Source organism: Suipraeoptans intestinalis, from assembly GCF_009696485.1.
In the GTDB taxonomy this organism is placed as follows: Bacteria; Bacillota; Clostridia; order Lachnospirales; family Lachnospiraceae; genus Suipraeoptans; species Suipraeoptans intestinalis.
In genome coordinates, this window is sequence record NZ_VULY01000018.1 from 675,687 (window position 1) to 733,357 (window position 57,671).

Consider the following 57,671-nt stretch of genomic DNA (forward strand, 5'->3'; position numbering starts at 1 on the left):
GCTGGGCTATTCCCAGTGCGTCTCCTTTATCCGGCAGGCCTTTTCTCATTAACTCCCTTTTCTCTCCTCTGCCGTCCGTTCTTTTCTAAGCATCAAAAAAGAGCCTATCCGCCTTGTGATCTCTCTCTTCGGAATAGGCTCTGTTTTTTGTATGTTTTCTACGGCTTTCCCACAGAATCATCCACGTCGATTCCATGCTTTTCCATTTTGGTAACCACCTTTCTCTCACGCTCCTGGTATTCCTTCAGCTTTTCGTTCCATTCCACATATACCTGATCTTCTCTGCGGTCCTTCAGAGAAAAATTCTCTTTCAGATATTTGCCCAGAAAACGGCTGACCTTCTTTGCACCTGTAATATTCAGGTGATCCCCTCCATCCAGGCTGTCCTTTTTCCAATCAATCCCCAGCTCCTGTGTCTGCAGGTTCATGTCCAGAAATGTGAGACCATGCTCGGCGGCGTACCCTGCTATGGCATTGTGCCTGCGAAAATTATAATTCGCCGGAGAAGGAGTTCCCACCAGTACCAGCCTGGCTCCATGCTCCCTGCAAAGCTGTTCGATATCCACCATCGTTTTTAACACAACATCCGGAAATTCTGCGCTTTCTTCGGTCTGCGTCATGTAGGACCCTCCCCTATAGGGACGGATCTTCGTTCGGAAACTATACCCCTTAAAACTGTGATCCGGATATTCTTTGTTGATCAGACAGGCCTTCCACACGTCATGGAACCGTAAAATGGAAATGTGATTGTTTCCCCATTCTTCAATGGATTCCTTGATCGCCGAAAGTCCCGGCCCGCCACGGAACATGATATTTGCCTCCAGCATAACGATCTTGGGCGACTGGGTTTCCAGCGCCGTCTTTAACAGATAGTAGGTCTCCTGTACCTTTTGCCCCGCCTGCCCGCAGACAAAGGTGGGGATTCCCTCTTCGTCCCAGATCTCCATGGGAGAAATGGCCGAATAACTGAGACTGTCCCCCAGCACCAGAACGTCCACCGTATCTTTCGGTTCTTTTTTGATCCGTACCAGACTTTTATTCCGTCCCTGCACCAGTTTTTCATCCTTGAGGGAGATTGCCTCCAGCTTCCGCGAAACCCCTTCCAGCATCAAAAACAGTATTGCAAAAAACAGCAACGGCTTCCCTATTTTTTTTCCTATTTTTTTAAAATCCCGCATAAATCAAATCCACCTGTTGATATCCTATTCCATAAGCTCCAAAAATCACCACCGCAAGGATCAGTGCATAGTACACTGCCCAGCGCACCGGAAGACGGAAGGTGGTGATGCTTTCCTTCTCCAGTAGCTGATTCTCCTGAATAAACCCTACGATGCCTACCACCGCACAGCCGATCAGGATGACCCCGTAGTCCGCTTTATCCAGCCCAAAGTTCAGCAGGGTCCCGTCGTAAAGAGGCCGCAGTTGAAAATCCCGGAACAGACTGAGAAACATGTGGATCCCGGCCTTCAGCCCATTTGCCCGGAAAAACAGTTCTCCCGTAAAAATGATCAGCCATGTTTTCAGCATCTGAGGAATCCGCCAGTACAGGGCATTTTCATCCAGATGCAGTTTTTTCAGCACCTGATTCCGTACCGGCTCCAGCGCTTCTCCCACAAGCAGGATCCCAAAGTAGTACATCCCATAAAAAATATAGCTCCACCTGGGTCCATGCCACAGGCCGTTACACAGCCACACCGGAAACAACGCCATTGCGGAAACGCCCAAACGCGTGAGATACTTCCCGCAGTTCTTTTTTCCAAAGCGGTTCCACTTTTTCACGATACCGGATACGGACGCCGGATAAAAGACGTAGGTTTTCAGCCAGACTCCCAGGGTAATATGCCATCTCCGCCAAAATTCCGCCGCATTCTTCGCCGCAAAGGGCTGACGGAAGTTCTCCGGCAGCACCACGCCAAACATCCTGCCTGTTCCGATGATAATATCCATGGAGCCGGAAAATTCCATATAAAGCTGAATGGTATAAGCCACCGCTCCTACTGCGATCATAACACCGTGGTACTGCTGATAATTGTCGAAGATCATTTTCACCAGCAAAAACAGCCGGTCGGCGATCAGCATTTTCTTAAACAGTCCCCACAGGATCCGCAGGCAGCCTTCGGAAAGATTTTTCCCTGTCAGGGCTTCTCCCTCCCAAAGCTGGTGAGCCGTCTGATCATACAGAGCGATCGGCCCCTCCATGATCTGTGGAAAGAACGCCAGAAACAGCGCCACTTTCTTCAAGGGCTGCTGCGCCGAGATCTTGTCCCAGTACACATCCACCATATAGCCGATGGCCTGCAGGGTATAGAAGGAGATTCCGATGGGTACCAGAATCCGTTTGATCTCTATGGCTCTTCCTGTTCCCAGCGCTTCCAGCAGTCCGTTCACATTCTGGAAGAAGAACTGATAATATTTGACATACGCCAGCACGCCCAGAAGCGTCAGGATCCCAAAGGTCAGGATCCGCCGTTCTTTTTTCTTGTAAGCGCCTTTGATCTCTTTCTTTTTCGCTTTCTCTCCACACTCCGCCAGCGTCTCCCGTTGCGCCGCCTTTACCTGCCCCAGCCAGACGCCGATATAATGGGTAAACAGCGTCGTTCCCAACAGGTAGATCAACAGATTGCGGCTGATGATCCAAAAGAAGCTGTAGCCTGCTGCCAACAGCGTATATCCCCTGAATTTTCTGGGTGTGATCTGGTACGCCAGAAGCACTGCCGGAAGAAAGATAAACAAATATATCGCTGTATGATAAGCCATTTTAGTTCTCCTGCAATCTTGTGATCATCTCCCACATTGCTCTCGCCGAATTAAAATTCGGGGGAATGATCTCTGCCGCTTCGATCTCAATGTCAAACTGCTCCTCCAGCTCTGCGATCAGAGAAACTACACTGAGCGAATCCAGCACATGATCATCGATCAGCGCCTCTTCGTTTTTCCAATCAATACTTTCATCAATTTCTTCCAAGATCTCCAACAACTGTTCCATTATGATTCCCTCCTGCTTTCTTCTGAATTCAGACCATAGGTCTGTATTTCCTCTCTTATGGTTTCCAGTCCTGCTTCCCCGTCATAGATCACTACCTTCGGCAGCTCATGACTCAGAAACAGACTCATTCCTTCCGTCATGGCATAGGCACCGGCCCTCTCAAAAACCAGTATATCTCCGCACTCCAGATCCTCTGCCTGAAGCTTTTGTACCAGTACGTCATTGATGGTACAAAGAGATCCGCATACGATCCACTCCTTCAAGTCTTTCCTATTATGCACGGCTTCTTTTCCGGTGTCAACCTGCATACCGGATGCTTCCTCTTTTCCGACCGGCACTTCCTTCTTCTGCGGATCTTTTTTCAGGAGCTGTACCTTCGGGATGTACATGCCCCGGATCTGCCCGTCATAATTGATCTGATGGATCCCTCCGTCTACCAGGCAGTATCGTTTTCCCTGGCTTTGCTTTAATTCCCGCACCGTAGTCATATAGTACCCGCAGGTTGCCGCCAGGGCTCTTCCCATCTCCAGCGTTGTTTTTCCCTGCCATCGCATCTTTCGGATCGCATCTGCCAGGATTTCCACGTCCTCCTGCGTTTTATCTTCCTGATTTTCAAAATACGATACGGCAAAGCCGGGACCATATTCCACTTCCTTTATTGAGACGGACGCCTCCTTTTCTGCCCGCTCCAAAAAGTCATCCAGATATTCCAGCTCTTTTCCTGCCTTTTTCATACTTCTCTTCTGGGTTCCGGAAAAATAGTGAATCCCCTGTAGCTCCAGACAATCAGTTTCCCGGATCTCCTGCAGCATCCGGATCATTTCTTCCTCATCTACTCCAAACTGGTTACCGCTGGTCAGCCTGGGATAGACACGAATCTTCTGTCCGTGCGCCTGCCCCCAGGCCTTCAATTGCCGCAGCTGTCCGTAGGACTCCGCCGTATAAAAGCACCGGCTACCGTAATGTTCCAGGATCTCTTCCAGATCCTCTTCCTTCTTCAGAACCCCTGAGATCAGCACCTTTTCCGGCGGTATCCCAATCTTCTGACAGATCCTGTATTCCCCCATGGAGCATACCTCGATCCGATCCACATCCTGGTAGATCCTTCCTACCAGAAAGGGGTTTGCCTTCATGGCAAAGCACAGTCCCGTCTGTTCTCCCATTCCCCGGCGAAACAGTCTTACCCGTTCCCGAAACAGCTCCAGATCAAACAGGTACATGGGTGTTTCCCAGGGACCCATCTTTCTCAATTCTTCTACTTTCATATCCATTCCTCTCATGTTTGCTCTTCGTCGTGTGGCTATGCGTCCCCTTCTAATCGTGCCCGGAAATATCCCCGGTCTGTCTTTCCGTTTTTCGTCAGGGGCATCTTTTCCATCTGTACAAATTTCTGGGGGATCATATAAACGGGAACCGCTTTTTTCAGTCGGGTCCTGATCTCTTTTACTTCTGCCTCTCCCATGTAGAAGGCCACCAGCTTTCCACGCCGTGTATCCAGACCGCAGCAGCTTCTCTCCACGCCCGGGATCTGTTCCATACTTCTTTCGATCTCTTCCAGTTCGATCCGGTGTCCCATATGCTTGATCTGGAAGTCCTTCCGTCCGGCAAAGTAAAGTTCCCCCTGCTCTCCGTAATAGCCCAGATCTCCGGTACAATAGCACCACGCCTGCTTTCCGTCCGCAAAGGTATGGGTCAGAAATCTCTTGTCTGTTTCTTCCTGGTTGTGGTAATACCCGTCGGAAATGGATTCTCCTGCCACGCAGATCTCTCCGATCTCCACCGTCTTTCCCCCCAGCTCCTTTTCTTCCGTGTTGCGCAGAAACACCTTACGCCCCTCAAAGGGGATCCCCACCGGAAGCTTTTCTCCATCTTCCACCATCCGGTCTATTTTATGATAGGTACAGTTACAGGTGATCTCCGTAGGTCCGTAGATATTGGCAAACTCGGTTTCCGGTAAAGCCTCCTGCCAGATCCGAAGCTGTTTTGCCGGCATCACCTCTCCGCTGAACATGATCTTTTTCACCTGAGAGGGTACTTTATACTGCAGTCCTTTCAGAGAAGATACCAGCGTCAAAGCCGATACAGCCCACACCAGAACGGTTGCCTGCTTTTCTTCCAGGTAATCCAGAAGCCCTGCCGGTGTGGAAAACAGTTCCTTGGGGATCAGGATCAGCGGCGCCCCCACAGCCATGGAGCTGTAAATATCCTTCACCGACACATCAAAGTCAAAGGGAGCCTGATTGCCAAACCGTTCCTCCGCCGTCAGGTGGAAAGTATCCACAAAGTGTGTGATAAAATCCAGCACTGCCCGGTGGCTGACTACGATACACTTTGGCACCCCGGTAGAGCCGGAAGTAAAGATTCCGTACAGGATATCCCGGTCTGTCGCCCTTTGTCGTCGTTCTTTCAGAAAGTCGCCTGTGGCTGTCCCCTGCGGCGTTTTGTTCTCTCCCGCTTCCATCAACTCTTCCAGCTGCAGGATTTTCCCTGTATACCCTGCCTCTGTTGCTTTTTCCCGGTGCTCCCTGCCTGTTATCAGCACTTTTGCATCCAACACCTGAAAAATGTGAGCTCTTCTGTCTATCGGCTGCCCCGGGCTGATTATGACGTAAAAACAGCCGGCGTAAACAATTCCCATCATAGCTGCCAGTACTTCTGTACTTTTATCCGCCAGGATAGCAACCGGCTGTCCCGGGCTGCATTCCTCACAGAGAAGTTCCCCGATGGCTCTCGCCCTTTCCGACAGCTCTCTCCACGTGTAAGTTTTGTTGCCGTCATCTACCGCCAGCGCATCCGGTCGTTTCTCTTCCTGCTGCTCCAGCCATTCCAATATGTTTTTCATACTTGCCTCCCCTTCTATCGTATGCTTCTATTATCCCTGATCACTCTTAAAGAATTATGAAGAAAACTTTAAAATTATCTAAGTTTTCCTATCACCCTTCTGCGAAAAATGTCAACCGTTCTATATCCTATCACAAAAAGGTGGATTTGCAAAACAGCCTGATGACGTCTCCATTCCGCTGCCCGCCTCTTCCTTTTGCCTTCCGCTCTTTTCGGTTTCCCGTTTCTGGAATCCAAAACGATGTCGTCTGACACCTTTTCCGGCTTTCTGTTTTATTGTTCTATGCTATGTTAGCATACCCCATCTTCGCCTGCCTTTACTTAAGCTTGCATCTTTCTTACAAAATTGTAATCTTGCCTCCTGCCCCCTTTCTTTTTCCCGGATCCGAAGATTTTTGCCTCTCGCAACCTTCTGTTTTCCTTCCTGCAAAAAGTATGGTATTTTCTCTTTTCCTGTGCTATAATTCCTCTAGTTAGTTTTTGCTAACCTTGTTGTGTCATTGTACTTCATTGACAGAAGAAAAGATTCGGACAGAACATCCATTCCTTTCTTCTTAAATTATGAAAAAAGGGGGACCATTATGAAACACCAATTATCGGTAACTTTGTGCGGCCTTTTTCTATCCGCCGCATTACTTCTTACTAGTACGCTGCCTGTATTTGCGGTAGAGGATCTACAGGACACAGGTACGGGCGGCGCCGCACAGGAGCAGCCTGCTGCAGACGCATCTGATCCTGCAGCCAAAGAGGCGGAGCCTTCCGACACAGAACCGGAAGGGTCTGCAAAGCATCCAGGAGAGCCTTCTTCGGAAGCCGCATCTGCACATACGCTTCCTACGTTGGATCTCTCCACGCCTGCCAAAAAATATCTGATCACATTTTCTTCCGAACCTGGCCCCTTGCAGGAACAGGTGGAACAGGCCGTCCTGGAGCTGCATCTGACCGCCTCTTCTGAAGCGTTTGCCTCTTATGATCAGTTGCTTTCCCATCCGACGGCAGGTACCTCGTTTGATATCCGGGCAAGACGAGTCGCCGCCCTGCAGGCAACGGCCATACTGGCCCAACAGGAAGCCCGCACTCTTTTGCAGGATATTTCCACAAAATATCCGGAGGCGGATCTGGAATACAATAGCTATTGGATTTCAAACACTCTGGCTTTAAAAGCGCCTCAGTCTGTGGTGGATCATATTTCTGCGCTGTCCAATGTGCGGGAATGCAAAGAAGATCAGCCGCTGCAGTCCGAACCGGTGGCAAAGCCAAACAGATCCCAGGCTTTTAGCCTCCACAGCGTGACTGCCGCTTTCCGTCCGCAGGAAGTGGAAGCCAATCTGGATGCCATCCGTGCCTCAAAGGTCTGGTCTGATCTGAACATCACGGGAAAGGGCGTCGTAGTAGGAATCATTGATCAGGCTGTAGACTATGAACATCCGGCGCTGATCCGCCACTTCAGAGGATTCGACCCGGAGACCAACCAGATCTCTCTGGAGGGCAATTATGTAGACTTTGTGGAGGATGGTTCCGTAGGCGGTGATACCCACGGTACCCATGTAGCCGGCATCGTAGTCGGCGAAGAAACCCGGCTTACGGAAAACGGAGCTGCCGTCTCCTACAACCAGACCGGCGTGGCTCCCGGAGCCAAATTTATCGTGGCGAGAGCCTTTAAAGAAGGAGCGGGCGGAACCAACGAAAACATCATCAAGGCCTGCGAGTGGATGATGGCTCCCGGAGGCGATCCTGCAAAAGCGCCCCAGATCGTAAATCAGAGCTGGTCTGACGGAAAGCAGGATATGGATCTCTGGTTTGAACAGACGGCAAAGGCCTTTCGTTCCGCCGGGATCTTAAACGTCATGTCTTCCGGCAACAACGGTTCCACAAAGGCGCTTCCCGGTTCCGTGGATAACCCGGGAAGCTCTGATCAGGTCTTTACCGTGGGCGCTTCCGACAATCAGGGGGGATTGGCTGATTTTTCCCGAAGGGGGCCATCGCCCTACCCCAATGCTACATTTAAACCGGATATCGTAGCTCCCGGTGTTCAGATCCGAAGCGCTGTGCCCGGCAATGCTTATACCTCTTTTAACGGCACCTCCATGGCTGCCCCACATGTAGCTGGAACGGCCGCCCTGATGCTGGAGGCCAATCCTTCTCTCAGCCTTTCGGAGCTGGAGGATCTTCTTCGAAAAACGGCGATCCCTCGCACCGATAGTGATTATGATACCTCACCCAATCAGGGATATGGATATGGTTCTGTGGATGCCTATCAGGCTGTACAGGCCGCACTTCATGCTGCCGGAAAGGAAGGAACTCCCTCCGCAGATTACCGTGCAGTCAAGGGAACGGTACAGGCTGCAAAGGATCCGAAGGCGGTGCAGTCAGCCATCCCGGAGGTGGAAATCCGTCTTCCCCAGAGCGGCTATACGGATCGTCCGCTTGTGGCTTCCGTAGATCTTGGGGCCGGCGCGTTTTCGCCAAAGCAGATCGCCCGCCTGGAATATCTGCTGGAAGGATCAGAAAACGGAGCGCCTTTCACCAGGAAAACAGAACTCAAAAGAGAAAGCTCCCATTCCCGGAAATTTTCCGGCGCATTTTCCAAAGAGGAGACTCCTCTTCCGGGAAATTATTCGCAGAAGATCCGTCTGACCACGAAAGACGGAGCGACATTTGAAACTGCGTCGGCCCACCTGACGGTCTTTGCTTCTGTTCGCCCCGGGGAATACCGGACAGATTTTGAATCCGGCGCTCCCGGCTTTGCCTACAGCGGCAACTTCTCTCACGGTGTGGCAAACCTGAATGTTGATCCCAAGCCTGTCAGCGGCAATTTCCTTGCGGGACTGAACATCGGAAGTCCCTATCTGGGCGCTTTGAAGCAGTCTCTTTTGGAACTGCCGCGCCTGGATCTCACCGGACTTGGTGAAACAGATAAGCCGGAACTGGTCTTTCAGGAATACGCCTCCTGGGACAGCGGCGTTCTGGGCATTCAGGCGGAAATAAAGGGCGAAGGAACCGTTAAGATCTATAACTATCCCACAAAAATAAACAACACCTGGCAGGAGCGCCGCATTGATCTGAGTCCTTTGAAGGGAAAAGTGGCAAACATCTTTTTCTTCCATCTGACGGCAGGGGCCTCCGATGGGTACGGACTGTTTCTGGATGACCTGTCCTTTACACTGAACGGAACGGTACAGGATTCTTTGCAGTTAAAGGAGCATCTCCTTACAGAATTTACAAACACGACCCCCGGCGGTTCGGATTCTTCCGTGATCCCCTTAAGCGCCACCATTCAGCTTGAGGGAGAAGGACTTCAAACCTCCTCCAGTGAAATGGACGGAAGTTTTACTCTGGAAAAGGTTCCGTTTACAAAAAAACAGCTCCTGGTGGGCGCAAAAGGCTATAAGACCAAACGGATCCGGCTGGAGGAGGGAACAGATTCTGTTGATCTGGGAACCATCCTTTTGGAAAGAGACAATTCCTCTCTTCCTCTGGATGAGCCTCATCTGAAAACAGGAACTCCGGGCCCCGGAATGAAACAGCTGGGATATGACAACAACAATCCGCTTAGCGGCGGCGCTGCCCTTTCCCGTCCTCAAACAGGTGTGGCAACTGAGATCGATGCCCCCAAGGACGGAGTGCTTTCCCACGTTATGGTATATTTTGCCGGGGAAAATCCTTATTTCCGAAACGGAAAGGTATCTTTGGAAATCAAGCAGCTAAATGAAGCAGGAAGGCTCATTGACCTGATTCCTCCGCAGACGGTGGAAGGGAAGGGGGGACAGTGGAACAAATATGATCTGTCCTCTTTGCAGATTCAGTTAAGCGGAAAGGCGTATGTGATCGTCCGGCAGCTCCTGCCCAAGGGAGAAGGGCCTGCTGTCGCCATCGACGCCAGTGTACGCCCCGGCACCCTGGATTATGCAAAGGGAAAGTATTACAACGGTTCCTTTGAATCTCTGTTTGGACAGGGGATCTTTGGAATGCCCATGATTCGTACTTATGTGAGAACCCATGAAAATGTACAGGATCCGGATGCCATAAATCCGGTATTTGACCCAAGCATTCCAAAAACCCCTCATGCGGAGACGCTCGTAGGGGAAGGACAAAAGCCCAAGGATCTGATCACCATCGGCGACTACGAGATCAGCCCTTCCCGGGGCATGATCACCGAATATCTCAAGAAGGACGACCTCTTTCAGCTTCCTTTGGAGGAACGGATCCTGAATATCCCCGCAGAGATCGGCGGCGTGAAGATCGTTTCCATTGGAGAAAGCGCCTTCGGTTATTCCTGGGGCAGCTATGAAATGCAAAAGATCGTGCTTCCGGAAGGTATCAAAGAAGTAAACGAATCTGCTTTTTCCATGCTGGGAAGCCATGAGCTGTCCCTGCCCGGTACGCTGGAAAAGATCTACCCCCGTGCGTTTAAGCAGCAAAAGCTCTCTTCTTTGACTTTGCCGGAGGGACTGCGTCATATTGGTATGGGTGCTTTTGAAAATTGTTACCAGCTGGAACAGCTAAGCATTCCGGATTCTGTTGAAACCATCGAAGCCGGCGCGTTTCAGGTAAGTGCCTGGGGAGACGATTCTCACCTGACTGCGATCCGCCTTCCGGAAAACCACCACTTTACTACGATTCCGGCAAATGCATTTGCCAACCACAAGCTGATAACCCAGCTTACCATTCCTTCCCAGATAACGGCGATCCGCCCCGGTGCATTTACCAATCTGGGGATTCGCCAGCTGGTGCTTCCCGACGGACTGACAGAGCTTGGCTCTTCTGCTTTTGAAGGATGCTCTGCCCTGGAAGAAGTCACGCTTCCCAATACGTTGACGGAGATCGGCTCCAACGCCTTTTTCAAGTGTGCCTTAACCTCCGTCCGGCTACCGGTAAATCTGGAAGTGATCGATCGAAGCGCTTTTGAGGGCAACCGGCTGACCTCTGTCGTCATCCCGGAAAAGGTTCGATTTATCAATTACCGTGCGTTCGCAGGCAATCCTTTGCACACCCTTCGCCTGAACACCACGCTGGTTCCAAGGACGCCCCAGCAGGGGACTGCAAAGCAGGGATATCCCACCGTTCCACATCCTTTCGGAGACCAGCTGCTCCGGCTGGAGGTGTATCGTCAGGAGCAGGCGGACAAGGAACTCCGGGCCGCTCTGGAAGCACAGACGCCAAAAGGAGAAGTGATCCTCCTGGGGAAAGAGGCACAGGAGCCAAAAACCTTTACCTCGGCGGACGGGATCGTAAGTCTGAGCACGTTATCTGCTTCTCTTCCTTCGGATACGAAGCTGGTGGTGGAGCCTGTTTCCTTGGAGGAAGCAGATTATGCGGCAATCTCCAAGCTGGCCGGCGGAAGGACCATTTACAAATACAGCGGTTACCGCTTCCATCTGGCCACACCAGACGGCAAAGAGCTGCCGCTGCCTTCCGAATATCAAATTTCCTTTAAAAAGAACGGGTTTACAAGGATTCGGACGGCCTCCACGACTTCTGTCAGAAAGGATCCCGTCACCGGTATCCCCCAGCTTATCTTCCAGCCAAGAGGCGGAACCTGGATGCGCATCCCGGCAGATCTGGATCAGGAAGCTTTCACCTTTCGCGAAAACCGTTTTGGGCAGGTGTCTTTGCTGGAGGTTTCCTACCAGCCGGGCAGTGCGCCCTCTGCCGATCTGTACTACGGCGCAAAGGTTTCCGATAAGCTTGCTCCGCCGAAATTTGCTCTGATTACCCGGGTAAAGGGAGGGCATGGAAGCATTTCCGATTCCAGGAAGGATCTGACAGACGGTTCAGATACAGAAGTACATTTCTCACCCGATCCGGGATACGAGGTGGACTCTGTCACCATAAACGGTCAGCCTGTAACTGTTTCAGGGTTGATTTCCCTGATCCGAATGGACGAAGATAAGGAGGTGGTAGTCACCTATAGAAAATCCGCCTCCCACACGCCTATCCCGGACACTCCTTCTCCGGATATGACGCATCCCGGCGGCGATGTCCTGCCTACAGATAAAAACGGTCTTTCCGTAGATTTTGCAAAAAGAGCCGCAGCAACAAGCACGTCCGGAAAGGCTCCAAAGACAGGAGATACTCCCATCCGGGGGGCTTTGTACCTTTCCCTTCTTGGCTGCTTCGGACTGGCATTGGCAGATTTGGCAAAAAAGAGAAAACAAAATAGGAATTAGACAATCAGATCCATCATTTTTAAGTGGTGCTGGAGATTATCTCTGGCACCAACCTTGTCTACAGTCTGAACGGCCTGCCCTTCTAAATCAAAGGGCAGGCCGTTGCTGTTTTCTCTGTTCGTTTTCCTGTTTTTCTTTATCCCTTTATTCCAACGCCCCTTTTACCTTCTTCCGGGACAGGCATCGCTCCTCTCTGTTTGCCAATGCCTTCACCCTTCCTTCCAGTAGCAGCTTTCTTCCTGCTTCATTCCGCGTATAAACACAATCATAACTGCCAATGTATGGTTTCATGCATTTAGCAAAGGCCTCTGCCATTTCTTTTTTTCTGGCAAAACACTCCGGAACCGCGTAGAAGCTGTCGATTCCCCGGCGTTTTTCTTTTTTTACAAGAATATACCTCTGGTTGTCGAGAGCCGTAAAAAATTCATGTACACACTGCGCAAACAGCGCCTTATCCCTCCCTGTTCCTCCTGACAGGTAGAGGGTATGCACCTCCGGCGAAAAGGTCTCTGTCTCCACTTTGCAGCGCGTCTCTGCCAACATCTGCTGCTCCTCCATCGCCCTTCGGATCCCCTCCCCAAATGCCTTCAGCCTTCTTAGCGGGCTTCCCAGCATAAATACCTTGGGAAATCGTGTCATCGCCCAGCCGCCTCCTATAACAACCAAAAAGTACCCGGCAAAAGTAAGCACGGGATTTACCGGCAGGAGTAGCAGCACTGTCGCCGCCATGGTAAGCCCGATAGCCAGTACCAGATTTAAAAGTGCATCGAAAAAGGCAACCTTTGTGACGAAGGTTTCTTTTACTTCTGTCTCCACCGCCACTTCCATGGCTTCGTAGATGACCAGCGCCTTCTCCCATCGCTGCTTCAGACAAGAACGCTGGCTGGACATTTCCAACATCCGCTTATTGATCGACTGCACCTGCGGCTTGTGAAAAGGCGGTTTGATAACAGACAGCCTTTGTATCCCGCTTTCAATGGTTTCCTCCCTGTCATGCAGTCCCAAAAACTGTTCCATCCTGCGACCCAGCAGGCGAAAGTCTTCACTGATCTCTTCCTCCGAATCCTTCCTTGCCTCTTTCTGCGGCTTCAGACAGACCAGATGCCAGATGTTGCTGGTTTTGTCCGGGTTGTCCTTCCATACCCGAATAGCACGTCCCCGCATCTGATTACTCAGCATGAACGAACCCACGAAGCTGGCCAAAATCAGTGCATTCACACACGGAGAATCCCAGCCCTCTCCCAGCAGGGATTTCGTCCCGATCAGGGTCTGTATATATCCCTTTGAAAAGATAGCTGTGACAGCCGCTGTTAAGAAATGTCCCTCTCCCACTGCTGTCACTTTCAGATACTCTGCTTCTGAAAGGCTTCCGGCTCTTCCAAACGCTACCCGGTCTGCCTCCCCTATTTCCTGCAGGAGAGCCTCTTTTGCCTCTGCCGGAATGATTACAATGCTTCCGCACAGGACTCCCAAGCGAAGAGATGCCTGCCTCTTTGCGCTTTCCCTGCGCAGCATCTCAAAAAAGGGCAGGACTCCCAACAGATTCACATCACTGCCGGAATCTCCCAGAATCCCCTCACACTCTCGCCGGATATAGTCTGTCAGCACCAAGAGACGCAGTCCTTCTCCCATGGTCTCATACTCGTGAAACACGATCTTACGAATACTGTTGATTTTTCCCAATGAATTTGTCAGAAGCTTTTCCACTGCGGCGCTGGTAGTCAGAATCACTTTCTTCTTTTCCAGCAATCCCTGCCTCTTCAGGCGATCTTCCAGCATTTCACGGTACATCTTGTCGCACAGGTAGGATTCTGCATCATGGTACAGAAATCCCTGCAGCAGCCGCTCCATCCAACCGACATCCATTTTGGGAAGACGTTTTGCTCCCAGCAGTCTTTGCAGCCGCTCCGGAAACGGAACGCCTTTGCTTTGCAGATAGATCAGAATAGAAGACAGATACGCCGGATCGCTTAAAAGTAGTTCCTCTTCCATCTGTCCGATCAGCCCTTTGTGGCCTCTGACAGCGTTCAGGAGCTCCCCGTCTTCCATCAGTGTCTGCAGCATGGCTTTGCTACGTTCCTGAAATTTCTTCCATTCCTTTTCTTCTTCTGATGTCGGATAGTTGAAGTACACATAATCCTGATGCGGGCAGAGGCTTCCTTCCTTTACCAGCTCCGGAATCGTGATTTCTTCATCGATCTCCCCGCACATATCTATGTATTTGGTCCACATTGCCGGCGTCGAATCATATGGCGGCGTCGCCGTCAAAGCGATCACCCGAAGCCCCTTCATTTCCCGGCGGAATTCTTCCAGGGCCTTCCACCATTCATTTCGCAGATGGTGGCACTCATCTAGGCATAAAACCCCGATCCCGGTCTCTTTCATGACTGCTGTCAGATCAAATCCGGAGTAATCCACTTCCTGTCCGGCCTCCACCGGTTCCTCCTTTTCACTTTCCGTTTCTTCTCTTCCCCGGAATCTTGTCATGGCACTGTGCAGCGCCTGATATGTTGCCACTGTAATCTCTTTTGGTTCCCTGAGATTCTGCGACAGGTATACCTCTTCCTCCACGCCTTCACACAGGAATGCCTCCCGGATCCTGGCAATCCACTGCTCGCGGATCGTAACGGTGGGAACCAGAACAAGCGCTTTCTCCTTTTGCCTGCGGATCAGCTCAATCCCTAACGTCGTCTTCCCGGATCCCGGCGCCGCAACAATGTGGATCCTTCCGTCCGCCATATAGTGTTCTGCATTCCGCAGTACCCGGGTCTGGTAGCTGCGCCAGGTTCCCCCGAAACTTTAAGATTCCCTCGTAATCCATATCCTTCCCCTTTTTCTCTTTTCTTCTGAATGCAAGCAGCCGCTCCTCCTGAAGCGGCTGCTCTGCAAGTGTGCAATAACCAATAACCATTCTAGCTATTCGATCAGAGCATCATATAAACGTTTCATATCGTCTGTATTTCTTTCACAGATGACTAAATTAAAATGACAGTACACTAAATTTTTATTTTTAATTGGTACAAGCTTATAATTCCCTTTCGTAATGTTAAAACTAATAAGCATAATCAACTTTTTTATTCTGCTTCAGTCTTATAAGCGTCTAAATTTATACTACTCACCTCACCACAATCCAGTTCCCATGACGCTTTGATCCAATTCTTTCTATTATCTTTTTTCTTGTAAAGATTTAAATGCTCTCTCAATAGTTCTCTTTGTTACGCCTAATTTTTCTGCCAGTTCAACGGATGTTATACTTGGATTTTCTATTAAGAGTTCTATCACTTTCTTTTCAGTCTTATTCAAACCGACATTTTTCTTAAGGCTTTAGAGCCTGTTTTTAACTATTCAAACTCGATATGTACATTGATATTGTTTTGTATAAATGGCATAAAATCAAGGTTTTTGTTATCAGATTTAGCCTTATTATCCGTTTTATTTCTGTTTATCTGATTTTTTGCAAGCATATTGCAAGCACGAAAGCATTTTATCATTTTATAAAATTCAACTGAACCTGTATCCAATACGGGAGATTATCATAATGTTGTTTAATTATTTCTCTTATGTTTTCTTCTGACAATTCACTTTTTTCATTTCCTTTAAAATTCAGAAAAATTTTTTCAAATAAATAAAGTGATGTCTCACGCGGAATCCCCATTTCAATCATCGCTCTTGTAATATTATTTATTGCACCTAATTGCATACAAGCCAAAAAACAACTATCCGGATTTTTTATATCATATATAGGCTTTAATAACAAAGGAAGATTAAAAGATATTGTTTGTTGCAACAACTCAATTGTTTCATCAATTTTTTCTGCACCACTATCCCCTTTATATCTATCATTATTAAATATGTCATATAACTTTATGCCGTTAGCCCAATGTAACCCAAGTGAAACCATTATACTTCTTGATTGCCCGTTCTGATATAAAGAGGGGATATATTTTTTATACATAAATGCTGTTTCTTCTTTATCTCTCAGCCATTTGAGTATCTTGTCTAGTTTATTTTTCACACCTTTTTCAGATGGAGTCTTAGGAACAGTCAAGTCAAAATCCGTATAAATTTTTTCTAAAACAAATGGATCCCAATATCGATTTTTATAACAAACTTCTTTGGGTATAGTTAAGCTTTCAAGCTTTAAGATTATTGCAGCTACTTGTTTTTGTGTAAGTTTTATTCCGACATTATCCATTCTATGTTTCGAATCTTTTCCATATCTCAAAACTGACTGTCTTATGTATGATATTATATATCCATATTTTTTCATGGTTTCATCCACAATTTTATCATTCTTAAGAGCATCTTCAATTTCCCATTTATACTCTTGAAATCTTTGTTCATAACCAGTCGATAGTTCTTTACTTTCATCCTCAAATAATTCTAATTGTTCATACCCTTCTGTTTCTGCAAATGCATCCTCATCCATTACAAAAGTTCTTCCCACATAATCTTTTAATAATCTACCCGCCCTACCGCGAAGATTAGCCATTTCATAATTCGTTAATTCTACTGCTTCCGAAGTTTTATTGATATATAAATGCGGGTTCCTAATAAATATATTTTGTGCAGGCAAATTTACTCCTTGAAGTAGCGTAGTAGTGCATACAACATTAGATACATTTTTATTCGTTATAGCCACTTCCAAAGTTCTTCTGACATGCATAGGTAATTTCCCATGGTGATATGCAACACCTTTCATAAGTGTTTCGCATAAAGAATAATTTTCACTTACAGAATTCCGATAATACTCTACTAAATCTAAATTACATTTCGTTACAGGAAACTCTAACGCTACCGCTATTTTTCTTGCAGTGGATGATGTCGGTGCAAAAATAATATTTTGTGAGTTCCTGCCGATTTTATTTACAATACAACTCAAATATTCCAAATAATCATTCGTATATATTTTCTTGCCATAACACTTTATAAGATTAGTATTTTCAATCCCTATTACTAATGGATTTTTAGTAAGAATACAGTACTGTTTTAAAAAATATCTTTTATCTTTTTTCTTTATACTGTAAGTCAAATTTAAAACTGGACTAATATTCGTTGTATGATCAATAGTCTCAGTACCAAAAATACTCTCTCCTACCTTATCAATTTCTTCTATCCTAGGACCAGAAATAATAATTTTGTCAACATTATCTTTGTATCTAAATTCTACTAATGTATCAAATAATATTTTCGCTCGTTGATCTGAGTCTTCTTCAATCCTTTCTATATTTTGAATTTCATCTGCCACAAGTATAAGTTTTTTAGAAAAAGCCTCATCAAAATTATCAAATGCTGCAATAGCTTTTTCTTGTGTCATTACATAGATATTCTTTCTATCTTTTACTTGCTTTCCATCGAAAGAATTAGTAATCCAATAATTCTCTACACCATTAGCTTTTAATTCACGATTAAAGTCTTCCATCACTTGATTGAGTAGACTCAATGTAGGAACGATGTATACAATGTCAATATTTTCAGTTCGCAATCTATTTACTATTTTTAATAGAATTACAAATGATTTTCCTGCAGAAGTTGGAGCAGAAATCCCTAAAATCTTATCATTATCCATACTATCCCAAATTTTCTTTTGAAAATTTGTTAACAAATACTTCCGATTACCTATATTGACCTCATTATTTAACTGATTTATTGTTGTTGTTATCTCATCAATATAACTGTCTAGTACAGTAAATTTGCAATTAGCTCTATCAAAATTCTCATCACATATAATAGCTGAAGTTGGATAACCTATTCTGGATAAAAATTTTACAATGATTTTTCTCAAATCATATTCTTCAAAATTAATATGTTCCCACATTAGACCAATAACAGTAATAATATAATTAACATCGGGAGAAGCAATCATAATAGATTCATAATCCAAGCATCTAACAGAGTTATATATTAATGTTTCATTATAGCTAACTACTCTGTCAGCATTTATCAGCCCCATTTTATGAGCAACTGAAGTAAACTCAATATTTAACCACTGTTCAAGAATATCATTCTTTAGTTGCTTCATTAATTTGTTCCCCCTTTCTCTATATTAATTTCTGAAATTTTCCGGCTAGTTCTTTTAAATCCCAAACAGGAAATACTATATAAGTAATTCTCGACAATATTGGATTTTTAATAATATCAATCTTAGTATTGTCATAATTTCTATATCTTTCTTCAATTATTTTTTCAATATCATTTCTAATGCTATATTCATCTATTTTATTAATATTAGATAACTCATTATAAGTTACTATACTTACCAGCTGAATTTCTACAGGTTTCAAGGTATTATTTAGATATTTTTCAGCAATTTCGTTCATTTCATCATCTAAAAAATCTTCATGTACATATAAACCCACCTCTGATCTGTGCTTATTATATGTATTTAATATGCTATCTAACGCATCAGAAAATGCTTCATTAAATTTATATTTAGATGTATATGTTTTCGCTTCTCCTAATATGATTATATTTTTACCATTTTCTATTTTAAAATGTATTGCGTCCGCTCCAAATCTTTCATGGTCAGGTGATGTGGCTATATTCATTTTTCTAAGCAAGGGAACTGCTTTCATACATTTTTGGATGAAATGATATAATAGCAATTCTCCCATTTGACCTTGTATTAAAATATTTTCACTATTTTTATTAGCTCTAAATTTATTTTTAGCTTTTCTGCTAATATGTTGCGAAGCTGAGGCCTCGGATTTGCCGGTTTTAACTAACTTTTTCTTAATTTCTTTATATTTTTCCGAACTATAAATCCAATCAACAATAGTGTCAGATAGTTCTTCAACAAATCCATCTCTAAGCTCTTGTATATCTTGATATTCTATATATGCACCAATATGTTCTTTGTTATTTGGAAGAATATCATATTGCTTGACAACTACGCCAATCATATTAAATAAAGAATCATTTTTTATTAACCGTTTTAATATATCTTTTTCTTCCAAAATTACCATCCTCCTTTAATAGTACAGAAGACTTATGCCTTATACTCCCCAGTAGCCTCTCTTATCATCCCATCATGCCAATCTACTGTCTCTAATGGCATTTCGTGGTATTTGTCAAAGACCTCATACAAATACTTATACTTGACCTTATTTTCAATAATCTTCTTCAGAGAATCTGTATCCATTGAAATAATCTTCATGCCTGTAATGGTTTCTTCATCTCTGGTATATGGGATTATCTTTCTATACCTAAAATCTGAAATCACATTTTTGTCCAGATAAGTGCTAACAAACAAGCTATAATCGAATGGATTATTAAATCTAATCCTATAATCTCCTAAATGTCTTGAAACAGGCTCCATTTCCATTCTTCTTTGATTATTTCCATCTGCAAGAGTTGCTTCAAGTAATAGCGAATGTTTAGGATAAGAAGTACATGCCTCATATTCATATATAATATCTGCATAGCCTCCGGCTGCATGTGTCTTAGGTAATAAATTTGCTTCTAATGATAATTTCATGAAATCTAAAATATTTCCCTGTCTTTCGCTTACCTTGTACCATATAATTCCTAAAATATATTCAAAAATAGTAGGTATTGCAGCCTCATCTGTAACAAGTTCTTCAATCCTTTTATCATCACGTTTCTCAAAACAATTTAGTAACTCTATAAGCACAGAATCGTTAAATTTCTTATCGATCAAAGCATTAAATCTTCTGTATCGTTCATCATTTACATAAGTTGCAGCTTGTTCCGGACTCTTAATTGTAATTCCTAAATCTTTACTTAAAGCTGCATATACTTTGCTAATATCTAACTTGAATGCTTCTGATATAGTTTCAAGTGGGGCATCAGCCCTGAGATTATTATCTCTACTAAAAGTTTCTGTATACAGAATATCAATAATTTCTTTAAAATAATACTTTGGAATCATATCCAACTTAATCATACGATCTTCAAAAATTAGAGTATCTGTAATATTAAAATATCTTCTATTTAAATCAAAATAATCAGATAACGTCGCCATTGCTTTAAAAACATGTAAATATTTGAAAAACACTTCTTTTAGTTCTGTTTCATTTTTACAGTTTATAAATGGGCATTGTTTGTGAATTGAAGACTTCCCATTTTTTCTTACAACACCAATATTGGTTGTTTTAAATAGTAAACTTCTCCACAATGTTCCAGGTTTTTGATTTATATTCTTTGCAGAATTTAATAGTGATTCATAAATGTTTTCACCATCAAGAAATACCTTCTTTAAATTCTCATACAATTTATAGTACGGCTTGTCATAGCTTCTGCTTTTACGATTCATTCCCACTAAACATATTAGATTTTCATCAACATCAGAGGCTATAAATTCTTCTTGTGCAAGTTTGTAGTTTTCCATTTGCATAAGCCTCTTATAAATTATTTCTTCCGGCAAAATTTTACCTTCTCGATATAATTTAATATCTGATATGATTTGTTTTGCACTTTCGTCATCTCTAATTAGCGGAACAAAATAAGTAAACTCGTCATAACTTAAAAACTCAAGTTCCGTCAGGCACTTTACAACCGCAATAAACGGTCTAACGATACTACCACTTACATCTATACTTGTTTTAAGAAGCTGTTTTAGATAGATAAAGCTATCTCTATTAATATTAAACACATTATTAGTTTCAAAATCCCCACTACTTGTTATTTTAAGGAGTTCTCTTCCTGCATCCGTAATCAATCTATCTTCTGTAATTAAACCAATATCAACCAGTCCTGATGTTTTTTCTCTGGCATCTTTGTCTTTTCTTTTTGCTTCTCCTGTTAGGAAAGCTCTATCTTTCATAAAATCATAATATTTTTCTTGCAATTCATTGTTCCAGTTCCAACTTGATTCCTTTATGACCTCATTATAAAACTCATCAAGAAGCAACAACTGTGCCTCGATTTTTAAATTTAGTTTTGCAGTTCTAAAACTTGTAGTTCCTATAACCCAACAAAAACTTTGATATGGAATACTTTTATTTACCATTTACTCATTCCTCCAATCAACTGGATAATTAGTAATCAAAACTTCTTCAGATATACTATTCTTATTTCTTCTGTGATAACTGCTATTTGAATAACTTTTATTCAGACGATTGCAGGAATAACCCTTACTTTCAATCCAATTATATAAAATATCATTTCTTTTATTTTTACTTTCCAAAACATTAGACAAAGCAAAACTAAAACCTTTTTCATTGGCTTCGTCCAAAAATTCAAGTAAAGCTTTTTCTTCTATTTCAGTCCACATTCCATTTTCATTATATGTTGCATTTGTAATCAAATAAGGTGGATCACAATAAATAAAAGTCTCCTGAGAAAAATCATCTAACGAGATTTCTCTAAAATCCTTTTTCATAAACTGGACATCTTTACTTTTTAATTCTTCAGAAAATAATACAAGTTTACTTCTCATTTTGGAATTAAAATCTCTCTTACCTACCGGAAGATTAAAAAGTCCCTTTCGATTAAACCTAATCTGATTATTAAAAGAGAACACCATAAGTACATACAGCATTGGATAATCTATTTCTCTAGCAAGAACTTTAGCATTAAAATCATCTCTTAACTTGAGAAATCTTCCTTTATTGTATTCGGCTAAGCCTCTACTACTATCACAATCATAATAAGAATACCCATATAATGATGTATTGGATAAATTATACGCCTCAATAATATTGTCTATTTGTTTTAATAAAGCATCAGTATCAGTGTCTTTTATAAATTCAATTAAATTTATCAAATTTTCATTCGTATCATTAAAAATAACTTTTGAAGAAGATGAATTTATTCCAACATTTCCTCCTCCGGCAAACAAATCTAAAAATACTTCCTTTTCATCAAATAAAGGTTGCAACTGTTCTAGCAACTTAAATTTTCCACCTGTATAATTAAACGGGCAAGGTATATTCATTTTCTTTTTTTCTTCGCTAAATACTTCACATAAAAATAGTCTTTCTTTATTATCTTTTATATCTGATTTCCCCGTCGAAAAACTCTTGTAGTCTGATTCAAATATAATAACTTTCCCCTTTTTACTAAGAATTCTCATAATATCTTCATCTGATATTTTCGCATTCGACCTATCATTTCCCTTGTCGGACATATTGTTATATGAAAGTAAGATATACTTTGTATCAGCCATTTCAATAAGTTCTTCAAATGCTTTTGTAGCCGTAATCATGCAGTAATCACTTTTAAGTGAAGTCCTATCCATCTTTCTTGCAACTCCATAAACTTCAGGTTTTTCCCATCTTGCCACATTTTCAAGTAAATGATATGCATCACAATACTGCCTTGAATTATATGGAGGATCCAAGTACAACAAATCACCCCTAATACTTTTAATAAGTTTATTGGCATCTAAGTTATAACAAATATTATTAGAATTTACCGTTTCTTCAGGTAATAAAACATTCAATACTAATTTTTTCTCAAAATCAACATTTTTTCTATATGCATCGTAGTGTCCAACTGTGTTTGCAATCTTATCCATTGCATATAGAAGCGATGTAATAAGTATTGCATATTCCTTAAAATTTATTTCTTTGTTTTTATACTTTGTTTCTATATCTTCTCTTATATATCCTATCTTGCTACAATCATCAGCAGAAAAGAATGTATCTGCAAAATTTTCTCGCATATAATTATTTTCTTTTGTTTTAACTTGATTATAGTCGTATATAAGCTCAATTATCTTTTTACTTGAATATTTTTCATATCCAAACCATGCATAATTGGAAATATAATTACTATACAGTAAATCATTTGTGATAAGCATTTTATCCTTAAAAGTATTCGCAACTGCACCAGTTCCACTAAATATGTCAATAACAATATTTACACCTTTACAATTTTCATCAACTGTTTTTCTTATAAAATCGGAAAGAGAATATTTATTTCCTAAATATCGTCTATTGTTTATGAATAACTGCTTTAATCCTAATTTAGATATTAAAAAATCTGTGTCATCCTTATCCTGTAAACCATCTATATGCAAAAATCTTTTTATAATTTCAACTGTATTTTCATCCCAAAAGTACCTTCCTGTATCACTTCTCGGAATTAAAATATTTTTTTTATCTATTAATTTATATAAATATGACTTAGAAATGTCTAATTCTTTTATTACATCAGTAACATTAAGACTTGCCATCTTTATTCCTCCTTGCCACATTTTAATCTATTTAGTAGACATTATAGCATATTTCACCCATTTTTTCTATATTTTTATTAAAAAATCAGATGCTAATTGCATCAAAAAATGGAGAGTATCAAATTTATAATACTCTCCATGTATTGCTATAGCTCTATATCGTTACTCATACTATGACTCTGCTCAATTGTTTTATCTATTTTCCTTTTATGTTTCTTAATTGCCCCAATAACTGATTCCTTTTTCTCTGTTTTATCCTTACCAAGATACTCATTCATATTATTTTTCAGATGCTCCAATTCATGATACTGTTTTAATAATGAATTATGTTTCTTCATAATCTCCTCTTGTTTATCTTGCAATTCTTTAGAATGCTCGTTTAATCTCCTAAAAAGATTTTTACTTGATTTTTTCTTCAATCCTTCTAATACAATATCTTTCAAATGCGGAAATTGCTTAAGAAAAATATCTATTTCCTCATAGGATTTCTGATAGGCTTCTATATCTTTTCGGTTCATCATCATATAAATTTTATCATTCGGATTTTTGCGATAACCCTGATAATGCTCTCTTTTGCTGATACAGATTTGAATATGCTTTACTACTTCTTTTATCCTCTTTTGTTCCCACGAAAGTTTATCAAATTCTTGTTTCAATTCATTTTTTGAAATGATATTTTTTGAATTCCTTTTTCCAATGCTTCCATAGAGTTAAAACCTTTATCTCTTATTTTTAATAGAATTTTGGATGCTACTTGCATGTTGGTGTGAACTACCCAATCCTGATTTCCATATTTGGTTTTATCAACAAATTCTCCTATTTCTTTATCTTTATTTCGGATTCTTTCTTTGATTTTTTCTTCTGTGTAATTATCACCTATGGTTTTCGCTCTGGTAAATCTCTGCTGATTTTTCTGTTTGAAAGCAATATACTTTCCAAACTTAATTTCATATCCATATTGTTCCATTATTTTAAGAAAATGTTCCCAGTTTATTGCTTTTTGAATTACTCTATCCATATCAAATTGAAGTCTTGATTTATAACTTTTACCTTTTTTATCTTCATTCCAGTCATACCAATTCACGAACTTTCTTCGCTTAATCTCGTTGATTTCCTTTTGCGTTTCAACATCTATTACCGATAAATTATGTTCCTTGCACAACCTGTCACTCTGATTTCGGATATTCATATAGGAACCGTAATAGGAATGGTAAACTTTGCCCTCATCAACATCTATGGAATTAAAGATTATGTGATTATGAATATGATCTTTGTCGATATGAGTGGCTAAGACATATTCATATTTTCCCTCTAAAATCTTTTCACAAAGTTCGATTCCCACTTGATGTGCTTCGTGGGCGCTCACTTCTTCCGGCACGAAGGATTGGATCAGATGATGAGCCAAAGTCTTTGTCCTTGAGTTAAACTGCTTTTTGGTGAGTTCAAATTCCTTATGAGCATTTTCTCTGCTACAAAGATGTGTGGTAACATAGATTTCATCATCGGTTTTATTTCCATTGCAGATATAGTCTATCGCCTTTTTAAGAGTTGTTTTAATGGGATGTATCTTTGTAACTGCCATTACCCTATAACCTCATTGATAATATAGTCGGAAACTTTTTCTCTAAATTCTGATAGAAAAAGTAGTTCCACTTGCAAAGTTTTCTTAATACTTTCCATATCATCTTTGTAAATAACTCCTGTGCTGTTTACCACTTTGGCTATCTGATTTAAGTTAGCTGAATTACGACTTACAAGAGAAGATAGTTCTCTTAGTTCTTTTCTAAGAGCTCCTGATATATCAATGCTGATAATTCTGTTCTTGAAAATACTATTTCGGTAAAACTCTCTTTTACTCTTGAAACTGGTCAATGCAAATCTTCGGTTAAGCTCATTCATATCTTCTTCATTCACCATAAAGTGAACGGTACAATTATTTTTACGATTAACTGTCTTTGACATTTTTCGTCTCTCCTTTCATCTTCGGGGTATTAGGGCTCTCCCTAAATATTTCAAATTTGATTCTTCAAATTTCAAGCCTACTTTTTGGACTGTGGTCAAAAAGTATATGCTTGCTATCTACCTATAATTCATGATTTTTATAAATTCATCTTTAACTTACACAGAAAAAATAGATGTTACTTCTTCATTTACCGTTTACACCGTTCATACCGCACGACATTCTCTTATATACGAAACATCAAACGGTACGAACGGTTTGAACGGCATTTTAATAAATCACATCCTCCGAATTATATTTAACTTGGTAATTGTTATTGTTTTTACCTCGCTTCATCGTAATGCTGATTCCATTTTTCTTTAGAATATCCTTATTACGACTTAAAGTTTTCCCGAATTGTTGCGGACTTTCAACATCAAGATTAATCTTAGAGCAAATATCCACTATCGTTCCTTCCATCATTTTCAGCTTTGGCATCATTTGAACCAATTTCTGAATAGACGGTTCCAATGTTTCAATCGGATCTATTTTATCAAGTTCCAATATCTTTCTCACAGGATGTATTTTTACCTGATAGGCTTTCGATTCAAAGAGCCTGCTTGTTACATCCAACTTGAATTCCGTATCAAATTCCGAAGCTTTATCAATCGCAATGATGGTATCTACCGAACCAGATAAGGCTTGAGAACCTATAACCTTCTCGCTGACACTTTTTACCGAAGAATCTTTTTTTGTGTGATACATCATGATAAAAGTACAACCGTATTTGTCAATGAGTTCATAATATTTCGCCATGACTTCATAGGTATCATTGTAATCATTTGCATTGTATTTCCTGTCATATTTTATCTTGGAAAAAGTATCGACAATAAACACCTCATAGCCTGATTCAACATCTAATTTTATGATTTTTTCAAACTCATCAAAATCCACATAACTTGTGCCTTCATAGAATTTCATCGTACTTGAGCAAGGTAAATCCAATCTGCCGACTCTCTCTTGAATAAGACTTCCGGATAACTCATTGCAATAATAAACAACCTTTGTTTTCCTCACCTTGTTTTCCAGAAAATCAATTCCCTCATTGATACATATTCCAAGATTAAGTCCCAATGCAGTCTTTCCTTTTTTGGGCGAAGCAACAATCAGGGTTATACTTTTCCTTGCAATAATATTATCGACTACATACTTACCGGAGACATCAAATACCGTATCTATCGTGTATGCTTTCAATGAATCACCTCCTTGTTTTTCCTGTGGTAGTTGTAATCCCAATAATTCGTTCCTCCGACTTCCTGTGCTTTTTTTATACTTTGATTCAGATACTTAAGATACGCCGCTTCCGTCCTCCTTTTGCTCATATCTCCCATACGATTCAATGCGGATTTTAAAAAGATTTCCAACATCAAGTCGGCATTTCCATGTGTAAAGCTGTTCAACACAAGAAGAAGCTGAAAATCATCTTTACTTGGATCTCCCGTAGAATATCCTCCGGTGAAAAGTCCGCTTCCCTTTCTGTTAGTCCGATAGATTGCTTTCATAATATCTTCAATATCCGGAACATCACTGCCCACATTTCGGTAATATGAAATCTGTTCTCCGATACTTTTTTGATTGCATATCTTTCATAATGAATACTCAGCTTATATTGTTCTTCTTTTATTTCTGTGCAAGTTCCTATCACATTACCTGTCATAGCAATGCACTTATTTGATTTATACATTTCAAATAGATCGTCCTGATTATTGAGATTTTTCGGAATGTTCCCCTTAGCAAAAATATGCACTCCGTTTCCTGATACGGATATTTCCTTATAGGTATCTGCAAAATCACTTATAATTGCTCTCGTTTTATCAAAATTCTTTTCTTTCACCTTGTCCAAATCTATACAAACAAGGGAATCGTCCTCCGTCAATACAAAAGACAAACCATCGCATCCGCTTCTCTCCAAACCTGCAAATGCGGTTTCAAAATCCGACCAATTCTCTTTTTTATTCCAATCGTTTGAATCACAAGTAATCGGACTGATCGGTATCTTAATCATTTTTATATTCCCGTTTTTATCCTTGTTTCGATAAATCTTAAACCATAACCATTGCTTGTGTTCTTTTAATTCCTGCGGAATATTGTTAATATATTTTTCCTTGTTTATCATTGCTACCTCCATATTTTTGTTGATGATGGAAGTACAACCTGATAAAATATTATTTGAGAGTTGCAATCTTATCAGGTTGCTTCCCGGCTCTATCTATCGCCGTAGATAGAGTCATTTTTATTTCTATTCACCGTTTCGAACATTTCTAGAATATATGCAAGAAGTTCAAGTTTATTTTCATCCATATCGCAGTCCAAATTTACATTTTCAAAATATTCTTCAAGCACTCTCAGTTTCTCTTTTAATTCATCAAACACTCTTATATTTCCGAACACTTCAACGCTATGATTTAAGCTCATTTGAATCATATAATCCTGTTTGTTCAATCCTGATAATGCTATTTTCTCTTCCAATAAACTTTTTTCTTCCGGAGACATTCTGAAATTCACTATAATATTTCTCTTCCTGTTTTTGTCGACTTTCAGCTTTCTACCTTTTGTTCGTAGACTTTCTCTTTTAAAAATCTTACTCATCTTAAATTTCCTAATTCCTTTCTTTTTCGATAATGTTCACAATCTCCAACTGCTTTGACGGATACAAATGTGCGTAATTTAGAGTGATTGAAATGCTTTCATGCCCTAAACGATCCGCTATTACCACCGGTGAAAAGCCTTGCTCTATTAAATAAGCAACATGGGAATGTCTTAAATCATGAACCCTGATTCTTTTTACTCCCGACAACTTACATCCCCTATCCATCTCGTGATGCAAATGTGACTTTGTAAAATGAAACAGCCTTGATTTTGAACCCAAATGATAATACATTCCGAAAAAATCAGCCATTTCATCACATAGAAACTGCGGTAATTGAATCACACGATTGCTTTTTTCCGTCTTGGGTGAAGTGATATAGTCTTTTCCTTTGATCCTCTGATAGGATTTATTGATGCTCAAAGTTTTCTTTTCAAAATTAAAATCCTCTTTAGTCAAAGCCAGTAACTCACCTTCTCTAATACCGCACCAATAAAGTATCTCAAAGGCATAATATGAAGCCGGCTTGCTTTTAATACTTTCAGCGAATTTTTCATACTCCTCTTTCGTCCAAAATAACATTTCCTGTGCCTTTGATTTTCCTATTTTTGTCGTTTTATGAGTAGGATTGCTTGTCAGTCCGTAATATTTGCTTGCATGGTTAAGGATTGCATTCAGTTGATTCTGAATCGTTCTTAAATAAGTTTGAGAATACTGTTTCCCTTCACTGTCCGACTTTTTAAGCAACTCATTTTGCCATTGTAAAATATCCGGAGCTGTTATTTCAGCTATAGATTTCTTGGCAAAGTATGGTATTATTTTCGTTTCTATAATATGAACCTTTGTCAAATAAGTGTTGTATTTAATCCTCGGCTTTAAATCGCTCAAATAGATTTCAACAAAGGATTCAAATAACATATTCAAATCTCTTGACTTACTCGCTAAAAACTCCCTTTCATATTCCAATGCCTCTCTCTTTGTAGCGAATCCACGTTTTGTATGGATTTGTTTTACTCCTTGCCAATCAACATACCTCAAATAAATTTTCCAGGTACCTCTTTCTTTATCCTTGCTTGCTGACACAGCACCACCTCCTACACTTCTTTCGATTGTCCATAACAGTTCTCTTCATAAAATTTTCGATTAACCTTGCCTGCAATCACTATCAGATTTGGATTGCCTTTTAACATTCTCTCATTTAATTCTTTTATCATTTTGTATGCCTTAGGTTTTGAAACTCCCCAATCTTTGCTGACTTCTTCAGCATCAACATACATTTTTCTCATATTTTTCCTCCTTTCTCGTTTATTTGAACTTGCGATATATATTAGTATACTGATTTATATAATATAAGTCAATAGTTATTTCTAATTTTTATCAGAATTTCTCTTTATTTTTAGTATACGATTTGATATAATAAGATATAATAAATATAGGAGATTATAATATGAATAATAAAACTGTATCGGAACGATTGAAATATCTTCGTTCTATAAATAAAAAAACACAAAAGGAGTTTGCAGAATTTTTAGGAATACCTCAACCGTCAATGTCTGCTTACGAAAATGGTAAAAATAATCCTACAATAGATGTGCTGATAGATATTGCCGATAAATGCAAAGTATCTTTAGATTGGCTTGCCGGAAGAAGTGACTATACTTTAGGTCTTTCAAGCATGAGAGATTTTGTATTATTTATGTATGAACTGGCAATGAAAAAAGAAATCGGATTTGAAATAATTGTGGAAGATAAATTCCCCAATAATGACATTGAAACCGATGAAAATAAATGGAATGTTAAGCTTGTGTTCTATGGTAATGATAAAGAACACGCTTTTAATGCTGACGTATGTAATATTCTAAAAGAATTGTCCGATAATCTGTTTGACTTGGAGTCTTACTCTATTACAAAAGAACAATTTGATTCTATGAAAAATAAGTCTGTAGAGTATTACACTCTACCACTAACACAGAAAGAATTTGAGGAGCTGTCAAGAGATGAAATTCTAAAAAAGAGAATTGAGTATTTGAAAGAAAATAATTTGCTATAAAAACGGAATCGTTAAAACGACAAAATTTTATAAGTCATGCAGGAGGTATTAAGTTTGAAAAGAGATATGGACTTATGCAGAAAAATTTTATTTAAAATCGAAGAACAATATATTGATACGGCATTGTCAAATCTTGAACTAGAAAATTATGATAATTTACAAATTGCTTATCATTGTAAAATTTTAAATGAAGCTGGATTGATCGATTACTATAATGCTCAGTATGCTGATAACTCATTATACTTTTTTTCAGTTGGTTCATTAACTTGGGAAGGACATGATTTTTTAGATAAAATTAGAGAAGATACTACATGGAATAATGTCAAGAAGATAATTAAAGATAAAGCTCTGCCGTTTACATTAGAAGTTGCTAAAACAATCGCCACAGATTTGTTGGCAGTTTCGATGAAAGCAGCATTAAACTTATAAATGATAAAAAACAAAAAAGCAACTAGGATTTTTCTCTTAGTTGCTTTTTGTATTCCTTGAAAATTATTCTTCAGGTGACCAATTTCTAAAATTTGCAAGCATTTCGCAAGCACACCAATCACAAAATGGCTATTTATAAGGCTTTATAGCCTATTTTTAACTATTCAAACTCGCAAATGAGTTTTTGTCACTATACAATTTTGTATAGGCGTTATGGTTCTATCTGGTTTTATATGTGTTCCACTATCCTTAGTCCACGGACTGTACTGAACGGTGTTATCAATTTGTTATCATATTTCTGTTATCAATCAAAAATTCTTGTAATATCCTGATACCGATTGATGACACGATAAATTTCTACATACTCGTTGCTTACCTTGTAGATAATCACATAATCTTCCCATATCGCATATTTATAGTCTGTCCGAAAGCTGACTCGCTTTGAAAGGTCTGAACCCATTCCCGGAAACATCTGGAGATTCTCAAATTTACCATAAATTTCCTTTATAGTCTTTGCGGCATATTCTTCACTATCTTCAGCGATGTAATCCCGGATATTCTTCAGGTCCTTTGCAACAATCGGGTTAATCCGTAATTTTAACATCTTATTCCCCACAAGTGCCTTCAGTTCATCTAACTCCAGCCATCCCTCGCCGTCTTTCACTGCTTCTTCGGCTTCCTGCAGCTTCATTAAAAGCTTCTTTTCCGCACGATCACGTTCATAATCTTCAAAATCCATAACCACAAAACGTCCTCTACCATTCTTGGTAAGATATACAGGCTCGCCTTTATGGCAGTTCTTCAGGACTTCGTTATAATTTCTCAAATCAGATACTGGTAAAATACTTGCCATATTCTTTCAGCTCCTTCCTTGATTTTATATTGTTTCTGCTACTTATATTATACACAAAAAGCTGTAAAATTCAACGTGAATTTTTACAGCTTTCTATTATAACTATTCCTATTTTTTAATTCGACAAACTTGAAGTTGTAGGGGACAATACCTGATCAGCCTGCCTTGGCTTGTTTATAAAGGAGACCACTTTTGATCAGTAATAGCAGAAAAGCAACTATTATTGCATATGGTTCTTTCATCATTGCCAAAAACAAAACATCGATAACACTGCATCCTATAGACAATGCAGTAATCACCTTTTTGCCTTTTTCAAATTTGAAATAGACCATCAATATTTTCACAATCCCGATAATCGTTAAAGTGATGAACATTATCCAATAAATGGTAATAATCCATTTATTATTATCTACATACTCAAAAAGATTTACCGAATAGATATAACCATTGACCGGCTTGGGATACAGCGGAAGAAAAATAAGCATCAAAGAAAGCAAGTCAACAAATCCCCATAATAAGTCACATACACTATTGAGATTTGATTTGTTTTCTTTTTCTGCAATCAAAATCAACTGTTCTCCAGATAACAGATCATCAATCGACACAGAAAAATATCGAGATATTTCCTTTAATGAATCTATGCTCGGATATCCTCTTCCGGATTCCCATTTTGAAATTGCAGTTCTAGATACAAATAATGCCGCAGCCAGTTCTTCTTGTGTCATTCCCCGGCTTTTTCTTAATTCCTGAAGTTTTTCATGAAATTCCAAAACCTCCACCCCTTGCTCGTTTTATTTATTCTTTATTGACAGTATAACCGCTCCCTGATAAATAGAAAATAATCCAATGCTTAACAATACGCCACCTACAATATCCGTGAGCCAATGTACTCCCGAAATCAATCTGCCAATAACCATGAATGCCGAAAAAGCGATTGTTACAATCGTTATCACTTTTTTGACTGCAATGCTTGACAGCCTGCGCTGAGTCTGTTCGATCAAAGTCGGCATCACACACAATACCAATAGTGTAGTTGATGATGGATAAGATGCCTCCATTACTCCGTTAATTAAAATAGGTCTGTAATTGATTGGAATCATCTCAAAAAATATATATGCCAGGATCACGACAATATAATAAATACCCAGAATAATGATATCCGGATCCACCTTGAAAAGACTTCTTTTCTTAATCAACTGAACTAGTCCCACACCTGCAAAGATCAGGCATACTACGACAGGCACCAGCCCCATCCAATCAGTAATCGAATAAATCATCATGTGTACGCCTGTGAAGCGGTGAAACCAGCAATTGAGTGTTGCAAATCCAATATTCGTTCCGTTTTGACCATGAGGCTGCACATCTACCATCTGGATCAAAACTGTCCATAATACAAAAGTTGCAATGAATATTCCTCCAAATAGTAAATTCTTCATTCCGTTCTTTTTCATCATTCTACGTCCTTTCTATATGGGTTTGTCTTTTCGACACATTCACCTTATCAAAAAACATAAAATGATGATAGAATCGCTCGGTCACATACGTGATACGATTCGTATCATACCCGTAAATGCTTGTTTTTTCAGTATTTCCTTCTGATTATCTATCCCTGCAAATCCGGATTTATCTTTTAGCATTCTATCATGTTCTATTCTGAAATTCCACTCTTACATTTACAAAGAGTCGCCTTTCGGCAGCCCTCTTAACTTATATATAAACGATCTCTTTCAGTACATTTTTTTCAGCACTTGTTCTGATATTATTCATCAACCCGACCCACTTCATCTGATCCCGTATCTTCAATGTTTCTGTCACACTCTGTTCTTCTGCCATCTGCTTCATTAACATTTCGACCTGCTCTCTTGCATCCCGATCAATCTGATTCAGATGTTCAGTCAGCTTTCCAGTCAATAACAGGCACTGATATCTTGCTGGTCTATACTCTTTCAGATATTGTTTCCGCAACATTCCATATTTCCCATATGTCGGTTCTTCCTCATTCAGCACCAGACCCGGCAAATAGTAATCTCCATGCAAGGTATAGCTTAATCCGTTCTTTTCATCATAAATGTGTTTTTTCATGCACTTATATCTCCATTCCTCTGTTCTTTGTTTTATTTTTCTTACGCTGCTGATTCTCCATCTCGCTCTTTTTCGCACCCCATGCTAATCTTTCGTAAATGCTTCCTTTTGGCATTTGTTCCATCCGTCGTTTTTCTTCCAGTGCTTTCTGATTATGAATATCCTGCAGTACCGCAGCCTCCACAGTGTCTATTCCCATGACACGCACAACACGATCATATCTATCAGAAACACTTTGCAACATATTCTTTTCTTCTAATAATTTCTGATTGTCTTTACGCATATCATCCAACTCTTTCTGAACACTGTTATATGCCTGTTTTGTCTTCTGGTATTTATTTTTCCATTTCTCCACTTCTTTCGTAAGTTCTTTTACCTGGGCAGCCATTGCAGCAATCTTATTCTTCATTTGAATAAATAATGGTTTAACTTTTTTATCCCGATAGGTTCCTGCACGTTCCAATGCTCCTGCTTCCGGTAGAAGCGTTTTAACCGTCCCATATTCTTTTATTTCCTTACTGACATTATCTATGATCGGCTGTAACTGCTCCCGACGTTCTTCTAGGCTTTTTAATTCTATTTCTGCTTTCTCTGCCCGCTTTTCTGCAGCTTCTTTATCCCTGACCGCCTGTTCCTTATCTTCTTTCAAAAGCTGAATATCTGCCTTGGATTCTGCAATCTGTGCAGTCAGTCCCTCATTCTCTGCTGTCAGATACTCTTTTTCCTGCTCCAGAGCCTGAACTTCCTTCTTTCGTTCTTTTTTCTTGAAATTATAAACATCCAGATGTTCCTCATGGGTACCTTTCTGTTCCCATTCAATCCCATACTGCTTTGCAATATCTGCCAGCACTTCTTTTTCGTGGTTTATCCACTGATTTAATTCTGTGTCATGTTTATTTCCACCTTGAAATCCCAAACTTTTTAATGCCTGCTTCAGTGAAACTCTGATATCCATCCCTTTTCCTTTCCAACCAGTCACATAGGGAACAAAATCAATATGCAGATGTGGTGTAGCTTCATCCTGATGAAGATAACAGCAAAATACCCGGAGAGTTGGATTCCTTTTCTGAAAATCCTGCATATATTCATTCAACACCTTCACTGCCAGTTCTCCTTCTACTGTCCCTACAGCCATGTCTTCACAATTTCCAATCTGGAAAATGACCTCATGGAATAGTTTTTCCTGTTTTCCCTGCCGGATTTTTTCATAATAATTTGTAATCTGACGGTCTTTTCTTTTCCCCACATTGTATCGCTCCACAGAATCATCAAACAACTCTTTATAAACATCTTTCAGATTTTCATTCTGGTAACAAATATTCAAGTGTACTCTGTCCGGATCTACATTTTCTGCTATGAAATCCCTTCTGTTATGAGCCAGAGAACCAGCTCCGATCATACCGCTAATTGTTCTTTTCATGGTCATGCTTCTCACCTCCCCTTCTGAAACCAGTGCCAGACATGGCACATAAATTTGTATCTTCGCCAGTTATGGCGATAAAAAGAACTCTTCGCCGGATACGGCGGTTTTGTTACTTTTGTCAAAAGTAACGCAAAAGCACTTTCGACAGCCGTACCGTCCATCAAAAGTCCCCTTGCGCCCTGCCGGGGGCAAGACGTCCGGGGACGTCTGTTATGCACCGACCGAATCGGAGCGAAGACCTATTCCTCCCGTTGGTCGGTTTACTCCTGCGTTACTTGTATGACTGACTTATCCCGTTATTCTCGCCCGGACATATTCCAAATCTCCGCAGTATGGTGTCCCCACCAGATACCATTCCCTTGCCGGATTCATTTCCATTCTGGTCTTGACCCACTGATCGTCAACCAGCACTTCCAGCCCTTCTCCGCAGTGAAATCCTGTGTCAATCCATAAATCTGATGATAATAAACCGTATCTTCCGTTATTGCTGTTATAACCTAATCTTCCTTCTCTCATTGTGTCACTCTCCCTTCATTTATCGTTTTCCATAGGGAGCCCCGTTTCAGGGCATCCTTCACAGCCATCAAACCACCAACGCACTGTCGTTTTATCCACAACCTTCCGTCTTGCATCTTACCAGCTTTCTCCTTGTCTGCTATCTACAGGTGCGTGACACGCTCCTGTCATAGGACAGACAACAAGAACTGTTACCATCGAAAGCTTTCCGGTATTCCCCGCCTGTCCAGATATTCCTGACGGGACTTTTCCCGTTCTTCCTCTGTCGGAGCAGTTTTCGACTGTGTATATAACTGCCGGTTTGCCATACGCTCCACTTTCTCCATAAGCCCTTTGCAAATTTCCTCCGAACAGCTTTGATCTTCCATCAAATGATAGGAAACCAGCTGTCTAAACAAGGCAAATGGTATCTGTACATTTTTTATTTCCATGTTGTCTCCTTTCAAGGTGGCAAGATGCCCTGTTCTTAAGAAATAGTCATCTTGCCATCTTCCTTTTATTCTGGAAGCATCCAGAACCATTGATTTCCACGTTTCACCGAATCAATCTCCAGTTCCAGTTTTGCGTTCCGTAGGGTTTTCTTCTTAATTCCTCGTTTTTCCGCTTCTTCTTCAATCTTTTTCTGTGCCATGCCACCATCAGCCAATATTTCCAACAGAAACTCCTTTGCCTTCCGGCTTTTCTGACCTCTGCTGTCACCACTGAGCAGATCATCCGCACTAATGTCGTATTCCCCGATCCACTCGAATCCAGTATCCTTATCTAATCGGAATGCAATTGATTTCCCTTCCGGTGCAAGGGAACTTTTCACATGGCATACCACACGGATTTCCGGTTCATCTTTAATCCGCCCAACAATCAGCACACTTCTGGCTGCCGCCTGAAAATCAATCGAACCCAATCCACGGTAAGAAGATTTTCCGTTACTGTTTTTGTTCATATGCCCGATCAGAATGATTGCACAGTGGTATTTCTCTGCAAGCACTGCCACACGCTTCATTAACGGACGGATTTCATTTGCCCGGTGCATATCCACCTCTGCTCCAAGAAATCCCTGTATTGGATCTAAAACTACCAGACGGGCTTTTGTCTGTATGATAGCTTCTTCCAATCTGGCATCCATCATGGTCAATGCCCGATCGTTATCATCAATTACCATCACTCTGGAACAATCTGCACCAGCTGCAAGAAGTCGAGGCTTGATAGTATCGCCCAATCCATCTTCTGCAGTCTGATAAATAACATTCACAGGTTCTATCGGGCTTTCCACTGGATTCGCATCAGAGTCAACGTTCTTTTCTGCTCTATCCTTCTCGTCTGTTGCCTGTTGTTGCTCTGGAAGAATTTTTTCGCCTTTGGTCAACTTCGCAATAATCTGAAGTACCATCGTAGTCTTTCCTTCTCCCGGATCTCCCTGAATAATCGTTACTTTTCCAAAAGGAATAAACGGATAGAACAGCCATTCAATCTGCTCTACTTCCACTGATTCCATATTTATCAGCTTCAGATCCGACTCCGTCCTTTTTATTTCTGTTTTCTTTGTCTCTACTCTGTTCGTTTCCATCGTTCCTCCTTATTTTCCCGTTGAAAGGAAGTGGAGATTTTGATAGAATACTCGTAGAAAGTTTTTGGTGAGTATTCTACCAAATCTCTGCCTTTAGGTGTTTGCCGACACTTAAAGGCATTTTCTATTCTTCCTTCATGCCATCCATCGTCACTGTGATCAGCCGGATTACTTCCAGTAAATCCTCCGGCACATCATCACCCTTTTTCAAACGTTTCAGTTCATTCAGAACCTTTGCCAGTTCATTTTTCAACGCCTTATACACTCTCGGATTTCCTGTCACTACAACCTCTTTTTCCTGCAATCTTCGGATAATATAATCCTGTTTAGTCAGACCGGACAATTTAACCGCTGTTTCCAGAAGTTCATCCTCCTCCGGTGATACCCGAAAAGCTACCGTTTTATTTCTCCAACGCCCCTGTCTATCCAAACATTTAGCTGACATACGCAAGTCCTCCTTCCCTATCATTTGGTTCTTCATTCATGTTTTCTGCATCCAACTGGTCTGCCATATCCTGCTGTACGGACGGGAACAGATGCGCATATCGGTAAGTGATCTTTTCTGCTGAATGACCAACCCTTTTTCCGATTGCCAGTGCTGTATAGCCCATGTTAATCAGCAAAGAGACATGGCTGTGTCTGAGATCATGCACCCGGATTTTTTTCACACCGCTTGCTTTGCATCCTCTTTCCATTTCATGGTTCAGATAATACTTAGTTACAGGGAAAATACGGTCATCCGGCTGCAGGCTGTAATATAACTTCAAACAATCCTGCATTTCGTCACATAAGAACTTTGGCATAGTTACAGTACGGACACTGTTCTTTGTTTTCGGAGTGCTGATCACATCTTCTCCCTTTAAACGCTGATAGGATTTGTTGATCCGCAACGTTCTCTTCTGGAAATCGAAATCCGCAGGAGTTAAAGCCAAAAGCTCCCCGGATCTGATTCCGCACCAGTACAATAACTGGAACGCATAGTAGGAAAGTGGTTTATCCATCATTTCTTCTGAAAACTGTTTATACTCTGCCTTTGTCCAGAAGAGCATTTCCTTGCTTTCTTCTGAGCCGATTGTGCCAGCTTTCCTTGCCGGATTCATGCTAAGATCATAAAACTTGATCGCATGGTTGAAAATCGTACTCAACTGTCCATGGATTGTTTTCAGATAAGTAGGGGATAAAGGTTTTCCTTTCCTGCTTGTCAATTTGCGAAGCTCATTATGCCAGTCCAAAACATCCTTTGCGGTGATTTCTGACACCTTTCTTTTTCCCAGATAGGGTAAAATCTTGGACTTGATAATATTTTCCTTTGTAAGCCAGGTACTCTTTTTCAGCCTTGGTCTCACATCTTCCTCATATAATTTGCAGAAGCTCTCCAGTTCCATATCCATACTGGCTTTCTTCTGGAGTATGAACTGCTGCTCCCACTGTGCAGCTTCTCTTTTTGTTGCAAATCCTCTTTTGCATTTCTGCTTACGTTCGCCGGTCCAGTCCTGATACCGTACCATAACGTACCATGTGTTATTGCTTTCAGTCTTGTAAATTGCCATTCTTAATTCCTCCCATCGTTTGATCTCGTTCCGTAGAACTGTTCGTAAAAATACTTCCGGTCAACTTTTCCTGCAATTGTCTGGCATCCCATCGCCTGTAATTCCCTGTTCAGCCTTTTCATCAGCTTATAAGCGTAGGATTCCGATACTTCCAGAACTTCCATGACCTCTTTTACATTCATAAACATTTTACTCATTGTAAAATCCCTCCTTCGTTTCTCACTATACATTTCTGTATAGTCCGTATGATACTATACTTTTTTGTATTGGTCAAGTGTTTCAAAACAAAAATTCTATACTTTTTTGTATGGTTTCTCCTTGTCTGTACTATACATATATGCTATACTCAATTTATCAAGTAAAAGACAGGAGATATGAGCATGGCAATAGGAGAAAGAATTCATCATTTTCGACTTCTGCGTGGATTCACGCAGAAATATTTAGGTCAACAGCTGGGATTCAGCGAATCACAGGCTGATGTCCGCATTGCACAGTACGAAAAAGGCTCTCGCAGTCCAAAGGAAAACTATCTGAATGCACTGGCTGACATTTTTGAGGTCTCCCCTCATGCACTCGCTGTACCGGACATTGACAGTTATGTTGGGCTGATGCACACCTTATTTACATTAGAAGACCTTTACGGACTTCATATTGGAGAAATTGACGGAGAACTCTGTCTCCGGCTGGATAAGTCCAAAGGAACCACCTACCTTTCTATGTTTGATATGTTCTACGCATGGCAGGAACAGGCAGAAAAACTAAAATCCGGGGAGATCACCAAAGAAGAATATGACCAGTGGCGGTACAATTACCCGAAAAAAACAACATAAAAACCAACGAAAAAAGGCCTTACCAAATTGATTTCACTCAATTCAGTAAGACCTTTTTTGTTGGTTTCACACATATTACCTGACAACCACCGGATTGCTGATAAATACTACCTAAATATCCGGTGTTATCATTTTGTTATCAAATAGAACTTCTTGTGCCCGGAAATGCCCTGTTTATAAGGGTTTCCAGAATTTTTTCATTATTCAAACTCTATCGTCCCCGGCGGCTTACTGGTCACATCGTACAGTACCCGGTTCACATGATTTACCTCATTGATGATCCTGCTGGTGACTTTCTGCAGAACCTCCCAGGGAAGCTCCGCGGCTTCTGCCGTCATAAAATCAATGGTATTTACGGCTCTAAGCGCCACAGCGTAGTCATAGGTCCGTTCATCGCCCATAACCCCTACGCTCCTCATATTGGTCAGCGCTGCAAAGTATTGTCCGATTTCTCTTGCAATACCTGCTTTCGCAATTTCTTCCCGGTAGATGGCGTCTGCCTCCTGTACGATGCGCACCTTCTCTGCTGTTACTTCGCCAATGATACGAATCCCGAGACCCGGTCCCGGGAATGGCTGGCGGAACACCAGATGCTCCGGTATCCCAAGCTCCAGTCCGGCCTTTCTCACCTCGTCTTTAAACAGATCTCGAAGCGGCTCGATGATCTCTTTAAAATCCACATAATCCGGCAGTCCTCCCACGTTGTGGTGCGATTTAATCACAACAGATTCTCCGCCTACCCCGCTTTCCACCACATCCGGGTAGATAGTTCCCTGTACCAGAAACTCCACCGCTCCTATCTTTTTCGCCTCTTCTTCAAAGACGCGGATAAACTCTTCTCCAATGATCTTTCGCTTTTGTTCCGGCTCTGAAACCCCCGCCAGCTTCTGATAGAATCGCTCCTGGGCGTTGACCCGGATAAAGTTCAGATCATATTGTCCCTTTTCTCCGAACACCGCTTCCACTTCATCCCCTTCATCCTTGCGAAGAAGGCCATGGTCCACGAACACGCAGGTCAGCTGTTCTCCCACTGCCTTGGACAAAAGAACGGCCGCCACAGAAGAGTCCACGCCTCCGGATAAGGCGCAGAGCACTCTGCCGTTTCCTACTTTTTTTCTGATCTGCTCAACGGAATCCCTCACAAAGGAGTCCATCTTCCAATCGCCGCTGCAGTCACACACCTTTCTTACAAAGTTCCACAGCATTTGTGTCCCCTTTTCCGTATGCAGCACCTCCGGATGAAACTGGATCGCATAGAGATTTCTGTCGGCATCTTCCGCCGCTGCCACCGGGCAATCTTTTGTATGGGCTGTGATTTCAAAGCCCGGTGCCACCTTGGAAATATAGTCAAAATGGCTCATCCAGCAAATAGTGGATGCCTCCACCTCAGAAAAAATAGGAGAATCTTCCCGGTCGATCCGCACTTCCGTTTTTCCATATTCCCGCACCGGTGCTTTTTCTACCTTTCCTCCCAGCACATGCATCATCAGCTGTGCTCCGTAGCAAAGACCCAGCACAGGGATTCCTGACTCAAAAAGCTCTCTTGTATAGGTGGGAGCCCCTTCCTCGTAACAGCTATTGGGGCCTCCTGTCAGAATAATTCCCTTCGGGCGTAGGGCTTTGATCTTTTCTAATTCTGTTTTATAAGAATAAATTTCACAGTATACATTGCATTCTCTCACCCGTCTGGCTACCAGCTGATTATACTGTCCTCCAAAATCAATCACAACCACCAATTCTCTGCTCACGCTGTTTTCCTCCTTCACTCATCCCGGTATTTCCGTCTTTTCCTTACTTTCTATTCGGCAAGCTTTCATCCGCCCATCTCATGCGCTTCGTAATGCTTTACAAAGTCCTGCCCTTTCTCCCGGTTCGTTCCTGTATTTCTTCAAAAACCTTTTGTTTCCCCTTGATATCCACCAGGCAAAACCGCTTTCCCAAGTGCGCTTCCACATGAGTCTTTCCTTTTTCAAGTGTTTCTATTATACGGGAGACCTTCTTCTTTTACAAGTATTCTCTCCTTCCATCTGACATTTCTTCTCTCTTCCTGTCCGATATGGATTCTCTCTTGCTGCCTGGTATGAACTCTCTCTTTCGTTCAGTATAAATTCTCCCTTTCGTTCGGTAGTTATTTTAATGTGTTTTTTTCTCTGTTTTCCCATATTCAGAAGGCTTCCCTACACCAGCGCCTCTTTTTTCCACTTTCCACTGCGATATCGAAGCAGAAAGCAACTGGTTCGAAACACCCAGTCGATCACCATGGCCACCCACACGCCAAATACTCCCATGTGGAAATAACTTCCCAGAATATAGCTGAAAGCAATGCGGAAAATCCACATGGAAAAAATGGAGATGTACATACACACCTTGGCGTCCCCCGTCGCCCGGAAGGTACAGGGCAGTGTAAAGGATGCCGGCCAGATCAAAACGGCGCAGATTCCGTGAAATGTCAATATCCGGCCCGTCACCTCCGCCGTCCTTGCAGACAGATGATATGCCTCCAGTATCTGAGGCCGGATCAGAAACAGTCCTCCTACCACAACAGCCATGCTGATGTGTGTAAGGATAAGAAATTTTTTATTGTAATATGTCACCTGCCTGTAATCTCCCGCTCCTACACACCTGGCGATAACCGGTGTGACTGCCAGTGTCATTGCCATTCCCGGAAGGATCTGAAAAAGCGCCACTGCATTGCTGACTGCATTTGCAGCAATGGCATAGGTGCCAAAGGTGGAGATGAGACTTAGCACCAGTATTTTTCCCAGCTGGAACATACTGTTTTCCAGGCCATTGGGGATTCCAATGCTCAAAATCCGACCGATCATGCTCCAGTCCGGCCGGTATCTCCACGTGGCTTTCAGATACAGCTCCCGCTTTTTATTAAACAGCAAAAGAAGCAGGATCAAAGCTGCGATCACCCGGGATGTCAGTGTGGGAATCGCCACCCCCGGGGTTCCCAGATGTACTCCGTAGATCAAAGCTGCATTTCCCGCCACATTGATCAGATTCATCAAAACGGACACCTGCATCGGTGTCCTGGAATCGCCCATGGTCCGAAAAATGGCCGCAGTCAGGTTGTAGATAGCCACAAACGGAATAGAGGCTGTTACGATCATAAAATAAATATCTGCGTGGTTTCGCACATCTGCCTGTATTTTTCCGAAAACCACCTGCAAAACAAACGTTTTTCCCATATAGAGAAGCAGCATGATCCCAATGGCGCAGAACGTACCGAACCAGACCATCTGCCAGGAAGCCTCCCTCGCTTTTTCTACCTTCTTCTGTCCCAGATACTGCCCTACAACGACGGCTCCTCCTGTTGCCAGCGCCGAGAACAAAGAAATCCAGAGTATCATCACCTGATCCACCAAAGACACGCCGGATACCGCCGATTCTCCTACGCTGGCGATCATAATAGTATCGGCCATCCCCACCAGAATCACCAGGAACTGTTCTACCATCAGCGGCAGGATTAAAAAAGCCAGATCTCTGTTACTGAACAAATATGCTGTTTTTCCTTTTTGCTCCTTTGGGTTTTTCATTCCTTTTCCTCTTCCTGCCACATGCCTCTGTTCCCAAAAATCTCCTGTCGTCCGGCAATTGTTCCTGTCGTTTCTGGAAATTTTGCGTAACCTTTCTCTTTTTTGCATCTTTCTTTTTTAGAAAGCTTCCCCTTCTTCTTTTTTTTGGGGGCGCCTTCCCTTTGAAAGCTTTTCCCTTTTTTGGAAATCCTCCGTCCTCTTTTTCCTTATGTCTACAGATGGGTTTCTGCACAGGTCAGCGCAGATTCGATGACCTGATCCATATCATAATACTTGTATTCTCCCAGCCTGCCTCCAAAAATCACCTGTTTTTCCTGGTCTGCCAGCTTCTTGTACGCCACGTACCTCTGACTGTTTTTTTCGTCATTGACCGGATAATACGGCTCATCTCCCATCTTCCATTCCCTGCTGTACTCCCGGCTGATCACTGTTTTCTCCAGGTCATTTCCTTCTTCATCTTTTCCAAATGTAAACCACTTGTGCTCTATGATCCGGGTCCAGGGCGTCTCCCTGTCTGTATAATTCACCGCTGCATTTCCCTGAAAATTGGGAATATCCAGTACTTCTGTATCAAACTGAACAGAACGATACTCCAGGCAGCCAAGCCGATAGTCAAAATAAGCGTCGATCGCTCCGGTATAAACAATATGCTCTGCCTGCCGGTCCCACTTTGCCTTCTGTTCCAGATAATCTGTTTCCAGACGCACCTCGATCCCTTCCAGCAGATTCTCTGCCAGTTTGGTATAGCCGCCCACAGGGATCCCCTGGTGCTTCGCATTAAAATAATTGTTGTCGTAGGTAAACCTGACCGGCAAACGCTTGATGATAAATGCCGGAAGCTCCTTGCAGTCTCTTCCCCACTGCTTTTCTGTATAGCCCCGGATCATTTTTTCAAAAATATCCCGTCCCACCAGGGATACTGCCTGTTCCTCCAGGTTTTTGGGGGTTCCTGTGATCTCCTGTCTTTGCCGGCGAATCTTTTCCTCCGCCTCCTGTGGTGTTGCCACTCCCCACATTTGATTGAAGGTGTACATATTAAAGGGCATGGAATAGATCTCTCCCTTATAATTGGCGATCGGCGCATTGGTAAAACGGTTAAATTCCCCAAATTGTGTAATATAATCCCAGACCCGCTGATTGTTGGTGTGAAAAATGTGCGCCCCATACTGATGCACCTGAATACCTTCCACCTTTTTAGTGTAGATGTTCCCGCCAATATGCGGCCTCTTATCCAGTACCAGCACTTTCTTCTTCTTTTTTTTCGCCTCTCTTGCAAAAACGGATCCAAACAGACCCGCTCCTACAACAATATAATCGTACATACTTCCTCTCCTGTCTCCCGAACTTCCCTCTATTTTCATCCGTCGGGCCTTCTGCAAGTTTCCCCTATCCTTATCTGCCGAGCCTTCTGTAGGCCTCTCTCTCCTTATCTACCAAGCCTCTTACAAGTTCTATCCTCATCTCCCAGGCCTTCTGTAGGCTTCCCCATCCCATCTGTCAGACCTTCTACAGGCTTCTCCATCCTTATCCGCCGGGCCTTCTGCAAGCGCCGTTACCGCCGCTGCTTCCGGCGTCCTTTTCCTCCAAACGCAGACAGGACGGCCCCTGCCAAAAGATAAAGATCTGCCAGATTTGCGGTGAAGCCTTTGGGAACTCCTTTTACTTCCTCGATTCCGATGTAGTCTACCACGTATCCACGCACCAGGCGGTCGTACAGATTGCTGGCTGCTCCTGCCAGAGTAAGTACCAGCCCCGCCTTTGCTTTCCTGCTTTTCTCCTTTCGGATCCCTTGTAGCGCAAAAAGGCCCGCCATGCCCGCTGCCAGCATGGATACGCCTTTTATCAGTCCGGGGAATTCCTCCAGTTTCCCAAGAAGGAATCCCCTGTTATGCACTTTCCTAAAAAACAGCCGCCGGGAAAGCCGAATCTCTTCTGTCTCTTCCATTTGCGTTTCTACGTACTGCTTCACGGCCAGATCCGTACCGGTCAGGAATAAAAACAAACCGATCCACATGCTTTTAGTTCCCTTCTTTGATCCTTGCGATGGCTTCCTTCTGATGGGCAATCTCTTCTTCCCGTTTTTCAATCGCTTCACACAAGGCAATATATTCCGTATCCATCAGCTCTCCGTTTTTAAACTTTTCGTAGATCATCCTGCCGATATCTCTGATATCTCTGTCATTGGCCCGATTCAGCAGACCGATCTGACTTTTCTTCCGCTGGATCTCTACTGCATTTTCCGCCTTTTCCCGCAGATCCGAAACCACATCGCTCACCTGCTGCCCTAATCCTTCCAAAAAATCACTCATGTTCCCTGCTCCTTTCTTCTGCTTTGTTGACTGCACGGCAGATCTGCTTCCTGCCGCCCTGTAACCTCCTGTTGTGTTCCGGAGATCCGGAACCTGTCTCTTTTCTTTATTTTAAAGCTTTTCTTTTCTTCTGCCAAGACTATTCTTACAGATCCCTTTAGCGCCCAGTATCAAGGACCGGCTGCATCTGATCCGGATCCTTGCTTTCCCTTCCACAAATCACCTTCCAAAGCACATTTTTCAAAGCATCGCTTTCTCTGCAAAGCTCTTCCACAGCCAAATCCTTTTTCCGGCTGACCTTCTATCAGATTCCGACGCCGCTTCCTTCCTGTCGGATGGGAGCGTCTGTTTTTCGGAACACGACCTTCAATAAGATCGGCGTGATGATGGTGGTCGCCACCACCATAATTACCACCGGTCCCAAAAACGAACTGCCAAGCAGCCCCATCTGCGCTCCCTTTCCCGCCACGATCAAGGCTACCTCTCCTCTGGAGATCATTCCTACTCCGATCCGCTTGCACTGATAAGGCTTATAGCCGCAGGCCTTTGCTCCCAGCCCGCATCCGATGATCTTTGTCACGATCGCCACTACGATCAGCAGGAGGGAAAACAGAACCACCTTGACTGTCATTTTGGGAATCACTACCTGAATGCCGATACTGGCAAAAAACACCGGTGACAGCAGCATAAAAGAAACCGTATCAAACTTTGTTTCTACCTTTTCCACATTTGCCGTGTTGGAAATGATCAGTCCGGCGATGAAGGCGCCGGTAATATCTGCCACGCCAAACCACTCCTCTGCGATATAGGCCATCAGCAGACAGAACACAAACGCCATGATCGCATGCCGGTGAAGAAACTTCGGCGCGGAATCGATCCAGAATTTGTATAATTTGTAGAACAGAAATCCTGCCACAAAAGCAAAGGCAAAAAAGCCCACGATACGAAGGATCACTTCTACCAGATGTACCTTTGAATCCGCCAGGCTGGTAACAATCGTCAGGGCAATGATTCCCAGAACATCATCAATGATAGCCGCTCCTAAAATAGCATTCCCCGATCTGGTCTTTAATTTTCCCAGTTCTTTCAGTGTTTCTACTGTGATGCTTACAGATGTGGCTGTCAGCACAATGCCAATAAAGATATTTTGCAGAAATATGGTACCGGACGCATCCGACGGGATCATCCCAGGCCGGTTAAACAGGTATGCCAGGCCAAATCCTCCCAGTAGCGGCACCGCCACCCCGCAGACGGCGATCACTAGAGAAGCCTTCCCACTCTGCTTCAGTTCTTTGATATCTGTTTCCAGCCCCGCTGAGAACATCAGCACGATCACGCCCAACTCCGCCACAGAATTAATAAAATTGGTGGAAGACAGAACGCCCGCCACCGCCGGCCCCAGAAGCAGTCCGGCCAGAAGAGCTCCCACCACCTGCGGCATATTTACCCTCCTGGTTGCCAATCCCAGTACCTTTGTGCACAGCAGGATCACTGCCAGATCCAGCAAATATCCATAGTCTCTCATCGTCTTACTCCCCTCCCGTCTGACTCACTCTCCCCGGGTTTCTGTCAGACCTTCTTGTCGTGTATCTTTCGGAGCCTTTTATCGATTTTCTCCGCCCTTACCCGCATCCTCCAGAGCTTCTGTTTTCTCCGGAAGCGCAGTCTGGCCTCTCAGAGAGATGACAGGTCCCCCCGTCCCCTCTATATAGGCTCTGGTAATAGTCACTTCTCCGATGCTGTCATCTTTTGGAATCTCGTACATGATGTCCAGCATAAATTCCTCGATGATCGCACGCAAAGCCCTGGCTCCCGTATCCTTTTTCATGGCTTTTTCCGCAATGGCCAGCAATGCCTCCGGCTCAAATTTCAGATTTACCTCATCCAGCGCCAAAAGCTTCTGGTACTGTTTGATAATGGCATTTTTCGGCTCCTGCAAAATCTGGACCAGCATCTTTTCATCCATGGCCCGCAGGGAAAAAATGATCGGCATACGTCCCAGGAATTCCGGGATCATCCCAAAGCTGCGCAGATCCTCTACCGCCACCTTTTCCAGAAGGCTCCTGTCCTTGTCGTACTTGTCCTTCAGATCTGCGCCAAACCCGATGGAGGACTGTTTGGTCAGTCTCTCCCGAATGATCTTTTCCAGGTCTGGGAAGGCACCTCCGCAGATAAACAGGATATTCTTCGTGTTGACCGTGGTCAACGGCACCATGGCATTTTTACTGTTGGCTCCCACCGGTACTTCCACCTCGCTTCCCTCCAGAAGCTTCAGCATCCCCTGCTGTACCGATTCGCCGCTGACATCCCGCTGGTTGGTATTTTGTTTCTTGGCGATCTTATCGATCTCATCAATAAAGATGATGCCTCTCTCCGCCTTCTCCACATCATTGTCTGCCGCTGCCAGCAGCTTGGATACCACACTTTCAATATCGTCTCCTATGTATCCCGCCTCTGTCAGGGAGGTGGCGTCTGTAATGGCCAGCGGCACATCCAGAAGCTTCGCCAGCGTCCTGACCATGTAGGTCTTTCCGGAACCGGTAGGGCCTACCATCAGCATATTGGATTTTTCAATCGCGATCTCATCCATGGTGCCTGTTGCCACCCGCTTGTAATGGTTATACACTGCCACCGACATAACTTTTTTGGCATGCTCCTGTCCGATCACATACTCGTCCAGCTGCGCCTTGATCTTATGGGGAGGCGGGATATTTTTAATATCCAGAACCGGTTCTTCCCGCTTCTCCTTTTCTTTCTTTTCCTCTTTTTTCGGCAGGGTCTCACCGGTGTTCTTCTGTTGGAAAAACTGCATTTCCGGCAGGTTCATCAGGCGGCTGTAGTCGATCTGTCCGCTGCTCATTGCATCAAAGCTTCTCTGGATACAGTCCTTACAGATAGACATTCCGTTGGGAAGCTCGATCATCTTTCCTGTGACCTTTTCCGGCCTTCTGCAAAGGGAGCAGAACTTCTCCGGTGTTTTCTTCTGCTCTTCTGCCGGTTCCTCCTGCTGCTTCAGGCTGCTTTCTTTTTCTTCTGTTTCTATGTCAAACTGATTGTCTTTCTCACTCATCCTGTCTGTTCCTTTCCTAGTGTTCTGCAACGACCTGTGTTTTGTTGAGACGTACATCAAACCGGCTGCACCGGGTCTGTCTCTGACTGTCCTGCCATTGCCAGCAGCTCTTCCTCCGACAAAATGGGAATATTCAATTCCCTTGCCTTTTTATTTTTGGAAGAGGTCGATTCTGCGTCATTATTGATCAGAAAACTGGTTTTCGAGGTAACGCTGCCCGTCACCTTTCCTCCCCTTGCTTCGATCCATTCCTTCAGTTGACTGCGATTGGAAAATCTGGCAACACTTCCTGTCACCACAAATACCTTTTCCCGGAAAAGGTAAGACGCTTCCTGTCTGTTTTCTTCCAGCCGGATCTCTCCTAAGATATCCAGATACCTGCTCCGGTTTTTTTCCTGGGCAAAATAGACCTCAAACGCAGATGCGATCACAGGGCCGATCCCGTCGATCTTCCCCAATTCCTCTGCCGTTGCTTTCATGACCTTTTCCGGATCCTGGTCAAAATGCCTGCAGATCAGCTTGGCATTTGCCAGTCCGATATTGGCGATCCCCAGGCTGTAGATCAGTCTGGGAAGGCTGGTATCCCTCGCCTTTTCTATGCTATCTGCCAGATTCCGGAAGGACTTTTCTCCGAAGCCTTCCATTTGGCAGATTTCCTCCCGGTACCGGGACAGCCGGAAGATGTCTCCCGACGTTTGAATAAAGCCTCTTCCCACAAACTTTTCCAGGCTTGCCTCCGACAGCCCTTCTATATTCATGGCGTCTCTGCTTACAAACAGGGTAAACGCCTTGATCTGCTTTGCCTGGCAGTCCGGGTTGTCACAATACAGGGCTCTGGCGCTTCCTGTCTGCCGGATAGAGGTTGTTCCCTGACAGACGGGGCAGGCTGACGGAATCTCCAGGTTCCCGCTTTTGGTCAGATTTTCTGCGATCTGGGGAATGATCATATTGGCCTTATACACCAGAAGCCGGTCTCCGATCCCCAGCTCCAACTCCTCCAGTATGCTGATATTATGAACGCTGGCCCGGCTGACTGTCGTTCCCTCCAGCTCTACCGGCTCAAAGATGGCCACCGGATTGATCAGTCCCGTTCTGGAAGGACTCCATTCTATAGAAAGCAGGGTGGTCTCCCGCTTCTCATCTTCCCACTTAAATGCCATGGAATCCCTTGGAAATTTGGAGGTCTGTCCCAGGGACTCTCCATAAGCGATGTCATCATAATTCAGCACCAATCCGTCCGAAGGAAAATCATTTTCTCCGATTCGGGAAGAAAATTCCTCCACGGTTTGTCTCAGCGTATCCTGCGTTACCAGACAGTGCTCCACCACTTCAAACCCCTGCTCTTCCAGCCAGTCCAGCTGTCGTTTTCTGGAATTTTCAAAATCGATTCCCTCTGCCTTTACTACTGAAAACCCATAGAAGCTCACCTGTCTGCTTTTTGTGATCTGACTGTTCAACTGTCTGACGGATCCGCTGCAAAGATTTCTGGGGTTCTTGTATTTGGCCTCCACCTCCGGCAGCTTGCGGTTGATCTCTTCAAAATCCCTGTATCCGATCACAGCCTCTCCCCGAAGGATCAGCTCGTTGGGATACTTGATCTTCAACGGAAGATTCCGAAACGTCTTTGCATTGGGCGTCACGATCTCTCCCGTCTCTCCGTTCCCCCTGGTTACCGCTTTATAAAGACGTCCTTCCCGGTAGGTCAGCACGATAGTCAGTCCGTCCATCTTCCAGGACAGCACTCCTTTTTGTACTCCCAGAAACTCTGCCAGTTCCTCCGCACTTTTCGTTTTGTCCAGGGACAGCATAGGACGCTCATGCCTCTCTTTGGGCAACTGACTGACCACTTCATAGCCTACGTTTACGGTAGGACTGTCAGTCCGGGTGATCCCTGTTTCTTTTTCCAGGGCAACCAGCTCCTCGTACAACGCATCATACTCCAGATTGCTCATCTGTTCCTCTGCCTGCTGGTAATAGGCGTAAGAAGCTCTATTTAGTATTTCTATCAATTCTTCCATTCTGGCTTTTTTTGACCTGCTCATATAATTGTGTTTTCTCCTGCTCTGATAATTCCCGTATTTGCCCGCACTGCATCGTATCCAGAGTAATATTGACCACCCGTGTCCGGATCAGCCGCTCCACCCGGCATCCCAAAGCCTGGCACATCCTGCGGATCTGCCGGTTCAGCCCCTGGGTCAGGATGATGGAAAATCGCTTCTCTCCCAGTTGTCTGACCCTGCACGGTCTTGTAAGCGCATCCAGCCCCTTTTCCCGATCCACCAGCCGAACGCCCGCCGCCATCTGTTTCAAAAATGCTTTTGTCACCGGCCGGTCGATCCAGACCTCGTACTCCTTTTCATGGCCATTCCGGCTGCGCATCATGCTCTGGATCAGCTCCCCGTCGTTGGTCATCAAAAGCAGTCCCTCCGACTCCTTGTCCAGTCGTCCTGCATAGGTGACTCTCTGTGGGTAATTCACAAACCGTATGATGTTATTTTTTTCTCTTTTTTCTTCCGTACACACGATCCCCACAGGCTTGTAAACGGCAAGCACCACTTTCCCGGGGCTTTCTCCCACTTCTTTTCCGTCGATGCACACCGTCTGCCCCTCTTCTATCTGCATACCTAAAAAGGCTACACTTCCATCGACTGTAACCTTTTTCTCTGCGATCCATCTGTCCGCCTCTCTTCTGGAGCAAACGCCTTTTTCATTTAAGTATTTGTTCAATCTTATCATTGTCATCGACCCGCGCCGCTTCGCCCGCACTTTTCTGCAGCCTGGCGCTGCCTGAATCTTCCTATTTATTCCATGTAATCTTATACCCTTTCCCCCTAAAAGTCAAACTTGTGTTATACTGGAAAAAGGATTTATTTCAGGCCGGAATCTTTCTTTTTCTGCCCGTGAAAAAAGGAGAATTTTATGAACATTTTTACGCTGTCTTCCAAACTGTGCATGTCCCATCTTTTGCTGCGGGACACCTTTGATTCCTTTTCCTTTTTGGAGGGGGAGATCGTTACCTTTAACCGCTTTTCCATCGACGGTTTCCTCTGCCCGGATTTTTTTGACGAACCACAGGAGCGCTCTCATTCCCTTTGGAAGGAGGTAAAAAGCTTCTGTCTGGAACTGATCCGCGGTAGCCGTCCTCCGGTGGAATTCCGCCTGGTGCTGGCTCTTTCTCCGGTGGATCTGGAACACTTCTTTTCTGCCTGCTCCCTTTCTTCCCGGGAACAGGAAAACCTGCAGGGACTGTATCTGAATTTTCATTTTAAGGAACATGTCCTCACCTGTACCACCGGAGTGTCCACCCGCACCTTTTCTTTGGACAGATCCCTGGAAAGAGCTTGGGATTCCTATGCGGAATCCTTTTTAAAGAGCATCCCTCTGGAGTTAGAAAAAAACTGAATCAGCGAAGGAGCAAACGTTTCCCGGTCGGTTGTCTCACGATTCCCTCCGGTGTAAATTTCAGATGCTCCCGCATCCCGCGCCTGCAAAATCCCCCTCTTCTTCTCCTGCCCGGTCTTTTAAAGACCTTTCCGGAAAAGAAAAGGGGGATTTTATTTTTTGTCGTTTTGTGATTTCCCGAATGGGTTGCCTTCAATATCCCGAAAGCTTGTCTTTTTTACTGCGTCAAAAGCAGCAGGATCTCATTGCTTCTTTGCACGAAAGCAGTCATTTCTTCCGGCGACAGCGGCTTATGTGCCATAGCCGCCAGGTCGTACAGCTGTCTGCAGATCAGCGCCGTGTGCTCTCCCTCTTCTTTGGACACATACTGCACCAGCGGATGATTGGCGTTCAGGATCAGCGACCCCTCCTGGCCCATCCCCAGATCAGCCATCCCGTACATCTTCATCATCTCCTGCATACGGCGGCTTTGTTCGGACAGCACCATAACGGACGCTGTCTTTTCATCCTTCAGCCGTTCCACCTGTACGTCCAGCTGTTCTTTTCCCAGCTCCTTCCGGAAGATCTCTTTCAGCTTTTCAGACAGCTTTGCAAAGCTTTCTTTTTCGTCTTCTTCTATGGTTTCCTTGAAATCGCCTGCCACTTCCGCATCGATCCTCTGGAAAGACAGCCACGGAAATCTCTGTTCCAGCTGTGTTACAAAAGGCGTATCTATGTTGTGGCCAAAGAGGACGGCATCCTTTCCCTGGCTCTTAAACATCTGGATATACTGGCTCTGCTGGATCTCATCTGTCACATAGGAAATGGAAAATTTTTCTGTCTCCTCCCCTTCCTTGGGCTCCTCTGCTTCTTTTTCCAGTTTCTGCGGATCGCCTCCCAGTGCTTCCACCAGCTCCTTCAGTGTGAGATAGTTTCCTTCCAGATTTTTAAACAGGATAGCATCTTTCATCTTATCACTGAATTTTTCATCCTTCAGGCATCCAAACTTAATGAAGGGACTGATATTATCCCAGTACTTCTCATAGTCTTCTCGCTTGGTCTTACACATCCCCGTCAGCTTATCCGCTACCTTTTTAGTAATGTAGTCCGCGATCTTATTTACAAACCCGTCGTTTTGCAGAGCGCTTCTGGATACGTTCAAGGGCAGATCCGGACAGTCGATGACTCCCTTCAGGACTCTTAAAAATTCCGGGATCACTTCTTTGATATTGTCCGCGATAAACACCTGGTTGTTGTACAGCTTGATCATCCCTTCGATGGAATCATACTCTGTGTTGATCCTCGGGAAATAGAGGATCCCTTTCAGGTTAAAGGGATAATCCATGTTCAGATGGATATGGAACAGCGGCTCTTTGTAGTCCAAAAAGACCTTCCTGTAGAAGTTCAGATAGTCTTCTTCGCTGCATTCATTGGGGTGTTTTCCCCACAAGGGAGCCGTATCACTCAGGGAAACCGGTCTTTTTACGATCTTTACCTGATTTTTTGCCGGTGACACTTCCACCAGCTTCTTTTCTCCGTTCTCGTCCTCCTGCTCCTCTGTCTTGGCTTCCTCCTGTATCCGTTCGATGACGGTGTCTGTTTCTTTTTCTTCCTCCGCATCGATCACTTCGTATTCCGGATCCGCCCCTTCTTTTTCCAGGAAGATCTCTACCGGCATGAAGGAACAGTATTTTTCGATCACTTCCCGCATACGGTATTCGTTGGCAAATTCCAGGCTGTCTTCATTCAGGTACAGTGTGATCTGCGTCCCGGTCTCTTCTCTGGTACCTTCTCCCATTTCATACTCGGTACCGCTGGTGCTTTTCCAAAGAACCGGTGTCGCATTTTCCCGATAGGAACGGGTATGGATCTCCACCTCGTCCGCTACCATAAATGCCGAATAAAAGCCCAGGCCAAAGTGGCCGATCATGTCATCCTCTGTCGTCTTGTCCTTGTATTTTTCCAAAAACTCTGTTGCTCCGGAAAAAGCGATCTGGGTAATGTATTCCTCCACCTCTTCCGCCGTCATGCCAAGTCCGTTATCCAGAAATTTCAGCGTCTTATTCTCCGGGCTTACCAGGACCTTGATCTTCGGACGATAATCGTCCGCCAGCCGGTATTCCCCCATCATGTCCAGCTTCTTCAGCTTGGTGATGGCGTCACAGCCGTTGGAGATCAGCTCTCTTACAAAAATATCATGGTCAGAATATACCCATTTCTTAATAATAGGGAAAATATTCTCACTGCTGATGGACAGGTTTCCTTTTTTTATTGTCATAAAATCACTCCTCTTTTTTAGTCTCACCTGTATGATAATACACTCATTTTTAAAAGTCAACCAAAAATCAGCACTCACCTCGCCAGAGTGCTGATTTTTCTTTTTAGTTCGGATCCTTTATGGCTTTCCTTCTCTTCTTTTTGTTTCCTCTTTGGAGCTTCTGTTCCTCTATTCCACACTTTTCAGAGATTCCACCATGTTGATCTGTTTCAGCTTCCAGTACATGACCAGGTTCACCAGCAGTGAAAATAAGATAGTCAGCAAAAAGCTGTACAAATAGCTGCTGGGCTGGATCAATCTGCCAAACATGGCGTCATCTGTTTCCACGGTCCGGATCATAAACTGGTGCAGAACCGTTCCCACTCCTGCTCCGAATGCCGTTCCAAACAGCGTCAGGATCACATTCTCCCGATAGACATAAGCGGACACCTCCCGGTCATAAAAGCCCAGAACCTTTAATGTTGCCAGCTCTCTCTGTCTTTCTGTAATATTAATGGTATTCAGGTTGTACAGGACGACAAAGCTTAAGGCCCCTGCCGCCATGATCAGTACGCCCATCACCAGATTCAGACTGCCGATCATATCCTGGAGTCTTTCTTCCACTGCATTCATATAGGAGATCCCCTGCACCTGTTGGTTTTTCAGCCAGGCTTCCCCCAGCTTTGTAATCTGACTTTCCGAGACGGAATCTTTTACAGTAAACAGGATGCTGTTGTAAACCGGCGCCTCTTTGTACAGTTCTTGATAGGTCGCTTCATCCATATAAAGAAAATGCCCCATGTAATTTTCCGCAATCCTCTCGATCTTCAGCCGCTTATCCGCATGCTTCTGATCTTTAAGCAGCAGTGTTTTATCCTTTTCCCACTTCAGCAGCGCCGACGCCTTCTCCGTCAGAACCGCCCCTTTCCCGAGATCATAGGATCGTTTCGTTTTCCTGTTTCGCAGGGAAAAGGCATTCCGGTACTGCTCCTTTGGCAGCACCATCAGATAGGTTTCCACCTGCTTTCCGGACAGCTTCAGAGTCACCTTGCGGACAGAAGCCTCAAAACAGGACTTCACTTCCTTTTCCTGTTTCATTTTTTCCAGAAATGCCTCTCTGTCTTCTGCTGAGGTATTTTCCGCAAAATACAGGCTTCCGTCGTAGGTCTGCAGTTCTTCGTACTGCACATCTGCTACCTCTACAATAGAATCCCGCAGCCCAAAGCCCACCAGCATCAACCCCATACAGCCGCCGATCCCTGCCACCGTCATAAAAAACCGTTTTTTATACCGAAACAGATTTCGGACCGTAGACTTCCATGTAAAATTCATATGCGACCACAGGATCCGGATCCGTTCCAGAAAGATCCTGGTTCCATTTTTCGGTGCTTCCGGCCGCATCAACTGCGCCGGCTGCTCCCGCAGCTCCTTGTGACAGGCCAGGGCCGTTGCCCCCAACGTACAGACAAGCGCCGTTCCCGCTGCAAGAATCCCGTATCCCCAGTGGTACGGTACCAGGATCTTCTCCATCTGCGGGTAAAGAATCCTGTAAGAATAGATGATGATATATGGGAAAAATTTTTCGCCTACCAGAACGCCCAGTACGCTTCCGGTCACTGTGGCGCACAGGGCATACCCCCAGTACTTGGCAGAAATCTGAAATTCCCCGTATCCAAGCGCCTTCATGGTTCCGATGGAGATCCTCTGTTCCTCCACCATACGGGTCATCCCCGTCAGACTGATCAGTGCGGCCACCAGAAAGAAAATCGCGGGGAACACCTGACCGATGGCCCCCATTCTCCGGGCGTTGTCCCCAAATCCGTCATACTCCGGAAGGGAGGTGCGATCTTGTACATACCACGTTCCTTCCTTTTGTTCCACCTGCTCCTTGATCTTCGTTTTCACTGCCGCCACCAGCTTCTGATAGCCTTTTGTATACGCCACTTCTTCCCTGGCCCGGTCCACTTCCACATACGCCTGCGTGTAGGATGACAATGCAAAGGTTTCTTCCGGAACCAGGAGAAAACCGTCTAGACTGCCGGAGCCGATCCCCGTGCTGCCCCTTTCTGCGGAAATATAGCAGGGGCTGCTTCCGATTCCCGTTATCGTCACTTCCGTTTCTTTCAGCATCGTCTCCAAAGGGAGCTGACTGCCGGATTCCAGTTGTATCTTATCTCCGATCCGGTATCCCAGCTTCGCATCTGCCAGACATTCCCACCGGTTTTCAGGAAGACGTCCTGTTGTTACCTCCGGCCTGTTGAATACGTCATTTAGCGCCGTTACCCGGACGGTTAGCTGCTCTTTTCCTTTTTTGCTAAGAAAATCAGCGCTGTAGCCGCCTTTTGCCTGCTTCACTCCCCGGATCTTTTCTATTTCTCCTATCAGATCCCCGGAAATCCCTTCCGGATGAACGATCTCCAGATCCATCAGATTCCGGGCATCAAAATAAGCGTCGCCGGTGATCTGCATGGAAGGCTTCGCCGAACGCAGTCCGGAAAAGAAGGCCACTCCCAGCGCCACGATAAACAAAATAGACAAAAACCGCCCTCTGCTTTTATACAGTTCTCTGAAAAAATCTTTTCTTGTTGCCAGACGTTTCATATCCTTCCCCTACCACTCAATGTCCTCCACCGAAATAGGAGCGGAGTTTTTCTGAACGGAAGCCACCTTTCCGTTTTTTACCTGGATCACCCTGTCTGCCATAGGTGCGATAGCAAGATTGTGGGTAATCAGCACCACCGTCATATTTTTTTGCCTGCAGGTGTCCTGCAGCAGCTTCAATATGGCCTTTCCTGTGTGATAGTCCAGCGCTCCTGTAGGTTCATCACACAGGAGAAGCTTGGGATTTTTGGCCAGCGCCCTGGCGATGGATACCCTCTGCTGCTCTCCCCCGGAAAGCTGTGCCGGAAAATTGTCCTTTCTATCCTTCAGTCCCACTTCCTCCAGCACAAGGTCCGCATCCATCGGGTCCTTACAGATCTGCAGCGCCAGTTCCACATTTTCTTTGGCCGTCAGATTTGGGATCAGATTGTAGAACTGAAAGACAAAGCCGATTTCTTCCCTGCGGTAAAAGATCAGCTCTTTTGGCGTGCAAAGAGCAATATCCCTTCCATCCACCAGCACGCTTCCGGAAGTCGCAGTATCCATGCCGCCCAAAATATTCAGCACCGTCGTCTTTCCCGCTCCGCTGGGTCCCACGATCACGGCAAACTCTCCCTGATCGATCTGAAAATCGATCCCGTCGGCAGCGGCGATCTCGATCTCTCCCATGTGGTATATCTTTTTTACCTGCTTCAGTTCTACAAATCCGTTCATTCTCTTCCCTCTACTCTTTTCCGTTAAAACAGTAGGTACACAGCTTGCAGGCAGGAAGACCGATGGATTCTACCAGATCATCCAGCCTGTGGTATCTTAATGTGGTAAAATTCTGCTGCTTTCGTATTTCCTCGATCATCTGCTCATAGCGGCAGCTGCCCGGCTTTGCGTACTCTTCCAACACCTCCGGCGAGCATTCTCCTCCTTCTTTTTCCAGGATCACCCTCCTGGTGATAAGATCCATCTCTGATTTGGATCTGGAAAAATTCAGATATTTGCAGCCGTACAGCAGCGGAGGACAGGCCGGTCTTACGTGTACCTCCTTTGCTCCGCTTCTGTAAAGAAACTCTGTCGTTTCCCGAAGCTGAGTTCCCCTTACAATGGAATCGTCGATCAGCAGCAGCTTTTTGTGCTCGATCAGTGCCTGTACCGGGATCAGTTTCATACGGGCGATGAGATTTCTCTGGTTTTGAGTAGTCGGCATGAAAGAGCGCGGCCAGGTAGGGGTGTATTTGATGAAGGGCCTTGCGTAGGGAATGCCCGCTTCATTGGAATATCCGATCGCATGTGCCACTCCCGAATCCGGCACGCCCGCGATCACATCAGGCTCCACCTGATTCCCGTCCCGCTTTGCCAGCATGCTTCCACATTTGTAACGCATTTCTTCTACATTGATCCCTTCATAGGAAGAGGTGGGATACCCATAATACACCCAGAGGAAGGAGCAGATCTTCATTTCTTCCGAAGGCTCTCCCACCGTTTCCACGCCCTCCGGCG

At 43.6% G+C, this 57,671-nt stretch carries 49 protein-coding genes and 3 pseudogenes (2 of these 52 cut by a window edge); 6 read left to right on the plus strand and 46 right to left on the minus strand.

Annotated features, from left to right (window positions below; translation table 11 throughout):
• Positions 1 to 52 (plus strand): annotated as a pseudogene (locus tag FYJ34_RS03900) (cytidylate kinase-like family protein) (it extends 535 nt beyond the left edge of the window).
• Between the two features lie 106 nt (positions 53 to 158).
• On the opposite strand, the gene FYJ34_RS03905 reads toward FYJ34_RS03900, so the two are convergent.
• From FYJ34_RS03905 to FYJ34_RS03925, 5 genes are read right to left on the minus strand one after another with little or no spacing between them, the layout of a single operon-like run.
• Complete coding sequence (locus FYJ34_RS03905) at positions 159 to 1,178, minus strand: SGNH/GDSL hydrolase family protein (RefSeq protein ID WP_154476422.1); 1,020 nt, start codon at positions 1,176 to 1,178, stop codon at positions 159 to 161.
• Complete coding sequence (locus FYJ34_RS03910; RefSeq protein ID WP_154476424.1) at positions 1,165 to 2,757, minus strand: MBOAT family O-acyltransferase; 1,593 nt, start codon at positions 2,755 to 2,757, stop codon at positions 1,165 to 1,167. Before FYJ34_RS03910 ends, FYJ34_RS03905 begins: the two co-directional genes overlap by 14 nt.
• Before the next feature lies 1 nt (position 2,758).
• On the minus strand, positions 2,759 to 2,986 hold the full coding sequence (locus FYJ34_RS03915) for a phosphopantetheine-binding protein (protein WP_154476426.1): 228 nt from the start codon (positions 2,984 to 2,986) through the stop codon (positions 2,759 to 2,761).
• Entirely contained in the window at positions 2,986 to 4,251 is a 1,266-nt protein-coding gene (locus tag FYJ34_RS03920; RefSeq protein WP_173017054.1) for an alanine racemase, read from the minus strand. Before FYJ34_RS03920 ends, FYJ34_RS03915 begins: the two co-directional genes overlap by 1 nt.
• Positions 4,252 to 4,286: 35 nt before the next feature.
• A complete protein-coding gene (locus FYJ34_RS03925) occupies positions 4,287 to 5,828 on the minus strand; it encodes an amino acid adenylation domain-containing protein (protein ID WP_154476430.1) in 1,542 nt (513 codons plus the stop codon).
• A 580-nt stretch (positions 5,829 to 6,408) separates the two neighbouring features.
• On the opposite strand from FYJ34_RS03925, the gene FYJ34_RS03930 reads away from it, so the two are divergent.
• Positions 6,409 to 11,997: a leucine-rich repeat protein gene (locus tag FYJ34_RS03930; protein WP_154476432.1), complete on the plus strand. Its 5,589-nt coding sequence runs from the start codon at positions 6,409 to 6,411 to the stop codon at positions 11,995 to 11,997.
• A 144-nt stretch (positions 11,998 to 12,141) separates the two neighbouring features.
• Here the strand turns inward: FYJ34_RS03930 and FYJ34_RS03935 are convergent, their stop codons facing one another.
• The 15 genes from FYJ34_RS03935 to FYJ34_RS04000 form a co-directional block, all read right to left on the minus strand.
• Entirely contained in the window at positions 12,142 to 14,736 is a 2,595-nt protein-coding gene (locus FYJ34_RS03935) for a DEAD/DEAH box helicase family protein (RefSeq protein ID WP_154476434.1), read from the minus strand.
• A 426-nt stretch (positions 14,737 to 15,162) separates the two neighbouring features.
• Positions 15,163 to 15,279: an HTH domain-containing protein gene (locus FYJ34_RS15130; RefSeq protein WP_276959799.1), complete on the minus strand. Its 117-nt coding sequence runs from the start codon at positions 15,277 to 15,279 to the stop codon at positions 15,163 to 15,165.
• 205 nt (positions 15,280 to 15,484) lie between these two features.
• The gene (locus tag FYJ34_RS03950) at positions 15,485 to 18,019 is read right to left on the minus strand and encodes a DEAD/DEAH box helicase (RefSeq protein ID WP_154476438.1); all 2,535 of its coding nucleotides are present in this window, start codon (positions 18,017 to 18,019) and stop codon (positions 15,485 to 15,487) included.
• A 19-nt stretch (positions 18,020 to 18,038) separates the two neighbouring features.
• Positions 18,039 to 18,953, minus strand: a complete 915-nt coding sequence (locus FYJ34_RS03955) for a HamA C-terminal domain-containing protein (protein ID WP_330582520.1) — start codon at positions 18,951 to 18,953, stop codon at positions 18,039 to 18,041.
• A 32-nt stretch (positions 18,954 to 18,985) separates the two neighbouring features.
• On the minus strand, positions 18,986 to 20,968 hold the full coding sequence (locus tag FYJ34_RS03960) for an AlwI family type II restriction endonuclease (RefSeq protein ID WP_154476442.1): 1,983 nt from the start codon (positions 20,966 to 20,968) through the stop codon (positions 18,986 to 18,988).
• On the minus strand, positions 20,969 to 23,137 hold the full coding sequence (locus tag FYJ34_RS03965) for a Dam family site-specific DNA-(adenine-N6)-methyltransferase (protein ID WP_154476444.1): 2,169 nt from the start codon (positions 23,135 to 23,137) through the stop codon (positions 20,969 to 20,971).
• Between the two features lie 146 nt (positions 23,138 to 23,283).
• Complete coding sequence (locus FYJ34_RS13095) at positions 23,284 to 23,793, minus strand: hypothetical protein (protein ID WP_235899217.1); 510 nt, start codon at positions 23,791 to 23,793, stop codon at positions 23,284 to 23,286.
• On the minus strand, positions 23,790 to 24,719 hold the full coding sequence (locus tag FYJ34_RS13100; RefSeq protein ID WP_235899225.1) for a relaxase/mobilization nuclease domain-containing protein: 930 nt from the start codon (positions 24,717 to 24,719) through the stop codon (positions 23,790 to 23,792). The genes FYJ34_RS13095 and FYJ34_RS13100 overlap by 4 nt, the downstream gene beginning before the upstream one ends.
• On the minus strand, positions 24,719 to 25,099 hold the full coding sequence (locus FYJ34_RS03975; protein WP_154476446.1) for a mobilization protein: 381 nt from the start codon (positions 25,097 to 25,099) through the stop codon (positions 24,719 to 24,721). Before FYJ34_RS03975 ends, FYJ34_RS13100 begins: the two co-directional genes overlap by 1 nt.
• Before the next feature lie 268 nt (positions 25,100 to 25,367).
• Entirely contained in the window at positions 25,368 to 26,330 is a 963-nt protein-coding gene (locus FYJ34_RS03980; protein ID WP_154476448.1) for an AAA family ATPase, read from the minus strand.
• Positions 26,327 to 26,638, minus strand: coding sequence for a hypothetical protein (locus FYJ34_RS13105; protein ID WP_235899227.1), 312 nt, complete (start codon positions 26,636 to 26,638; stop codon positions 26,327 to 26,329). The genes FYJ34_RS03980 and FYJ34_RS13105 overlap by 4 nt, the downstream gene beginning before the upstream one ends.
• Positions 26,635 to 27,252, minus strand: coding sequence for a hypothetical protein (locus FYJ34_RS03985; RefSeq protein ID WP_235899229.1), 618 nt, complete (start codon positions 27,250 to 27,252; stop codon positions 26,635 to 26,637). Before FYJ34_RS03985 ends, FYJ34_RS13105 begins: the two co-directional genes overlap by 4 nt.
• An 89-nt stretch (positions 27,253 to 27,341) precedes the next feature.
• The gene (locus tag FYJ34_RS03990) at positions 27,342 to 27,725 is read right to left on the minus strand and encodes a plasmid mobilization protein (RefSeq protein ID WP_154476450.1); all 384 of its coding nucleotides are present in this window, start codon (positions 27,723 to 27,725) and stop codon (positions 27,342 to 27,344) included.
• Positions 27,726 to 27,735: 10 nt separating this feature from the next.
• Positions 27,736 to 28,806: a site-specific integrase gene (locus FYJ34_RS03995; RefSeq protein ID WP_330582521.1), complete on the minus strand. Its 1,071-nt coding sequence runs from the start codon at positions 28,804 to 28,806 to the stop codon at positions 27,736 to 27,738.
• 11 nt (positions 28,807 to 28,817) lie between these two features.
• A complete protein-coding gene (locus FYJ34_RS04000) occupies positions 28,818 to 29,009 on the minus strand; it encodes a hypothetical protein (RefSeq protein WP_154476454.1) in 192 nt (63 codons plus the stop codon).
• 161 nt (positions 29,010 to 29,170) lie between these two features.
• Here FYJ34_RS04000 and FYJ34_RS04005 point away from each other — a divergent pair, with 161 nt between their 5' ends.
• Together FYJ34_RS04005 and FYJ34_RS04010 are read left to right on the plus strand one after the other, a co-directional pair.
• The gene (locus tag FYJ34_RS04005; RefSeq protein ID WP_154476456.1) at positions 29,171 to 29,773 is read left to right on the plus strand and encodes a helix-turn-helix domain-containing protein; all 603 of its coding nucleotides are present in this window, start codon (positions 29,171 to 29,173) and stop codon (positions 29,771 to 29,773) included.
• A gap of 54 nt (positions 29,774 to 29,827) precedes the next feature.
• Positions 29,828 to 30,202, plus strand: a complete 375-nt coding sequence (locus FYJ34_RS04010) for a DUF2513 domain-containing protein (RefSeq protein ID WP_027132396.1) — start codon at positions 29,828 to 29,830, stop codon at positions 30,200 to 30,202.
• A 304-nt stretch (positions 30,203 to 30,506) separates the two neighbouring features.
• Here the strand turns inward: FYJ34_RS04010 and FYJ34_RS15135 are convergent, their stop codons facing one another.
• From FYJ34_RS15135 to FYJ34_RS04070, 12 genes and pseudogenes are all read right to left on the minus strand, one after another.
• Positions 30,507 to 30,806, minus strand: a complete 300-nt coding sequence (locus FYJ34_RS15135) for a type II toxin-antitoxin system RelE/ParE family toxin (RefSeq protein ID WP_055262129.1) — start codon at positions 30,804 to 30,806, stop codon at positions 30,507 to 30,509.
• 6 nt (positions 30,807 to 30,812) lie between these two features.
• Positions 30,813 to 31,055, minus strand: a pseudogene (locus FYJ34_RS15140) (type II toxin-antitoxin system prevent-host-death family antitoxin); the annotation flags it as partial.
• 155 nt (positions 31,056 to 31,210) lie between these two features.
• Positions 31,211 to 31,825: a helix-turn-helix domain-containing protein gene (locus tag FYJ34_RS04025; RefSeq protein WP_055261444.1), complete on the minus strand. Its 615-nt coding sequence runs from the start codon at positions 31,823 to 31,825 to the stop codon at positions 31,211 to 31,213.
• A 21-nt stretch (positions 31,826 to 31,846) separates the two neighbouring features.
• Positions 31,847 to 32,506, minus strand: coding sequence for a phosphatase PAP2 family protein (locus FYJ34_RS04030; protein WP_330378251.1), 660 nt, complete (start codon positions 32,504 to 32,506; stop codon positions 31,847 to 31,849).
• A gap of 256 nt (positions 32,507 to 32,762) precedes the next feature.
• Entirely contained in the window at positions 32,763 to 33,137 is a 375-nt protein-coding gene (locus FYJ34_RS04035; RefSeq protein ID WP_154476458.1) for a TnpV protein, read from the minus strand.
• A gap of 4 nt (positions 33,138 to 33,141) precedes the next feature.
• Positions 33,142 to 34,563 (minus strand): plasmid recombination protein, encoded by a 1,422-nt coding sequence (locus FYJ34_RS04040; RefSeq protein WP_055261451.1) that lies wholly within the window; start codon positions 34,561 to 34,563, stop codon positions 33,142 to 33,144.
• A 285-nt stretch (positions 34,564 to 34,848) separates the two neighbouring features.
• Positions 34,849 to 35,076: a DUF5348 domain-containing protein gene (locus FYJ34_RS04045; RefSeq protein ID WP_022092901.1), complete on the minus strand. Its 228-nt coding sequence runs from the start codon at positions 35,074 to 35,076 to the stop codon at positions 34,849 to 34,851.
• Between the two features lie 191 nt (positions 35,077 to 35,267).
• Complete coding sequence (locus tag FYJ34_RS04050; RefSeq protein WP_427786934.1) at positions 35,268 to 35,501, minus strand: complexin-2; 234 nt, start codon at positions 35,499 to 35,501, stop codon at positions 35,268 to 35,270.
• Positions 35,502 to 35,572: 71 nt separating this feature from the next.
• Positions 35,573 to 36,568, minus strand: coding sequence for an AAA family ATPase (locus tag FYJ34_RS04055; RefSeq protein WP_235899231.1), 996 nt, complete (start codon positions 36,566 to 36,568; stop codon positions 35,573 to 35,575).
• 196 nt (positions 36,569 to 36,764) lie between these two features.
• Positions 36,765 to 37,085 carry a plasmid mobilization protein gene (locus FYJ34_RS04060; RefSeq protein ID WP_022092899.1) on the minus strand — a complete coding sequence of 107 codons (321 nt, stop codon included), beginning with the start codon at positions 37,083 to 37,085 and terminating at the stop codon, positions 36,765 to 36,767.
• Positions 37,075 to 38,190 (minus strand): site-specific integrase, encoded by a 1,116-nt coding sequence (locus FYJ34_RS04065; protein WP_055261453.1) that lies wholly within the window; start codon positions 38,188 to 38,190, stop codon positions 37,075 to 37,077. The genes FYJ34_RS04060 and FYJ34_RS04065 overlap by 11 nt, the downstream gene beginning before the upstream one ends.
• A 2-nt stretch (positions 38,191 to 38,192) precedes the next feature.
• Positions 38,193 to 38,387, minus strand: coding sequence for a hypothetical protein (locus tag FYJ34_RS04070; protein WP_005611072.1), 195 nt, complete (start codon positions 38,385 to 38,387; stop codon positions 38,193 to 38,195).
• A 183-nt stretch (positions 38,388 to 38,570) separates the two neighbouring features.
• Between FYJ34_RS04070 and FYJ34_RS04075 the strand changes: the two are divergent.
• Positions 38,571 to 39,017, plus strand: a pseudogene (locus tag FYJ34_RS04075) (helix-turn-helix domain-containing protein); the annotation flags it as partial.
• 203 nt (positions 39,018 to 39,220) lie between these two features.
• Here FYJ34_RS04075 and guaA read toward each other — a convergent pair.
• From guaA to FYJ34_RS04125, 10 genes are all read right to left on the minus strand, one after another.
• The gene (guaA, locus tag FYJ34_RS04080; protein WP_330582523.1) at positions 39,221 to 40,768 is read right to left on the minus strand and encodes a glutamine-hydrolyzing GMP synthase; all 1,548 of its coding nucleotides are present in this window, start codon (positions 40,766 to 40,768) and stop codon (positions 39,221 to 39,223) included.
• A 234-nt stretch (positions 40,769 to 41,002) separates the two neighbouring features.
• On the minus strand, positions 41,003 to 41,182 hold the full coding sequence (locus tag FYJ34_RS04085) for a hypothetical protein (protein WP_154476460.1): 180 nt from the start codon (positions 41,180 to 41,182) through the stop codon (positions 41,003 to 41,005).
• Between the two features lie 15 nt (positions 41,183 to 41,197).
• Complete coding sequence (locus FYJ34_RS04090; protein ID WP_154476462.1) at positions 41,198 to 42,562, minus strand: MATE family efflux transporter; 1,365 nt, start codon at positions 42,560 to 42,562, stop codon at positions 41,198 to 41,200.
• A 212-nt stretch (positions 42,563 to 42,774) separates the two neighbouring features.
• Positions 42,775 to 43,923, minus strand: a complete 1,149-nt coding sequence (glf, locus tag FYJ34_RS04095; protein ID WP_330582524.1) for a UDP-galactopyranose mutase — start codon at positions 43,921 to 43,923, stop codon at positions 42,775 to 42,777.
• Between the two features lie 191 nt (positions 43,924 to 44,114).
• Entirely contained in the window at positions 44,115 to 44,576 is a 462-nt protein-coding gene (locus FYJ34_RS04100) for a signal peptidase II (RefSeq protein ID WP_154476466.1), read from the minus strand.
• 4 nt (positions 44,577 to 44,580) lie between these two features.
• Complete coding sequence (locus FYJ34_RS04105; protein WP_154476468.1) at positions 44,581 to 44,871, minus strand: hypothetical protein; 291 nt, start codon at positions 44,869 to 44,871, stop codon at positions 44,581 to 44,583.
• A gap of 304 nt (positions 44,872 to 45,175) precedes the next feature.
• The gene (locus FYJ34_RS04110; RefSeq protein ID WP_154476470.1) at positions 45,176 to 46,396 is read right to left on the minus strand and encodes a cation:proton antiporter; all 1,221 of its coding nucleotides are present in this window, start codon (positions 46,394 to 46,396) and stop codon (positions 45,176 to 45,178) included.
• A 78-nt stretch (positions 46,397 to 46,474) separates the two neighbouring features.
• Positions 46,475 to 47,941: an ATP-dependent Clp protease ATP-binding subunit ClpX gene (gene clpX, locus FYJ34_RS04115; protein ID WP_154476472.1), complete on the minus strand. Its 1,467-nt coding sequence runs from the start codon at positions 47,939 to 47,941 to the stop codon at positions 46,475 to 46,477.
• 56 nt (positions 47,942 to 47,997) lie between these two features.
• Positions 47,998 to 49,983, minus strand: a complete 1,986-nt coding sequence (ligA, locus tag FYJ34_RS04120; RefSeq protein WP_235899239.1) for an NAD-dependent DNA ligase LigA — start codon at positions 49,981 to 49,983, stop codon at positions 47,998 to 48,000.
• The gene (locus FYJ34_RS04125) at positions 49,931 to 50,677 is read right to left on the minus strand and encodes a pseudouridine synthase (RefSeq protein ID WP_154478818.1); all 747 of its coding nucleotides are present in this window, start codon (positions 50,675 to 50,677) and stop codon (positions 49,931 to 49,933) included. The genes ligA and FYJ34_RS04125 overlap by 53 nt, the downstream gene beginning before the upstream one ends.
• 183 nt (positions 50,678 to 50,860) lie before the next feature.
• Between FYJ34_RS04125 and FYJ34_RS04130 the strand changes: the two genes are divergently transcribed.
• Entirely contained in the window at positions 50,861 to 51,343 is a 483-nt protein-coding gene (locus FYJ34_RS04130; protein WP_154476474.1) for a DUF5721 family protein, read from the plus strand.
• Positions 51,344 to 51,560: 217 nt separating this feature from the next.
• Here FYJ34_RS04130 and htpG read toward each other — a convergent pair whose 3' ends face one another.
• The 4 genes from htpG to FYJ34_RS04150 form a co-directional block, all read right to left on the minus strand.
• The gene (gene htpG, locus FYJ34_RS04135) at positions 51,561 to 53,600 is read right to left on the minus strand and encodes a molecular chaperone HtpG (protein ID WP_154476476.1); all 2,040 of its coding nucleotides are present in this window, start codon (positions 53,598 to 53,600) and stop codon (positions 51,561 to 51,563) included.
• 168 nt (positions 53,601 to 53,768) lie between these two features.
• On the minus strand, positions 53,769 to 56,180 hold the full coding sequence (locus tag FYJ34_RS04140) for an ABC transporter permease (RefSeq protein WP_154476478.1): 2,412 nt from the start codon (positions 56,178 to 56,180) through the stop codon (positions 53,769 to 53,771).
• A 9-nt stretch (positions 56,181 to 56,189) separates the two neighbouring features.
• Entirely contained in the window at positions 56,190 to 56,894 is a 705-nt protein-coding gene (locus FYJ34_RS04145) for an ABC transporter ATP-binding protein (protein WP_154476480.1), read from the minus strand.
• A 10-nt stretch (positions 56,895 to 56,904) separates the two neighbouring features.
• Positions 56,905 to 57,671: the 3' portion of an amidophosphoribosyltransferase gene (locus tag FYJ34_RS04150; RefSeq protein WP_154476482.1), read on the minus strand. 646 nt of this gene lie beyond the right edge of the window; only the last 767 of its 1,413 coding nucleotides appear in the window; the start codon falls outside the window, past its right edge; it ends in the stop codon at positions 56,905 to 56,907.

Coding starts and splice junctions, on each gene's coding strand:
- htpG (WP_154476476.1), bottom strand. CDS start 53,600: ATGACAATAAAAAAAGGAAACCTGTCCATCAGCAGTGAGAATATTTTC.
- FYJ34_RS04040 (WP_055261451.1), bottom strand. CDS start 34,563: ATGACCATGAAAAGAACAATTAGCGGTATGATCGGAGCTGGTTCTCTG.
- FYJ34_RS04100 (WP_154476466.1), bottom strand. CDS start 44,576: ATGTGGATCGGTTTGTTTTTATTCCTGACCGGTACGGATCTGGCCGTG.
- FYJ34_RS04045 (WP_022092901.1), bottom strand. CDS start 35,076: ATGAGAGAAGGAAGATTAGGTTATAACAGCAATAACGGAAGATACGGT.
- FYJ34_RS03975 (WP_154476446.1), bottom strand. CDS start 25,099: ATGTCAAAGACAGTTAATCGTAAAAATAATTGTACCGTTCACTTTATG.
- FYJ34_RS04130 (WP_154476474.1), top strand. CDS start 50,861: ATGAACATTTTTACGCTGTCTTCCAAACTGTGCATGTCCCATCTTTTG.
- glf (WP_330582524.1), bottom strand. CDS start 43,923: ATGAAAATAGAGGGAAGTTCGGGAGACAGGAGAGGAAGTATGTACGAT.
- FYJ34_RS04085 (WP_154476460.1), bottom strand. CDS start 41,182: ATGGGAAAACAGAGAAAAAAACACATTAAAATAACTACCGAACGAAAG.
- FYJ34_RS04030 (WP_330378251.1), bottom strand. CDS start 32,506: ATGAAAAAGAACGGAATGAAGAATTTACTATTTGGAGGAATATTCATT.
- FYJ34_RS03915 (WP_154476426.1), bottom strand. CDS start 2,986: ATGGAACAGTTGTTGGAGATCTTGGAAGAAATTGATGAAAGTATTGAT.
- FYJ34_RS04105 (WP_154476468.1), bottom strand. CDS start 44,871: ATGAGTGATTTTTTGGAAGGATTAGGGCAGCAGGTGAGCGATGTGGTT.
- FYJ34_RS03985 (WP_235899229.1), bottom strand. CDS start 27,252: ATGATAAACAAGGAAAAATATATTAACAATATTCCGCAGGAATTAAAA.
- FYJ34_RS04000 (WP_154476454.1), bottom strand. CDS start 29,009: ATGAGAAAAATGTATGTTGATGCTGAAGAAGTCAGCAAAGATTGGGGA.
- FYJ34_RS03950 (WP_154476438.1), bottom strand. CDS start 18,019: ATGAAGCAACTAAAGAATGATATTCTTGAACAGTGGTTAAATATTGAG.
- clpX (WP_154476472.1), bottom strand. CDS start 47,941: ATGAGTGAGAAAGACAATCAGTTTGACATAGAAACAGAAGAAAAAGAA.
- FYJ34_RS04145 (WP_154476480.1), bottom strand. CDS start 56,894: ATGAACGGATTTGTAGAACTGAAGCAGGTAAAAAAGATATACCACATG.
- ligA (WP_235899239.1), bottom strand. CDS start 49,983: ATGAGCAGGTCAAAAAAAGCCAGAATGGAAGAATTGATAGAAATACTA.
- FYJ34_RS03905 (WP_154476422.1), bottom strand. CDS start 1,178: ATGCGGGATTTTAAAAAAATAGGAAAAAAAATAGGGAAGCCGTTGCTG.
- FYJ34_RS04065 (WP_055261453.1), bottom strand. CDS start 38,190: ATGGCAATTTACAAGACTGAAAGCAATAACACATGGTACGTTATGGTA.
- FYJ34_RS03990 (WP_154476450.1), bottom strand. CDS start 27,725: ATGAGTAAGATTTTTAAAAGAGAAAGTCTACGAACAAAAGGTAGAAAG.
- FYJ34_RS04035 (WP_154476458.1), bottom strand. CDS start 33,137: ATGAAAAAACACATTTATGATGAAAAGAACGGATTAAGCTATACCTTG.
- FYJ34_RS04140 (WP_154476478.1), bottom strand. CDS start 56,180: ATGAAACGTCTGGCAACAAGAAAAGATTTTTTCAGAGAACTGTATAAA.
- FYJ34_RS04125 (WP_154478818.1), bottom strand. CDS start 50,677: ATGATAAGATTGAACAAATACTTAAATGAAAAAGGCGTTTGCTCCAGA.
- FYJ34_RS03925 (WP_154476430.1), bottom strand. CDS start 5,828: ATGAAAAACATATTGGAATGGCTGGAGCAGCAGGAAGAGAAACGACCG.
- FYJ34_RS03965 (WP_154476444.1), bottom strand. CDS start 23,137: ATGGCAAGTCTTAATGTTACTGATGTAATAAAAGAATTAGACATTTCT.
- FYJ34_RS13100 (WP_235899225.1), bottom strand. CDS start 24,719: ATGGCAGTTACAAAGATACATCCCATTAAAACAACTCTTAAAAAGGCG.
- FYJ34_RS04070 (WP_005611072.1), bottom strand. CDS start 38,387: ATGAGTAAAATGTTTATGAATGTAAAAGAGGTCATGGAAGTTCTGGAA.
- FYJ34_RS04005 (WP_154476456.1), top strand. CDS start 29,171: ATGAATAATAAAACTGTATCGGAACGATTGAAATATCTTCGTTCTATA.
- FYJ34_RS04055 (WP_235899231.1), bottom strand. CDS start 36,568: ATGGAATCAGTGGAAGTAGAGCAGATTGAATGGCTGTTCTATCCGTTT.
- FYJ34_RS04060 (WP_022092899.1), bottom strand. CDS start 37,085: ATGTCAGCTAAATGTTTGGATAGACAGGGGCGTTGGAGAAATAAAACG.
- FYJ34_RS03935 (WP_154476434.1), bottom strand. CDS start 14,736: ATGGCGGACGGAAGGATCCACATTGTTGCGGCGCCGGGATCCGGGAAG.
- FYJ34_RS03910 (WP_154476424.1), bottom strand. CDS start 2,757: ATGGCTTATCATACAGCGATATATTTGTTTATCTTTCTTCCGGCAGTG.
- FYJ34_RS15135 (WP_055262129.1), bottom strand. CDS start 30,806: ATGTTAAAATTACGGATTAACCCGATTGTTGCAAAGGACCTGAAGAAT.
- FYJ34_RS03930 (WP_154476432.1), top strand. CDS start 6,409: ATGAAACACCAATTATCGGTAACTTTGTGCGGCCTTTTTCTATCCGCC.
- FYJ34_RS13105 (WP_235899227.1), bottom strand. CDS start 26,638: ATGAAAGCAATCTATCGGACTAACAGAAAGGGAAGCGGACTTTTCACC.
- FYJ34_RS04110 (WP_154476470.1), bottom strand. CDS start 46,396: ATGAGAGACTATGGATATTTGCTGGATCTGGCAGTGATCCTGCTGTGC.
- FYJ34_RS03960 (WP_154476442.1), bottom strand. CDS start 20,968: ATGGTAAATAAAAGTATTCCATATCAAAGTTTTTGTTGGGTTATAGGA.
- FYJ34_RS03920 (WP_173017054.1), bottom strand. CDS start 4,251: ATGAAAGTAGAAGAATTGAGAAAGATGGGTCCCTGGGAAACACCCATG.
- FYJ34_RS04090 (WP_154476462.1), bottom strand. CDS start 42,562: ATGAAAAACCCAAAGGAGCAAAAAGGAAAAACAGCATATTTGTTCAGT.